Origin of the sequence: Hufsiella ginkgonis, from assembly GCF_009834915.1 — a bacterium.
Lineage (GTDB): Bacteria > Bacteroidota > Bacteroidia > Sphingobacteriales > Sphingobacteriaceae > Hufsiella > Hufsiella ginkgonis.
Window position 1 is genome coordinate 806599 of the sequence record NZ_WVHS01000001.1, and the last position, 57671, is coordinate 864269.

Annotated in this window: 44 protein-coding genes and 2 tRNA genes (2 of these 46 only partly in view); 20 read left to right on the forward strand and 26 right to left on the reverse strand. The window is 49.3% G+C overall.

What is annotated here, in order from left to right; translation table 11 throughout:
• Both GS398_RS03460 and GS398_RS03465 read left to right on the forward strand, forming a co-directional pair.
• A protein-coding gene (locus GS398_RS03460; protein ID WP_160905320.1) for a hypothetical protein crosses the window boundary here: on the forward strand, positions 1-251 show its 3' end. It extends 934 nt beyond the left edge of the window; the window shows 251 of its 1185 coding nt (coding positions 935-1185); its start codon lies off the left edge, out of view; it ends in the stop codon at positions 249-251.
• Between the two features lie 4 nt (positions 252-255).
• Positions 256-2091 (forward strand): ATP-binding protein, encoded by a 1836-nt coding sequence (locus tag GS398_RS03465; RefSeq protein WP_160905321.1) that lies wholly within the window; start codon positions 256-258, stop codon positions 2089-2091.
• Positions 2092-2462: 371 nt separating this feature from the next.
• On the opposite strand, the gene GS398_RS03470 is transcribed toward GS398_RS03465, so the two are convergent.
• The 4 genes from GS398_RS03470 to GS398_RS03485 form a co-directional block, all read right to left on the reverse strand.
• Positions 2463-3575, reverse strand: coding sequence for a Fic family protein (locus GS398_RS03470; RefSeq protein ID WP_202405944.1), 1113 nt, complete (start codon positions 3573-3575; stop codon positions 2463-2465).
• A gap of 530 nt (positions 3576-4105) precedes the next feature.
• The gene (locus GS398_RS03475) at positions 4106-5062 is read right to left on the reverse strand and encodes a DUF5712 family protein (protein WP_160905322.1); all 957 of its coding nucleotides are present in this window, start codon (positions 5060-5062) and stop codon (positions 4106-4108) included.
• Positions 5063-5068: 6 nt separating this feature from the next.
• Positions 5069-5620 (reverse strand): BfmA/BtgA family mobilization protein, encoded by a 552-nt coding sequence (locus tag GS398_RS03480; RefSeq protein ID WP_160905323.1) that lies wholly within the window; start codon positions 5618-5620, stop codon positions 5069-5071.
• 231 nt (positions 5621-5851) lie between these two features.
• On the reverse strand, positions 5852-6127 hold the full coding sequence (locus tag GS398_RS03485) for a helix-turn-helix domain-containing protein (protein ID WP_160905324.1): 276 nt from the start codon (positions 6125-6127) through the stop codon (positions 5852-5854).
• A 411-nt stretch (positions 6128-6538) separates the two neighbouring features.
• On the opposite strand from GS398_RS03485, the gene GS398_RS03490 reads away from it, so the two are divergent.
• Positions 6539-7831, forward strand: a complete 1293-nt coding sequence (locus GS398_RS03490; RefSeq protein ID WP_160905325.1) for a hypothetical protein — start codon at positions 6539-6541, stop codon at positions 7829-7831.
• A gap of 43 nt (positions 7832-7874) precedes the next feature.
• Here the strand turns inward: GS398_RS03490 and GS398_RS03495 are convergent, their stop codons facing one another.
• From GS398_RS03495 to GS398_RS03510, 4 genes are all read right to left on the reverse strand, one after another.
• On the reverse strand, positions 7875-9101 hold the full coding sequence (locus GS398_RS03495; RefSeq protein WP_160905326.1) for a site-specific integrase: 1227 nt from the start codon (positions 9099-9101) through the stop codon (positions 7875-7877).
• A 435-nt stretch (positions 9102-9536) separates the two neighbouring features.
• Positions 9537-9610: transfer RNA gene (locus GS398_RS03500), tRNA-Pro, on the reverse strand.
• Positions 9611-9767: 157 nt separating this feature from the next.
• Positions 9768-10322 carry a sugar O-acetyltransferase gene (locus tag GS398_RS03505; protein ID WP_160905327.1) on the reverse strand — a complete coding sequence of 185 codons (555 nt, stop codon included), beginning with the start codon at positions 10320-10322 and terminating at the stop codon, positions 9768-9770.
• Between the two features lie 358 nt (positions 10323-10680).
• Entirely contained in the window at positions 10681-12045 is a 1365-nt protein-coding gene (locus GS398_RS03510) for a UDP-N-acetylmuramoyl-tripeptide--D-alanyl-D-alanine ligase (protein WP_369410219.1), read from the reverse strand.
• Here GS398_RS03510 and GS398_RS03515 point away from each other — a divergent pair.
• Positions 12044-14551 carry a M14 metallopeptidase family protein gene (locus GS398_RS03515; protein ID WP_160905328.1) on the forward strand — a complete coding sequence of 836 codons (2508 nt, stop codon included), beginning with the start codon at positions 12044-12046 and terminating at the stop codon, positions 14549-14551. The two genes, GS398_RS03510 and GS398_RS03515, sit on opposite strands and share 2 nt — an antisense overlap.
• Before the next feature lie 27 nt (positions 14552-14578).
• Here GS398_RS03515 and GS398_RS03520 read toward each other — a convergent pair whose 3' ends face one another.
• The 4 genes from GS398_RS03520 to GS398_RS03535 all read right to left on the reverse strand — a co-directional run bounded on the left by GS398_RS03520 (position 14579) and on the right by GS398_RS03535 (position 21524).
• On the reverse strand, positions 14579-16774 hold the full coding sequence (locus GS398_RS03520) for an outer membrane beta-barrel family protein (RefSeq protein WP_160905329.1): 2196 nt from the start codon (positions 16772-16774) through the stop codon (positions 14579-14581).
• Between the two features lie 141 nt (positions 16775-16915).
• Positions 16916-19354, reverse strand: coding sequence for an outer membrane beta-barrel family protein (locus GS398_RS03525; protein WP_160905330.1), 2439 nt, complete (start codon positions 19352-19354; stop codon positions 16916-16918).
• 232 nt (positions 19355-19586) lie between these two features.
• A complete protein-coding gene (locus GS398_RS03530; protein ID WP_160905331.1) occupies positions 19587-21161 on the reverse strand; it encodes a PspC domain-containing protein in 1575 nt (524 codons plus the stop codon).
• A gap of 9 nt (positions 21162-21170) precedes the next feature.
• Positions 21171-21524, reverse strand: a complete 354-nt coding sequence (locus tag GS398_RS03535; RefSeq protein ID WP_160905332.1) for a PadR family transcriptional regulator — start codon at positions 21522-21524, stop codon at positions 21171-21173.
• A 392-nt stretch (positions 21525-21916) separates the two neighbouring features.
• Between GS398_RS03535 and GS398_RS03540 the strand changes: the two genes are divergently transcribed.
• The 3 genes from GS398_RS03540 to GS398_RS03550 all read left to right on the forward strand — a co-directional run bounded on the left by GS398_RS03540 (position 21917) and on the right by GS398_RS03550 (position 27504).
• Positions 21917-25054: a SusC/RagA family TonB-linked outer membrane protein gene (locus GS398_RS03540; RefSeq protein WP_160905333.1), complete on the forward strand. Its 3138-nt coding sequence runs from the start codon at positions 21917-21919 to the stop codon at positions 25052-25054.
• A gap of 20 nt (positions 25055-25074) precedes the next feature.
• A complete protein-coding gene (locus tag GS398_RS03545) occupies positions 25075-26562 on the forward strand; it encodes a SusD/RagB family nutrient-binding outer membrane lipoprotein (RefSeq protein ID WP_160905334.1) in 1488 nt (495 codons plus the stop codon).
• Between the two features lie 99 nt (positions 26563-26661).
• Positions 26662-27504, forward strand: a complete 843-nt coding sequence (locus GS398_RS03550; protein ID WP_160905335.1) for a DUF2911 domain-containing protein — start codon at positions 26662-26664, stop codon at positions 27502-27504.
• Between the two features lie 29 nt (positions 27505-27533).
• On the opposite strand, the gene GS398_RS03555 is transcribed toward GS398_RS03550, so the two are convergent.
• Positions 27534-29249, reverse strand: a complete 1716-nt coding sequence (locus GS398_RS03555) for a sodium:solute symporter family protein (RefSeq protein WP_160905336.1) — start codon at positions 29247-29249, stop codon at positions 27534-27536.
• 112 nt (positions 29250-29361) lie between these two features.
• Positions 29362-31842, reverse strand: coding sequence for a PIG-L family deacetylase (locus GS398_RS03560; protein ID WP_160905337.1), 2481 nt, complete (start codon positions 31840-31842; stop codon positions 29362-29364).
• Between the two features lie 122 nt (positions 31843-31964).
• Between GS398_RS03560 and GS398_RS03565 the strand changes: the two genes are divergently transcribed.
• The 5 genes from GS398_RS03565 to GS398_RS03585 all read left to right on the forward strand — a co-directional run bounded on the left by GS398_RS03565 (position 31965) and on the right by GS398_RS03585 (position 37085).
• On the forward strand, positions 31965-32600 hold the full coding sequence (locus GS398_RS03565) for a TetR/AcrR family transcriptional regulator (RefSeq protein WP_160905338.1): 636 nt from the start codon (positions 31965-31967) through the stop codon (positions 32598-32600).
• Positions 32584-33933 (forward strand): TolC family protein, encoded by a 1350-nt coding sequence (locus GS398_RS03570; protein ID WP_160905339.1) that lies wholly within the window; start codon positions 32584-32586, stop codon positions 33931-33933. The genes GS398_RS03565 and GS398_RS03570 overlap by 17 nt, the downstream gene beginning before the upstream one ends.
• A gap of 2 nt (positions 33934-33935) precedes the next feature.
• Complete coding sequence (locus tag GS398_RS03575; protein ID WP_160905340.1) at positions 33936-34979, forward strand: HlyD family secretion protein; 1044 nt, start codon at positions 33936-33938, stop codon at positions 34977-34979.
• Positions 34980-34983: 4 nt separating this feature from the next.
• Positions 34984-36531: a DHA2 family efflux MFS transporter permease subunit gene (locus GS398_RS03580; RefSeq protein WP_160905341.1), complete on the forward strand. Its 1548-nt coding sequence runs from the start codon at positions 34984-34986 to the stop codon at positions 36529-36531.
• 350 nt (positions 36532-36881) lie between these two features.
• Entirely contained in the window at positions 36882-37085 is a 204-nt protein-coding gene (locus GS398_RS03585) for a KTSC domain-containing protein (RefSeq protein WP_160905342.1), read from the forward strand.
• Here GS398_RS03585 and GS398_RS03590 read toward each other — a convergent pair.
• A complete protein-coding gene (locus tag GS398_RS03590) occupies positions 37082-38824 on the reverse strand; it encodes a sensor histidine kinase (protein WP_160905343.1) in 1743 nt (580 codons plus the stop codon). The two genes, GS398_RS03585 and GS398_RS03590, sit on opposite strands and share 4 nt — an antisense overlap.
• A 426-nt stretch (positions 38825-39250) precedes the next feature.
• On the opposite strand from GS398_RS03590, the gene GS398_RS03595 reads away from it, so the two are divergent.
• Positions 39251-40141, forward strand: a complete 891-nt coding sequence (locus GS398_RS03595; RefSeq protein WP_160905344.1) for a polysaccharide lyase — start codon at positions 39251-39253, stop codon at positions 40139-40141.
• Positions 40142-40223: 82 nt separating this feature from the next.
• Here the strand turns inward: GS398_RS03595 and GS398_RS03600 are convergent.
• From GS398_RS03600 to GS398_RS03615, 4 genes are all read right to left on the reverse strand, one after another.
• Positions 40224-40298: transfer RNA gene (locus tag GS398_RS03600), tRNA-Val, on the reverse strand.
• Positions 40299-40333: 35 nt separating this feature from the next.
• Complete coding sequence (locus GS398_RS03605; protein ID WP_160905345.1) at positions 40334-40822, reverse strand: DUF4112 domain-containing protein; 489 nt, start codon at positions 40820-40822, stop codon at positions 40334-40336.
• Positions 40815-41591 (reverse strand): Fpg/Nei family DNA glycosylase, encoded by a 777-nt coding sequence (locus GS398_RS03610; RefSeq protein ID WP_160905346.1) that lies wholly within the window; start codon positions 41589-41591, stop codon positions 40815-40817. The genes GS398_RS03605 and GS398_RS03610 overlap by 8 nt, the downstream gene beginning before the upstream one ends.
• Before the next feature lie 11 nt (positions 41592-41602).
• Complete coding sequence (locus GS398_RS03615; protein ID WP_237488074.1) at positions 41603-42346, reverse strand: hypothetical protein; 744 nt, start codon at positions 42344-42346, stop codon at positions 41603-41605.
• Positions 42347-42489: 143 nt separating this feature from the next.
• Here GS398_RS03615 and GS398_RS03620 point away from each other — a divergent pair, with 143 nt between their 5' ends.
• Complete coding sequence (locus GS398_RS03620) at positions 42490-44058, forward strand: M1 family metallopeptidase (RefSeq protein ID WP_160905347.1); 1569 nt, start codon at positions 42490-42492, stop codon at positions 44056-44058.
• Here the strand turns inward: GS398_RS03620 and serS are convergent.
• Positions 44055-45326, reverse strand: coding sequence for a serine--tRNA ligase (serS, locus tag GS398_RS03625; RefSeq protein ID WP_160905348.1), 1272 nt, complete (start codon positions 45324-45326; stop codon positions 44055-44057). The genes GS398_RS03620 and serS overlap by 4 nt on opposite strands.
• Before the next feature lie 135 nt (positions 45327-45461).
• On the opposite strand from serS, the gene rsmI reads away from it, so the two are divergent.
• The 5 genes from rsmI to GS398_RS03650 all read left to right on the forward strand — a co-directional run bounded on the left by rsmI (position 45462) and on the right by GS398_RS03650 (position 49690).
• Positions 45462-46133 (forward strand): 16S rRNA (cytidine(1402)-2'-O)-methyltransferase, encoded by a 672-nt coding sequence (gene rsmI, locus GS398_RS03630; RefSeq protein WP_160905349.1) that lies wholly within the window; start codon positions 45462-45464, stop codon positions 46131-46133.
• 251 nt (positions 46134-46384) lie between these two features.
• Entirely contained in the window at positions 46385-46996 is a 612-nt protein-coding gene (locus GS398_RS03635; protein WP_160905350.1) for a PH domain-containing protein, read from the forward strand.
• A 43-nt stretch (positions 46997-47039) separates the two neighbouring features.
• Positions 47040-48659: an apolipoprotein N-acyltransferase gene (gene lnt, locus GS398_RS03640; protein ID WP_160905351.1), complete on the forward strand. Its 1620-nt coding sequence runs from the start codon at positions 47040-47042 to the stop codon at positions 48657-48659.
• Between the two features lie 143 nt (positions 48660-48802).
• On the forward strand, positions 48803-49108 hold the full coding sequence (locus GS398_RS03645) for a hypothetical protein (RefSeq protein WP_160905352.1): 306 nt from the start codon (positions 48803-48805) through the stop codon (positions 49106-49108).
• Between the two features lie 117 nt (positions 49109-49225).
• Complete coding sequence (locus tag GS398_RS03650; RefSeq protein WP_160905353.1) at positions 49226-49690, forward strand: response regulator; 465 nt, start codon at positions 49226-49228, stop codon at positions 49688-49690.
• On the opposite strand, the gene GS398_RS03655 is transcribed toward GS398_RS03650, so the two are convergent.
• The 6 genes from GS398_RS03655 to GS398_RS03680 form a co-directional block, all read right to left on the reverse strand.
• Positions 49685-50113: a response regulator gene (locus tag GS398_RS03655; protein WP_160905354.1), complete on the reverse strand. Its 429-nt coding sequence runs from the start codon at positions 50111-50113 to the stop codon at positions 49685-49687. The genes GS398_RS03650 and GS398_RS03655 overlap by 6 nt on opposite strands.
• A 44-nt stretch (positions 50114-50157) precedes the next feature.
• The gene (locus GS398_RS03660; protein ID WP_160905355.1) at positions 50158-51243 is read right to left on the reverse strand and encodes a hybrid sensor histidine kinase/response regulator; all 1086 of its coding nucleotides are present in this window, start codon (positions 51241-51243) and stop codon (positions 50158-50160) included.
• Positions 51244-51264: 21 nt separating this feature from the next.
• On the reverse strand, positions 51265-53418 hold the full coding sequence (locus GS398_RS22645; RefSeq protein WP_160905356.1) for a sensor histidine kinase: 2154 nt from the start codon (positions 53416-53418) through the stop codon (positions 51265-51267).
• An 11-nt stretch (positions 53419-53429) separates the two neighbouring features.
• Positions 53430-54194 carry a methyltransferase domain-containing protein gene (locus GS398_RS03670; RefSeq protein WP_160905357.1) on the reverse strand — a complete coding sequence of 255 codons (765 nt, stop codon included), beginning with the start codon at positions 54192-54194 and terminating at the stop codon, positions 53430-53432.
• An 11-nt stretch (positions 54195-54205) separates the two neighbouring features.
• A complete protein-coding gene (locus tag GS398_RS03675; protein WP_160905358.1) occupies positions 54206-55015 on the reverse strand; it encodes a hypothetical protein in 810 nt (269 codons plus the stop codon).
• Between the two features lie 505 nt (positions 55016-55520).
• Entirely contained in the window at positions 55521-55991 is a 471-nt protein-coding gene (locus tag GS398_RS03680) for a DUF4920 domain-containing protein (protein ID WP_160905359.1), read from the reverse strand.
• Positions 55992-56090: 99 nt separating this feature from the next.
• Here GS398_RS03680 and GS398_RS03685 point away from each other — a divergent pair, with 99 nt between their 5' ends.
• Positions 56091-57671 carry the 5' portion of a M61 family metallopeptidase gene (locus GS398_RS03685; protein ID WP_160905360.1) on the forward strand. Its footprint extends 264 nt past the window's final position, so only the first 1581 of its 1845 coding nucleotides appear in the window; it begins with the start codon at positions 56091-56093; the stop codon falls past the right edge of the window.

A 57671-nucleotide genomic window follows, 5' to 3' on the forward strand; every position in this document is an offset into this window, starting at 1 on the left:
AGATAGCGTTCGGACTGTATCGCGTGTCGAAGCTTTCATCCCCAAGAATCTTCTATTGCCACGTGGACCATATTTATACAGCAGCGCACATTGCCATGGCCGACAGCGCTCTTCAAATGCATTTAGGCTCACCAATGCTGCTTGATCTGGCAGATAGCCTCTGTAAAACAGCATTTGGCAAAAGCGACTTTGTCGCATCAATTGAGCAAGCATATGCGAAGGCAGAGGTGGTAGTTAATATTAACAAATAAGCTTATGGAAGAATTGGAACAAGATCCCTCAGAACAAGATGTTATTATGAACACGCTTAATGCGGAGATTGATAATAATGGGGGCCCCTGGGAAGAAGATGAAAATTGTAAGAACGCTGACGGCATGACTATGTTCGACTTGCCAGGAAGCCAGGATAATTTATTGACAATCCTCTTGCCCAAAAAGAACATTCGAAATATTGGCGCTCACTCACTTCTCGAAATACGTAGCAGAACAACTCAGAATGGCGGAGATGGTAGAATTTATAGAGGAATTGTTGTAGCCGGGCCGTTTCATGAGCCAGATGGAATTCGTGCTGATGCTCACATGATGGTCACCACAACAATTAATGGTGCGATATTTATGCCTAATTTTCATGGGAAGGTTCAAGTCGAATTATTAGGAGAAATGGCAGGCGATGTAATGATGCCGCCACGATTCAGGCCATTGCCTAACAGTCCAGTGTTTGTTTTGAGTAAAGAGGAGACAGCAAAAGCATTAAAGGTTGATGCTGAGCCTGGAATAACGCTAGGTGTAGCGATTGGACATGACGATATTGAAGTTAAAATTCCATCGGATAAAAAAACAGTCATCCCAAGACATATTGGCATCCTTGGTACGACTGGCGGAGGAAAATCCACTACTGTTTCTGGCTTAATGAGTCAATTTCAAAAGAAAGGTATTGCAACGATAGTCATAGATACAGAAGGTGAGTACACTCATATTGATAAACCAGCGTCCGATGAGAAAATGAAAATGCTACTGAAAAGGCGCGGGCTGAAAACCGAAGAAGCGCTAATTACGGTCTATCACCTTATTAATCGAAAAACGAGGGCAGAGAAACCTACTCCTACTAAAGAGTTTACTCTCAGCTTTTCATCGTTATCGCCGTACGCGATAGCTGACTTACTAGGATTAACAGAGGCACAATATATTCGATTCTTCAAAACATATGATGCAGCAAAAAGAGTTTTAAGAGATTTGCAGCTCTTTCCGAAGAAAGGACAAGAGACACAAGCTCTAGAAATCGATGAATTCGATACTGGCTACCCGCAAATTACCATTTCACTATTGACGGATGTTGCCGGCATGATGCTCGATTCGGTGTCTCAAGGAACAACGACCTCGATTGTCCGTAATGATTTTATAAAAGGGAGCAAAGAAAGAATTAGCCCAACAATTGCATCTTTTGTGAAAGGCGTTGATAGCGAAAGTAGCTGGAAAGCATTACTTGCAAAACTATGGCAACTAGATAGAACGAAGATTTTTGATACTCCCGGAGCTAATCCGATATCTTTTTCCGAGCTTATTAAACCGGGAAGTTTGACAATAATTGATTTGAGCGATTCTGATTCTACGCTAATAAATAATATTGTCATTGCCAATCTCCTTCGCGGGTTACAAGTTGTCCAAGAACAGGCCTACAATGAGGCAGTAGCTAAAAACAAGCAACCTACACCGGTATCGATCATTATCGAAGAAGCCCACGAGTTTTTGTCTAAAGAGCGAATTGGCAAAATGTCGAACTTGTTTCAACAAGTCGCTCGGATTGCTCGTCGGGGTCGCAAGCGCTGGTTGGGGCTAGTATTCGTCACTCAGTTGCCGCAACATTTACCAGATGAGGTGTTGGGGCTAATCAATAGTTTTATTCTACACAAAATCAGCGACGCAAATGTTGTTAGCCAACTTAAAAGATCTATTGGAGGGGTAGATCAAGGCCTATGGAATAGGCTTCCTAGCTTAGCACCCGGTCAAGCCATCGTATGTGCACCGAGCTTATCAAGATCTATGCTAGTAGCAATCGACCCCTCTCCATGCAAACTACTTATGGTCGATTAACAAACGTTTTCAAAACATTGTCGAACTTCCTATAAAACCCTGGAATAGTATATCAGTAGCGAATCCTACTACTATTTTCCAGGGAGATACCCACACTCCCGGCTTTGTGGGTAAACTTAATCCAGATAGTTATGCCAATAGGTAGAACAGCTCGGACAGGAGAAAGCTGTCCTGAAAGTGGAGTTTGGAAAGTGCAAGGGACACCAAGCACAACAGCTCCGATTGCTCGCGGTAATCGTATGCCCCCTTATGACGGCAAAGCGGTTACATGGATTTTAATCCAGCTCGCTTAAATAAAGGGAGCGAAAGCTCCCTTTATTTTTAAAATTCGGTCAGGAAATCATATATCCTTCGCTGCAAAAATACTCCACTTAGTCAATCCTGTCAAGATTTGCCACCGGCCGCCCTTCCATATTCTGCAAAACAAGTTCCCCTATAAATTCCGCAAAGGGCGCAATATTATTTTCTACACTAGCCTTCTCCAACGTCGTCATATACCGCTCCCGCTTTCCTACCGGGATCACCGTCCAAAGATACCCTCCCGAAGCGAGCATTGCATTCATGAGAAACCTCCCCATTCTCCCATTCCCATCCATATAAGGATGAATAAATACAAAGATGAAATGTCCCAGCACTGCCCTAACAGATGCTTCGGGCTCTTCGTCGAGCAGTTCAAACAACACCGGCATGGCATCTTTCATCGCATCGACAGGCAATGGTGTATGCTTAGATCCTCCGATATATACCTGGCTGCTGCGATAGCCAGCAAGATCCGATAGCTTCAATCTCCCGGCTGCCACACTGGGATCGAATAGTTCGGTAAACCATTTCGCATGGTCTCTGTTGATAACAGAGCCGGAATTGGCTCCATCGAGAATTTTGCTGATAGACTCTTTTACCCTCTGAAACGCCAGCCAATAGCCACGAGCCGCCATCGCATCACGTTGCTTTTTATCAGCTTCATCGGCGTCCTTGTCCCATTTGCCGCTGCTCACACGTTCTATCAACTCGGGCGTTACCCGGTACCGCTCGATAGATAACGAGTGATAGGCATCTGTTAGGTAAATATCATCAACCAGCTGGAGGTAGTTGGCCACGTTCTTAGGCAGCCCGGGAGCTTTCGGAAATTTGTTGATTACTACTTCCCTCATTTCTTGCCAAAGGAACTTAATCCTGTTTACCGCTGGAGAACGTTCGCGTGAAGAGAGATTCACCTGGAGCCGGTATTCAAACGGATCGGATTCACGTATCGCATAATCAGCGCCTTTCATGGTGTCGATGATGCCATTGGCGATCTTTTCCCTGGCGATATTACGAAAAGCGCCGGCTAGCCTGCCGGCAATGGTGGTATGACCGTTTTCCAGTAATACAGGAAGCAGCTCGGAAGAATCCCGGATCATGGAAAGCGTAGTGCGGCCATCGACAGGCTTCCTGGTGAAAATGCTGGCTGATGAATAGATCAGCGAAGCTTGTAACGTATACATCCTGATGCCATTCTGTATAATTCGCAAATCCGGATCAGGTAACTCGCCTTTCAAGTTGAATAGCGAGGTGTTGTGCTGAAACGGAGTTATCGTGTTGCTCGCATCCGGTGACCGAATAACTAGCTGATTGGGGACTGTCCAGTTTCCTGCATGAATTAGCAAGCTCTGCTCTGGAGAAATGACCCAATTGTCCCCGTATTTATATCCCAGAAATTGGAGCAGAAACCCCAATAAGAACGAAACCAAGCGGTGTTATCTATTTCATCAGGGCTAGAAGGAATGTACCAACCCTTAATTACCTTGGTAAGAAATCCCTTCTTAGCTAGTAGGGCACGTTGCGATTTATTTGGGGCCTCGGAAATGCCTATTGCAACAACGCCTTTATCCATCGCTATTTTCAACGCGCTAAGCGCTTCCGCAAATTTTTCTCGAGGCGTCGCCATGTTATTTCGTCATGAATACGCTTAATCACGCGTACTGTCACAATTATAATCGTTTGTGCTATTACAATTATAATCGATCCAATAATTCTACATCCTCATCCCTGGCCGCTTCTTTTTCCGCTTTCCTTTCTTATAAAACCCGTTCGGCACAAAACCATCATCATGCTGGTTATTTAGCATACTACCTAAAAAGTTGGTGGCTGGATTAGGCTGTAGATAACCTGCCTTCGGCTTTTCAAGGTAGTTTGTATATTTTGGGGCCATGCCAATATTCTGCTTTGCCCGTTGCTTCCTGACGCGATCATGAACGATCTTCTCCGCATACAAATCTATCCGCTCTTTCAAATTCCCTTTCTTCTGCGTATTCGCATACCCAAACGTATCCTTCAATTTCCGATCAAACCTGAACAGCCCATCAAACACCTGCTCCCCTGAATTCTTAAATGTCGACCGGTCGAACTGGCCAACTTTTAGTGAATGTTCCGTATTGCGCCCTCTCGAATTATTCATAGGGCTTAGCTTGATTTTATTGGTGACATCCTTCCGGCTCACAATCACCTGGAGATGCAGATGCTCACCCTCCTTCCGCTCGCCACGCTTCCGGGTGCCGTTTTTCACTTCAGGGTCTTTATGCGTGTAATACCGGTATCGCTCTAGCTTTCCGAACCAAAGCAGATCTTTGCTACTTTCAATACCAGCGCGTTTAAAGTTGCGGGCATATTCATTCATCACGGCCACGGCATATTCCTTAAGTCTGGCTTCCATACCCTCATCGCCGTATAATTCTTTCAGATGTTTGAGTTCCTTTTCGCTCGGACTGATATTCACCAGGAAAAACTTCGACTCGTTCCTTCCCAGCTTGGCGACGTTATTATCCAGCCGGTTTTTTACCTCGTATGACTGGATATCAATTCCGCTATGGTTAAACCACCGTTCCGTCGTTCGCGCCAGATCCAGCCGGTTCTCCTTGTCAAGGTAGTGAACCAGCTCGCCGCTGCTGCCTTTGTTGTTCGCCGTTTCGGTATCAGTTATATTGATGAACATGGCGGATCACAAGTCGTCGATGAGTTTTACGGTTCGCTGATTTAACTCCTGCACGGATTTGGGAGAAAGCACCGCATTGATATTTTCCCTCGCCTTGATGTAATGTTCCAGGAGGACTAGAAACTTTTGTTTCAGCAAATCCTTACCGTCTAGCCTATTCGCGATTTCTTTTAGGACCCGGTTAGTGTCGTCGGAACGCTGAACCTGTACGGCTTGATTTTGCAGTATCGTGTTATTTGCCTGGATCACCTGGGAGTTAAACGCATTTAAAATCCGCTCTAGAGTCTTAAGGCTCAGTTCAACCTCTTGCTTTATAGGGATCAGCATAGTATTTTCCTGCGTCTTGATGAAACCGATATATTTTTCGTGATTGGCTACGAGGGCGTTTTTGAGGACTTCATCGTTAATGTCTTTCGGATCCTTCTTTGTCCGGTAGAAATATTCGACCATTTGCTCGAAGAAAAGCAGCTTCGTTCTGCCATGTTTATTGGCTAACTTCTCCAGTTTCTCGTTCACCCTGGCTGGAAACCGAATTGATTTTTCGTGCGTTGTACTCATAGCTTAGTGTACCTATTGAGTATACCCATCGGTATACTGTTTTCGTCCTAATGATGGTTTAAAAGCGCTAACGTATACCCGGAGTATACGTAAAACGCCGTTTCCCTGCGTAGCAGGCAAGCAAGTCGGGCTCTGCCCGACTTCCGCTTGCTCCTTTTCCTTTAGGGGAAAAGGACTTCGCCGCCATACAACGCGGGTGCTGATACGTAATCCTCCGGGTGTTATTCGGTTTCATTGCCGGTAGTTGCTTTCGAGTAGTTTGCGGATGTCTTCGTGCTTGTAATACATGAGTCCCCCGATCTTGGTATAAGGTAAGGTGCCGTTGATCCGCAGCGTTTGCAAAGTGCCTGGTGAGATGCCCAATAGCTTGCGGACCTCGTAGCTTTTGAGCCACTCCTTAAACTCCGGCTTCTTACCTGGGTGAACGCCTAATCTCCGTAATTCGGTTAGCAACTCGTTCTTGAACTGCTCCATGTCTTCTCTGGTTAAAAATTCGATGGCTGGCATGATGTATTGTTTTATAGGTTATTAAATGTCGGAGGGCTTCCCCTCCATGTTGTTTACTTCGCAAATGAAAAGCATCCACCGAAACGGCATTGACAATCCGGTACCGGATCCTGTAGGATTTATCCTGCTCTTCCCGGGAACGAAGTAACGGTGATCTTTAAAGGTGGATTGACAAGCACTCCCCCGGAGCCGGTATGATTTCTTTGCTTTCCTGTTCAAAGGAATGGGCTGAAAAAAACAATCCTTCCCAAGCAGGGATGACCTTGGGAAGGATTGTTGCTACTATTGAAGCAAAGAAAGAGGGGTATGAAAGGATGGGATTGATAAGCACGTGGGTGCTTGTCAACGGTACCGCCATTGAAGACATTTATTGACGACATTATTTATTAGGTAAGATTATCTTTAACCACGATGAATAAAATCCCCGAGAGCCTAGTAGAAGCAATTACTGAAGCACATCGACCAGCTCCTACACGTAATCTATCTTTTTTGCTTGGTTCGGGATTTTCACGAGGTGATAATATGCCTCTAGTTAGGGATATAAATGAGAGATTGAGCAACCTTAAGGAGACAGATTTTTATTTGTATCAGGAAATGACCGCTGGATTCTATAAGGATGATTACCGCGATCCGAATGCTAAAATGACTTTAAGAGATCGATGCTTTGCCGAAGAATTTGTTCGGTTTTATGTCGCTAATAGCTGTGCTGGCAAAACCGAGAATTTTAACTACGAGACATTCTTCGATTACTTTATCGAGTTCCTTTATGAAAAACAGCATCAGGATGAAGTAAATAGGTTTTGTGAGGAATATAAGGGAAAAAATAAGCTAAGAGGGCATTTTGACAATGCACTCAACCTCTTAACTCGGTTTCTAAATATTTTTAATCAACTAGTAGCCAGCCTTTTAACAAGGGTCAAATATTACGAAAATATAAGCTATACGGGAGGCTACCCGAGTTATGAGCATTTTTCCAGGATAATGTATGATATCCTTAAAGACAACATAGTAAATGTACATAGCTTAAATCACGATATGCTGTTTGATCACATAGGGAACAGCACTTCCGGAATATTCGAGCATTTTTCAGACGGATTTACAGAAATGAACTCTCCTTTCTTTGGCAAGATCCAACAGAACCTTAAAATCGATGGCAAGGATTTTTTCAAATCATATAAGGTAAGGCTAAAGCACTACACGAATACCTATAAAGGAAGATTACGCTTTTTCAAGCTTCACGGGAGTGTGGATATCTTTCCGCTTTACCTAGAAGGCTCAGAAGAGCCAATAACAATAAAAACAGATTACGGAGTGGGAGATATATACAAGGAACAAATTAACTCGAGCACTGGACAATCTGAATATATTTACCCCTTTTCGAATAAGTTCCCGTCATATTTAACAGGGACAACGCAAAAGATCAAGAGGTACAAGGATCCGTTCTTCTCAACCTTATTTGATCACTTCCAAGACAATCTTAATTTATCGGACAAATTAATAGTAATTGGATATGGATTTCAAGATCAAGGAATTAACGATATATTGGACGCATCTTACCTAAAACATGGCAAGCTAATTCTAGTCGTGGACGTGAACAAACCTGATAGTGATTTAATAAGAAAATATCCAGATCAATTTGTATTTGCAGAAACGGGAATTGGCGAGACTCATTACGAAGTGTACCATCATTTCTTAAAAAATTGAGATTTGTGAGGGCCGGCATTATATCAACGCCGGCTCTTCAGTACTACTTCAGCCTCTCCCTCAATTTCGCCATATCATCACTAAGCTTCCTATCCACCACCTTCGCATAAATCTGCGTCGTGGTCAGCTTAGTATGGCCCAGCATCTTACTCACTGACTCAATCGGCACCCCGTTGCTTAGAGTAACCGTGGTAGCAAACGTATGCCTGGCAATGTGAAAAGTGAGCGGTTTGGTGATCTCGCAGAGGTCGGCGATCTCCTTCAGGTAGCTGTTCAGCTTCTGGTTTGAAAACGACGGCAACAGCGCTCCGTTCGCCCCGGACTTTGGGTGATCTTTATATTTCTCGATCACCGCATAAGCCTTTGGCAGAATCGGCATCTTCACAGAATTGCTGTTCTTCTGCCGACTGGTAACCATCCAATACTCCCCATCCATCCCGGTGACAATGTGCGAGGGTTTCAGGTTCACCGTATCAATATAAGCCAACCCGGTATAGCAGCTGAACACGAACAGATCACGCACCAGTTCCAAGCGGCCGATTTTTAGCTCTTTGTTCTCGATGCGCTGCAATTCTTCCTTGGTCAGGAATTGCCGCTCCACCTTCTCGAACTTCAGCTTATACGCAATGAACGGGTTCTTATCGATCCACTCCAGCCGGATCGCAAGATTGATCATCTTCCGAAAGCGCTCAATGTGCTTCATTACACCATTGTTACCGAGAGCGGATTCCCCGCTATTGTCTTTCAGCTTACGCAGGTACAGCTCGAAGTCGGTGATGAACCTGTACGAGAGTTCCGAGAGATACTTGTCGCTGGTCTTATGCTTCTCCTTCAAAAAGTCCTTAATGTACTTTTGGGTGGTGAAGTAGTTTTTCATGGTGCCCGTTTCTAGCAGCTCGGCCTGATCCTGGTTGTGGTGATCCATCAGTTTGCACAGCGTAAATTCCGACTGGTCTGCACCGATGAAGCACTCCTTTAATAATTCGGCGGTAATGAACTTCTTTTGCAGGAGCAGCTCGTGGTAACAATCCACGATCCCGGCCCGGAAGATCTCAAGGAAGCTATTGAGGCGGGTAATGTCCTGCCTGTTACCCTTAGCTTGTCCTTTAGGCGCGTTCCAGTTTTCCTCCTCTACGGAGCGCTTTGTGGCGATGTCGATTCTGGCGCCGTTCACCGTGATCCTCGCGTAAATAGGGGTCTTCCCGTTTTGGTTAACCTTATACTTTTTCAGGTAGAAAATCACCCCGAAGGTGTTGTTTGCTGTTTTCATATCAATCAATTTTAAGTTTACAAAAGCCTCAAATCGATCGGTTTTTAGCAATGGGGCACCGGGAACTCACCCGATTACTCACCTAATTGCGCTTAAAATGCCTTAACATACATCGAGTAAATAACTGATTAATAGAACATTAACCATAATTTTTTACTCGCGTCCGAACTCACAAATTGGGGCACAGAAACATGCGCTGTTACTTGTAAAACGATGTTAAAACGCACTAAAACCAATCAAAATAAATTAAGTAACTCACTGACTAACAGAAACTTAATATGCTTTCTGTGCCCTAAATGTAAATTTTAAAAATGGGGCACCGAATAGGGCACATTTTCCTTGATATCACCTGAATAAATTGACTTATTAAAAAATCAAAAAGCCCTTAAAATCAGTCATTTAAGGGCTTTTTGTGTTCGATTGAACCGGGAAAAGTCGGGATGGCAGGATTCGAACCTACGACCTCAAGCACCCCATGCTTGCGCGATACCGGGCTACGCTACATCCCGAGATGCAGGGTGACAAATATAGTTTCTTCCCGTAAATGGTACAAATTCTTTTTAATAAGGTTGTTGCGTGGAAAGGTGTACGCTTACTCTATCGCCCGTTTAGCGCCTCTTTACTCCAGCCGGAACGGATGGCGAAGCCGCGCCCTACACGTTTACCCTATACCGGCCGGATAACCTTGCATGGATTCCCTGCGGCGATCACATCTGCGGGGATATCTTTGGTTACCACGCTGCCGGCGCCGATAATACTGCGGTCGCCGATGGTCACTCCCGGACAGATCACGGCGCCGCCGCCTACCCAAACATCTTCGCCAATGGTGATCGGCTTTGCGAATTCCAGGCCCGAAGCGCGCTCGATATGGTTAACGGGGTGCGTAGCGGTGTAGATCTGTACGTTTGGGCCAAACATGGTACGGCTGCCGATGGTAACCTTCACCACATCAAGCACCACGCAATTAAAGTTGAAGAACACTTTCTCGCCGATCTCGAGATTGTACCCGTAATCGCAATAAAAAGGCGGCTGCAGCCACAAGCCTTCCCCTGCATTGGGAAATAGGGATTTCACGATCTCCAGTCGTTTCCCCGGTTCATCCTCCCGGGATTCATTCAGCTCTTTTAACCATAACCTTGCTTGCACGCGTTCTTTGGAAAGTTCGGGATCGAGGGCGTTATAAAGTTCGCCTGCGAGCATCTTTTGTTTTTCGGTTTTCATATTTGTACCGGTCATGAGGTTCGCAGAAGTTGTTGAAATGCGCAAAAAGACCCACAACTCATTTGTTTATCTTAAGGGAGAATGTTTGTAAATCTCTACCTGGTTATTTAAGGTATTTATATCAAAATTACTGATCTTATCTAATCGGCTGCTATGAAATGCATTTTCTCCCTCCTCTCGCTATTTTTTGCTATCGCCCCATACGCGCAAACGAAAGTATTGACCGATTCTCTGACTAATAAAAGTTCCGGCAACTGGCAGCTCGAAGGTTCCGCGCTATTCACCAGAACAGGCCACAATTGTTCGAAGGGCATGGAGTTTGTTTTCTTCAAAGAAATACAGACATTAAGATGCCTTGTCACAACAATCCCGCCAGCACTTCGAGTTTCATCCCGCGGGACCCTTTGATCAGGATGGTTGCGCCCTGTATGGGTTGTTTCTCGAGTGCTTCCTTTGCTTCGGGCGTGGTTTTGTAGAATACGGCATCGGCCGTCGTTCCGGATAACTTAAAAAAGGCTTCGCCAACGAAGATCCGCCGTTCAGCGCTGACCGACATCGCTTTTTCGAATACCGCCTTATGTTCCGCGTCCGACTCGTCACCCAGCTCGAACATGTCACCCAATATCATCGCCTTGCGCGCTCCTTTCAGCGATGCCAGGTTATCCAATGCCACTATCATACTCCCCGGGTTGGCATTGTAATAATCGCAGATTAACCTGTTCGAAGCGGTTTCCACAATTTGTGAGCGGTTATTCGAAGGATGGTAAGATTCTATCCCGGTGTTAATTTCTTCCGGAGAAAGTTTAAACCAGGTACCCATCGCGATAGCAGCAAGAACGTTTTCAAGGTTATAAGTGCCTGTTAAGTTGGAACTTACCACGTAGGCGTTGAATCCTGTTTCCTGTGGATAACTCCATTCAACCACCAGGAACGGGTCGGAGGAGCGCAGCTTCCCGGTTACCAGGTCGCCATCCAGTTGCCCGTACCTTACTGCGTTTTCCACATTGGCGGTCCGGCTCATTTCGATGAGATGCGCGTTACCCGACTGGATAAAAACCGTTCCTCCCGTAGCGGAAAGATATTGATAAAGCTCTCCTTTTGTTCTCTTCACTCCTTCAAAACCGCCGAACCCCTCCAGGTGCGCCTTGCCTACATTGGTAATAAGCCCGTGCGTGGGTTGAGCTATACTGCATAAAAACTCGATCTCCTTCTGGTGATTGGCTCCCATTTCGATCACGGCGAGCTCCACCTCATCCCCGATGGATAGCACGGTTAACGGCACTCCGATATGGTTATTCAGGTTGCCCTGGGTGGCGAGGGTTGTATATTTCTGGCTTAGTACAGAATTGATCAGCTCTTTAGTGGTTGTTTTCCCGTTCGTGCCGGTAATGCCGATAAACGGGATGGACAGCTGCGCGCGGTGATAGCGGGCAAGGTCCTGCAGGGCCGTTAATACGTCGGGCACCAGGATGAACCGATCGCTTTCGCGGCAGGCTTCTTCATCGATAACGGCATAAGCTGCGCCTGAGCGGATTGCCTCTGCAGCGAATTCGTTGGCATTAAAGTTTTCGCCTTTCAGGGCGAAGAACAGGCAGCCCGCGGTGATCTTTCTCGTGTCGGTGCAAATAACCGGGTACTGGCTATAAATACGGTAGAGGCTTTGAATATCCATGACGACGGCCAATTTAGCTAGTTTCGCGTCAAAATCGTAGTTTAGGTGCATGAAACAATTTTTCCTGCAAGCGGCGCTCTTTTTTTTAGTGATCACCGGTGTATATGCACAAAAGATCCAGTCGCCCGATGAGTTTCTAGGTTATCGCCTGGGAGAGCAGTTTACCCCTCATTACCGCGTAGTGGAATACTTTAAGTACATCGCGGCGACGGTCCCCACGGTAAAGCTGCAGGAATATGGCAGGACCAACGAGTCACGTCCTTTACTGCTCGCGTTCATCGCTTCGCCCGAGAATGCATCAAGGCTGGAAGATATCCGCAAGAACAACCTGAAACTGGCCGGCATGCTGCCCGGAACAGGTCAACCGGCCAACCAGCCGGCTATCGTATGGTTAAGCTATAATGTGCACGGAAACGAGGCCGTATCTACCGAGGCTTCTATGAAAACGCTTTTCGCGATGGTAGATCCTGCCAATACGCAGACCAGGAACTGGTTAAAAAACACCGTGGTGATCATCGATCCATGTCTTAACCCCGATGGGCGCGACCGTTACGTAAACTTTTATAACCAGGCCCGCAACGCGGTTGCCGATGCCAACCCCTATGCCCGCGAACATATGGAACCCTGGCCCGGGGGGCGCACTAACCATTACTATTTTGACCTGAACCGCGACTGGGTTTGGCAAACCCAGAAGGAAACCAGGGCACGCGTGGCCATGTTTAACCAGTGGCTGCCCGAGATCCATGTCGATTTCCACGAACAGGGGATTAACGAACCCTACTATTTCGCCCCGGCGGCGGAACCTTTCCACGAAGTGATCACTCCCTGGCAGCGCGAGTTCCAGAATACAGTTGGTAAAAATCACGCCAAATATTTCGACAAAAATGGCTGGTTGTATTTTACGAGAGAGCTTTTCGACCTGCTTTACCCTTCGTATGGCGACACCTACCCGTTATACAGCGGTTCGATCGGGATGACGTATGAACAGGGAGGCTCCGGGCGCGCCGGTGTAGCCGTACTTACCGCCAGCGGCGATACGCTTACGCTAACGGACCGCATCGCACATCATTATACCACGGGCCTTTCGACAGTAGAAACCGCCTCACAATACGCTGCCAAGCTGCTCGAAAATTTCAAAGAGTTTTACAACACATCCAGAACTAATCCCCCGGGCGAGTTTAAAACCTACGTGGTTAAAGGCGGCAACAGCGAAAAAATGAAGGCGCTGGCTGCCCTGCTCGACCGAAACGGGATCCAATATGGTTTTGGCGCCGACCGGGGGTCAACCGGTTTCAACTACTTTACCGGTAAAATTGAAACCTTTACCATCGATAAACAGGATATGGTAGTAAGCGCCTACCAGCCAAAGTCGATACTGATGCGCGTACTTTTTGAGCCTAAAACCAAGATGGCCGACTCTGTTACGTACGACATTACCACCTGGTCGCTGCCGTATGCTTATGGCCTCCGCGCTTTTGCCACCCGCGATATGCTGAAACCCGCTTCCCCCACTGCGCCGGTCACGGCAGAGGTAGCCAACGACGTACCCAATGCCGTTGCCTATATTGCCAATTGGAACTCGCTCAGCGATGTGAAGTTCCTGGCAGCCCTCTTTAAAAAGAATATCCGGGCGCGGTATACAGAAACACCGGTAGAAACCGGCGGAAAGCAGTTTAGCGCAGGCTCCCTTATTATTACCCGCACCGGCAACGAATTCCTTGGCGACCGGTTTGCCGCCACGATTAAAGAAATAGCAGCGGCCAGCGGCGTTACGCTGCAGGCTACCGCAACCGGCTTTTCGGACCGAGGACCCGACCTGGGGTCGGACAAGATCCACTTTATACAACGCCCCGTAATTGCGGTGCTGGGTGGCGACGAAACCAGCCCGGGCTCTTTCGGCCAGGTATGGCAATTCTTCGAGCAGCAAATTAATTACCCGCTTACGGTATTGCGCTACCGCGACCTCGGCCGCATAAACCTGGATAAGATCGGCGTACTGATCGTGCCTGACGGATCTTACGACGACCTTGGCAATGAGAAAATGCTATCCTGGGTCCGCGGCGGCGGAAAGCTTATCGCCCTCGAGGGCGCCGTCGCACAGCTGGCAGGTAAAAAAGGCTTTCGCCTGAAGGCAAAAGAGGAGCCCAAAGACAAGGACGGCAAAAGCGATCCCTATACAAACCTTCGTACCTATGCCGACCGCGAACGGGAAGGGGTGAAATCTTCCATCCAGGGTGCGATCTTTAAAGTGGACCTGGACAATACACACCCGCTTGCTTTCGGGTTTCCAAACTATTACTATACATTAAAACTCGACAACGCCATTTATCCCTTTATGGAAAACGGCTGGAACGTTGGCGTGATCAAAAAGAACAGTTATGTAACCGGCTTGGTAGGTACCGACCTTAAAAAGAAACTGAACGACGGACTGCTCTTCGGAGTAGAAGACATCGGGAACGGGTCTGTTGTGTACATCGCCGAGGACATACTTTTCAGGGGATTTTGGGAAAACGGGAAACTGTTGTTCAGCAACGCGGTGTTTATGGTGGGAAACTAAGAATGTTGGACGTAGTACATATTACGCTTAATTCCCGGTCCTTCGCTGCTCCGCTTCAGATCCTACTGTCCGCCGCCTGGCAGCTCCTACGGTGCTTTTGCCGAAATTGAGTGAGAAGCTGGCGGCAATTACCCGGCTTTCGGGTTTCTCGCGGTCATAGAGGTCGAGGTTGCCAAAGTTTGAGCGAAAACGCACGTCGGTAGTATTGAAAAGGTCGCTCACGCGAAGCCTCAACGTGCCGCGCTTATGTATCACCGTTTTGCTGATTCCAGCATCGGCGTAGTATATCGCCCGGTAATGATAGATGGCGTAGTACGATGGGGTTTCGTATTTACCAAGCAATTCGGCCGTGAGCCCTTTTCCAAAAACGAGGGTGTTTTGCAGGGTAAAGGTGAGGTCCTTACCACCCTTGTTCAGGCGTTCATCATCGTATTTCGACTTAAATTTCGCATACAGCGCCTGTACCGTAAATTGTGCTTCCCAACGTTTTTTTATAAATTGTACCGGCGTATTAAATGTGAGGCCGTATACGTACTGTCTATCAAGATTACGGCGGACCTGGGTAACGATGTTGGTGGTATCGTTCTGCTCAAACAAATTCCAACTAAAATTACGTGTTGCCGCCGCGCTCAGGGTGGTATTTATTTTAGACTGAAAAGTATGGGTCAACTCTGCCGTATGGGTAAGCGAGGGCAGCAGGTATGGATTTCCCGAACGATAGGAATATTGGTCTACATAACCCACAAACTGGTTCAGGTCCTCATACAAGGGCCGGTCTATACGACGGCTGTAAGAAATCAGCCACCTGTTCTTTTTATCCTGGTTATAGGTAAGTTGCAGGTTAGGGAAAAGGTTCAGGTAATTGCGGCGTGTACGATGATCCGAGTTAACCTCAACACCCAGCGACGAAGTATTCTCTCCTCTTAATCCTGCCTGGATATTGCCTTTTCTAAAGCTGCGTGTATAGGTACTGTAGATGGAGAAGATCGTCTCCTCAAACTCGAACATGCTGGTAAACTTCGGATCGGATGTGTAAGTGCCGGAATGCAGCTGCCCAAAATCGATCTGGTTACCGCTTTTCACCCGGCTGAGCTTAAGTCCGCCGTTATATTTTGAAGCGCCGTTTACGGGTCGGGTAAAATCAAGCCTGGCCGATTGGATGATATAATCTCCCGGCGAAGTATTTTGCAGGTACAACGGGTTAGACAACATTTTTATCTTAAGGTTCGAATACACATTTTCGAGGCGCTCTTCAGATTCGCGGCGGTAAACGGCGTGATCGAGATCAACGGAAAGCTCCGCGGCCTTTTTAAAAGTACCTTTATAATTAAGGTTGAAGCCGATGTTCCTGATGTCTCGATTTTGTAGCGCATTCCCGTCTATGGTAGGACCGGTGCTGATCACCGAAAGGTTCATCTTATCGATGCCGATGTTGCTGCTGGAACCGCTAACCAACACACCCAATAAATGCGCCGGGCTTAGTGCGTAATCGGCGCCTGCGCGGTAGGTATGGCTGCGCCGCTGCTGTTCGCTGAAATAATCGACGTCTACACGCGTGGTCATATTGTTAAGGTGCACATCACGGTTTAGTATAGAAGTGCGGGCCGATGTTTGATCGGCATAGGAATACGTGGCAAAAAGATTGAGCTGCTTACCGCGGTTGTTAATGCTGAGAGAAGGATTATACCTGTAATTCGGCCTGAAACGAATGCCCAGGTCGCTCATACCGGCAGTTGCGGTAAATACCCCGTTTGTTCCCTCGTTTTTGCTCTTTTTTAACCGGATGTTAATCACGCCTGCCCCTCCCGCGGCATCGTAGGAGGCGGATGGATTACTGATCAACTCGATGGTCTCTACAGAAATACCCTGCGTAGAATGAAGCAGGTTGCTTAGTTCTGCTGGCTGGAGGTGCGTATTTTTACCGTCGATGGTGACCAGTACGCCCGATTTACCGTTCATGCGGATCTCCTCGTTCTGGTCAACCTGCACCCCAGGCGCTTTTTTTAGGATCTCCATTACCGATGCTCCCGCTGCCAGGGCACTGCCGCCAATATTCAGGATGATTTTACCGGCCTTCATTTCCACGCCTGGTCTAAAGTCAGTAATGGTTACTTCATTTAAGACTCGTTTATTGCCAATGGAATCCTGCTGCTGCGCAATTGCAGCCGAAGCTTTAGCTACGCCAATAATTATCACTACAACAAACGAACTTACCTTTAACATTGGGTAATTAAACCCTAAAGATATGTTTTTTTCAATTTTATTTATCCAATAAAAAGCATCGAAAAGTCAGGTATAAATACCTGATTTTTCGATGCTCTACTTTAAAACCTAACTAAAACTAACTATTGGCGTATTCCGGGTCTAATTTTTCATTCTATTTAATTCCGCTTCTGATCCTGTTGACCGTTTACGGGCGGGCCTGACTTCATTTTTACCGAAGCGGTATGACACCGTAAGACGAGCGATGCGCGACTCTCCCTTTTCCACGAAGTTAAGGTTCATATCCTGGTAAGTGGTAGAAAGCCGGTTCTTCCGGGAATTAAAAATATCGTTGATGCTCGCACGCAGCGAGAGTTTATTGTTCACCAGCGATTTTCTTACGCCCGCGTTCAGCACTACCTGGGTCTCCGCCCTGAAAATACCGTACTGCTGCGGCGATTGGTATTGGGCCGAAAGATCAGCGCTCGCGGTAGCGCTCAGTGTGAACGACTGATCCATATTATAGCTGATGGCGGTTTGACCGGAGTTAAGCGTTCCTCCGTTCGAAAACGATTTAAAGTTCATCCGGAATACCTGGAAATTATTGTTGACGTTCCACCACCTGGCCGGCGACACAGGTGCGTATACGGTTAAGTTATATACGTCCATCTCGTCGAGATTTTTTTGGATGGCGTAGGTCTTCAGGGTGGCGTTGTCCTGTTCGGTCACAGTGGCCATGGCGTCCCTGGTATGGCTGTAGCTTAACGAGGTGGTGAACTTTCCCTTAAAGGTATGCGAGAGATCGAACGAGTTGGTAAACTGCGGATTTAAGAAGGGGTTACCTTTCTGGAAAGTGTATTCGTCCAGGAAATTAAGGAACGGGTTCAGGTCGTCGTACGACGGACGGTCGATGCGGCGGCTGTATGAGAGGCCGAGCTCGTTATCTTTATTGATCTTCCGCGAAAACGCAACGCTTGGGAAAAGCTCGGGGTAACTCCGTTTCACCACTTCGTTTTTGGTAACAGAATTTCCTTTCGAAAATGTTTGCTCGGCCCGTAATCCAAGCTGTACACCTGTTTTCTTAAACTCTTTGCTAAAGTTAAGGTAGCCGGCAACGATGTCCTCATCGTATACAAAGTGATTGGTGTATTCGGGATCGGCCACATAGGTGGTACCGTTAAATTTCGCCAGCAGCAGGTCGTTGTCTGTTTTCACGAGACTGGCTTTTAGTCCCGCCTCTATCTTGCTGGTTTTATTGATCGGGTGACTGTAATCCGTTTTAAACGATTTCACGGTGATTTCGGCAGGCGCATAATTCTTTACCAGGAGATTCCCGCGCGGATCGAGATTTATTCGCTGGTAACTATTATCGCGGATCTCGTCGTGGTTACCATTATAATTGGAATAATCCACATCCATAGAGATCTCTTTACCGGAAGCGCTAAGAACACCTTTATAATTAAGGTTAAGCGCCATGTTATCATAGCTTTCGGTATTGTTCCCGAGGATGTTGATCCGTTCAGACTGGTTGAAGTTATTCACCCAGTTGGTGTTACTGTTGCTTTCTTCGTCATTCTTGTTGGCATATCCATTTATAAGCACGCCGATGGTATGGTTCTTATTCAGGAAGAAATCCGCACCCGCTTTATAAGACGTACTGAACCGGCGATTGTCCCAGCTATTCAGCTGCCTGAAGGTGGTTACCGTATCAACGGTAGTTACCTGGCGATTTAGGTTAAGCGTGTTGAGGCGACCGTTATTGGCATAATTGACGTTGCCGAACAGGTTTACTTTGCGGTTACGGTAATTAAGATTGGTACCGCCGCTCATCTTCGAAGTCTCGCCGTAACCGCCGCCGGCTGTAGCGGTCCCGTTTAAGCCGAGGCTCTTACTTTTCTTCGTTTTTATATTGATGATGCCCGAAGTGCCCGAGGCATCGTATTTAGCAGAGGGGCTGGTAATAAGCTCGATGGTTTCGATCTGGCTGCTTTGCATATTGCGGAGCATGTTAGCTACGTCGGCATTGCTCATGTAAGTGGGCTTGCCGTCGAGCATGATGGTTACGCCCTGTTTCCCCTTCATCGCGATATTGTCGTCTTTATCTACCGTTACGCCCGGTGCTTTTTCCAGTACCTCCATCGCGGTGGCGCCCGCGGCGAGGCTGCCGCTCTCCACGTTCAATACCAGCCTGTCCATCTTGCGCTCGATGAGGGGCTTTTGGCTCACAATGGCCACCTCTTTCAGATCGCGCGATTGCGCAGGCAGCCGGATCGCTTCCAGCGTCACTATTTTATTCCCGGCATTCAGCTCGAACGGCTTGCTGTAACCTTTTTTGTAACCGGCCATCGAAGCAGCTACCAGGTAGTTTCCGGCAGCGTTGTTCTCGAATATAAAAGTGCCGTCAGCAGCAGAGATGGCCACTTTTACGAGCGACGAATCCTTCGCCCTCAACAGGTGGATGGTTGCAAAATCGACCGCCTTCCGCTCCGCGTCCAACACGGCGCCGCTTACCCTGCTCCCCGCCAGTTTCTCCTGGGCCGCGCAGTTTTTTGCGAGGAACGGGCCTGCGAGCATTAACATCAGTAAAGTATATGTTTTCATTTTCTTAGTCTTAAAGGTCCATAGCGATCCCGGGCGGGTGCTTACCCGCTTTTTTTAGGGATCTCGTAAATTAAAATTGATGCTACGGATACTTTGCCACAGGATCAGTTTGCGGCCTTTTTATTGTATCCGCATCTTTGACGATAAAACGGAAACAATGGTTACAAACTAATTCAAATTAACCATACACGATACTGTTGAACGTGTTGCGCTGCGCTAAGAAAGAGAATACCTATTGTTCATCGTCTTCTTGTTCATTATCTGTTGCCAGGCTGTCGTTGGCACATTTCATCCCTTTGTCGGTCATTATCCATTCGGTGGGTGTCTGGTAACTGCTTCCTTCGGGCATACACTCCCATAAGCTGTAATTACGCAGGTACCATTCCAGGTTGCCGTCTATGATCAGCCGGGTGTTTTTTGGTACGCGGAGGGTAAGCGTAACTTCTTGTCCGCGCCAGCGCGCACGTTTCCCGGTGAGGCCGCCCACACCGAACTCCAGCACGGAACCTGTCTGCTTAAAACGGTAGGTAATCTGCCGTGCATTATTTAACGCGTTCTCAAAGTCGTAACCGCGCGATTCGAACTTTTCCGTAAGGGTAGGGACGCTTATCTCGTCGGTTCTTTCGATGAACAAACGGACTTCCGGGATCTCGATGTTCCTGTGCCCTATCACGATCCGCCTGCGCGGATGTTTATCCATATTATAGGCTACGCTGTCTTCGTGGGTAATGATCCGCGAGTCGTCCAGCTTGAGGTGATATACCGGGAAAGGCGCAACGTCAATCTGCTCGGTAAATGTAGCTTCGTCAGAGAACTCTGCCGCCAGCCTGGTGCCATAATATAACCCGGTACCCAGCCCGGTGAGCCAGATAATAAGCATGGCGAAAGAACCTGTGCGGGTAAGGACCTTGTAATTAGTAAGCACACGCACCGCGAAGAGGACGAGCGCTACCAATGGGATGCCGGTAAGCACAAAGGCGCTGAAGTAAAGCGGCGATTGGTATTCGGGATTAATAGCAGCTACGAAAGGCGCAATATCCGGGTTTGGATTGCTGGCGAACCCCATCAGCATAAATAGCATGACGAATACGGAGAGCAGCGCGATGCTTCCGGTGATAATGATGAACAAACTCACAAGTTTTACGAGGATCTTGAGGGTACCGCCAAAGAACTTTTCCAGGAAGGTAAAAAACTCGGCGATAACTCCTTTGCTCCTGAACTCATGCAGCTGCCTGCCGCTTCCTGCTTCCTCGTCAAAGTTCTTCTTGAAATTGTGCAGCGTTACCGGCTCGCCTTTCATCTCCATCCGCTCTGCGCGGGTATTGGCTTTAGGCATCACAATGGCGAAGATGATGTAGATCAACATCCCTGAACCGCCCGGCAACAGCAGGAGCAGGAAAATAAGGCGCACCCACTTAACGTCGATACCAAAATAATGGGCAATACCCGAGCATACTCCGCCAATTAACCGGTGGTCGGGATCTTTAAACAGCTTACGGGAAGGTTTTACGTAGATCTCTTCCTGCGCAGGCGAATCCTCGGCACTTTCGAAATCAGAAACCGAACCCATTTGGGCAACGATGGATTCTACATCTTTTAATACGACTACCTGCTTTTTCTCCGCCTCGAGCAGCTCCGAGAACATCTCGGCAATGCGGCTTTCGATGTCGGTTACAATTTCCTCGCTGTCTGCGGTATAGGCGAAATGGCGCTTAATAGCGGCCATGTAATTTTTAAGGCTATCGTAAGCATCCTCTTCAATGTGAAAAATGATGCCGTTCATATTTATGATGATGGTTTTGTTCATGGCGTTGTTTTATTTAGTTCGGGTAATATTGATATCCCTTCCCTCGATGGAAGTGTTTACGGCGTAGGCCAGCTCGGCCCAGGTGTTGTCAAGGTGCGTCAACACCTCTTTTCCTGCCTGCGAAAGCACGTAATACTTGCGGGGCGGGCCTGACGTAGACTCGATCCACTGGTAACTTAGCAGGCCGTTATTTTTTAAACGGGTAAGCAAGGGATATAAAGTTCCTTCTACTACCAGCATGCGAGCCTTTTTCAGCTCGCTGATTATATCAGAGGCATAAATCTCCCCCCGGGAAATTATCGAGAGAATACAGTACTCCAGTATTCCCTTCCTCATTTGGGTTTGGGTGTTTTCGACTATCATATAGCAAAGATATATGTTTAAGATTGTATTATGCAATACATAGTACTAAAATATTTTTCGATCTCGCAGGAAGACAAATTGCCTGGCCTGGTTTCCAGCTAAAATTGGCCAACGCCGTCCGCCTGCGCAGATATTCGCCGTTATCGCGGATTAAAGGAACAATAGGGAGGGGAAGCAGCAAAAAGGCGAAAAAAGATTCTGCAACCCGGCGACAAGGGTGAGATTTACCTATTTTAAGGTATGCGAAGAATTAAATTAATTTTTAAACGCTATATTTTTTTAATTTTTCATATAAAAACCATTCAAAAATTGTAAATCAAAAAAAATTATTTGGCTTTATAAATTTTATACTTCATATTTAGAGTTCACAAAAAATTCTAAACTATTAGCGTATGAGAAAGAATTTACTTAAGTGTGTGCTATTTCTGTGCTTATTAGGCTCGTATGCCTTTGCCCAGGAACGCACAGTTACTGGAACCGTAACAGCAAAAGAAGATGGCTTGCCCCTTCCCGGGGTTAGTGTTAGAGTTAAAGGTACTAATGCCGGTACCTCAACAGGCGGAAACGGGATGTTCTCGTTATCTGTGCCTGCAAATGCCACCCTTGTATTCACATTTATCGGTTATACCCCGCTCGAAATCGCAGCAGGATCTAACACGCGCGTAAATGCGGTGCTGGTAGCAGATGCAACTGTGTTAAGTGAAGTAGTAGTTACTTCGGCGCTCGGTATTACACGTTCAGAGCGGTCGTTAGGCTATGCCGCACAGGGACTTAAAGCGGAAGAAATCAGCGTTACCAAGCAGCCGGATCTAAACACGGCTATCGCAGGTAAGATTGCCGGCGTACAGATCCTTGGCGGATCGGGCGCACGTTTCGGCACTTCTTCTATCAGGATCCGCGGTACTAACAGCATCGGCGGAAGCGTCGAGCCTCTTTATGTAGTTGACGGCGTGGTTGTTCCTTCAACCAGCATCAACGTTGACGACGTAGCTGACCTGACCGTGCTGAAAGGCCCTGCGGCTACTTCCCTTTATGGACAGCGCGGCGATAACGGCGTGGTAGTGGTAACTTCCAAAAAAGCCGCTAAAAAAGGCGTTGGCATCGAAGTTAACCACTCAACCACCCTCGAGACCGTGGGTACCTTACCTGAGTACCAGAATGAGTACGGTGGCGGTGGTTCTACGAGCTGGTCGACTTTCACTTACAATGCGGCTACCGACAATCCGGGTTTAGCAGGATTAAATGGCGTTCGTTACCATGATTTTGCCACCGATGAGAGCTGGGGACCTAAATTTGACGGTCAGCCCTTCATTCCGTGGTATGCATTAAACAAGTACGATTCTGATTTCGGTAAATCACAGCCGTACGTCGCCCAGAAAAACAACGTAAAAGAATTCTACGAAACCGGTGTTGAGAACAACTCGAACGTTGCCTTCTCTTCGGCCAGCGAAAAGTACAATGCCCGTGTTTCTTACACGAACATTAACCGTACCGGTATTTCTCCAAATACCCGTGCCGATCAGAACCGCGTTGGTTTTAACGGTTCATTTAAACCGGTCAGCAAATTAACGCTGAGCAGCCAGATCAACTTTAACACCATCCGTTACTTTAACCGTCCGGCCGAAGGATACGGTACCCAGACTGCGGGTTCATTTAACCAGTGGTTCCACAGGGATATCCGCATCGATAAGCTTAAAAACTACAAAAACCCCGACGGTACTTATACTACCTGGAACATTACCGGTATCCGTAACCTTGCCCCTAAATATTGGGATAATCCGTATACCGAAGCTTACGCCAACGTGGCGAACAACAACAGCTCAAGGATGTTCGGTAGCCTCCAGGCTTCTTACAACTTCCTGCCTGGTTTGACAGCTGAGTTCACCGCAAAAGGAAACTTTTCCAACGGGTACTCTGATTCCCGCGTTGCCTCAGGCACATTGGTGTTAGAGCGTTTCGGTACCTCTACCTCGCGCGACAGGGAAAATAACTACGTTGCAGACATCCTGTACAATAAAAACCTTACTGAGAAATTCTCTTTAAAAGGCGGTCTGTACGGTGAGTTAAGGATCAACCACAGTGAAGACCTTTCGGAAAGCACTGCAGGCGGGTTCACCGTTCCTAACTTCTTCAATATCGCGGCTACAAAAGACCGTCCTACGACTTCTAACTCACTGGTTAACAAAAAAGTAAGAAGCCTTTACGGATTCGGGTCAGCCGGTTACAGAGACATGCTGTTCCTGGATGTGAACGTTCGTAATGACTGGTCGTCTTCACTTCCTAACGATGCGAACTCGTACCTGTATGGCGGTGTTTCTACCTCTTTCGTATTTACCGAACTGATGAAGAATAAAGATATTCTTTCATTCGGTAAGATCTTCGCTTCGGTAGGCCGCGTAGGTTCCGATATCGGCGCTTACAATATCTACCAGACGTATAGCGCAACCGGTCTTTACGGAACTACTCCGTCACTTTCAGTACCGAACTCGATCCCTAACCAGGCCTTGAAGCCAACGTTATCTGACTCGTACGAGGCAGGTATCGATCTTCGCTTCCTGAAAGACAGGATCACTTTTAACTTCAACTATTACGATCGTACCACCAAGGACCAGATTATCCAGCTGACCCTGCCTTCAAGCTCAGGTTTCTCTTCTGCGTTGGTTAATGCCGGCGAGATCGCAAACCATGGCTATGAGTTCACTCTCGGCGGTGTTCCGGTTAAAGGCAAAGATGTCACCTGGGATTTCACCGCCAATATCGGTATCAACCGCAATAAGATCGTTAGCCTTTATGCCGACTCTAAAAACTTTGTTGGCGGAAGCTTCGGTTACACCGGAACTCCACGTATCACGGTTAACAGGTTCGTAGGCCAGTCATGGGGTGCTCTTACTACCGACAGGATCAAACGCGATGATGCGGGCAATAAGCTGATTGACGACGACGGATATCCAATTATCCAAAAAGATGCCAACATCGGTACCTATATCCCGAAATACACCGGTGGTTTGGCAACGTCGCTTGATTACAAACGCTTCAGCCTTGCTGCTTCTATGGACCTGCAGGTTGGCGGAAAGATCACTTCCGTTACCCAGGAAAACTTACATGGCTCGGGCCTTGCGGCTGAAACTGCCGGCCTGAACGCGAAAGGTAATCCAAAAAGGGATGATCCTGCCGCTGGCGGCGGTATCCTGATCGAAGGTATCCGTGCTTCAGATGGCAAACCAAATGCTACTTACATTGATACCAGGGATTATTATGAAGGATATATCCCTTATGTATGGGATGAATACACTTACAAAGCTACTTATGTTAAACTGAGAGAAGTTTCACTGGGCTACAGGCTGCCATTGTCGATCGCACAGAAAATGAAAGCAACCGCAGTGAATGTCGGTCTCGTTGCCCGCAACCCATGGTTGATCTATTCAGCCGCTCCCGGTATCGATCCTTCAGAATCAGCTGGTAACTACATGGAAGGCGGTCAGCTGCCCGGTACCAGGACCTTTGGTCTTAATCTGAAAGTTACATTCTAACTGATCTATTAAAAACAGAAATGATGAAAATAAAATTCATAAAATACATCGCTGTGGTCGCTTTGGCTACTTCGGTAAGCAGCTGCGATATGGGTGATTTCGGTGACATCAACGTCAGCCCAAATTCACCGGATAAAATAATCACCAAGTTATTGCTTACCAACGCAGAGCGATCTGTTGCAGGGGTGATATCCGCCCCGGCGCCGCGTTTATATATTCAGCACTTGTCTGAAACGTTATACACTTCCGAGTCGCGGTACAACACCAAGATCTATGATTACAGTAGTGTGTACAACGGTCCTTTGTACGACTTAACAACGATCATCAAGTTAAACACAGATGCCGCTACTAAAGGTGACCTTGCGAACGTACTTTCAGGCGGTACCAACGCCAACCAGATCGCGGCTGCAAGGATCCTGAGGGCATTCTTCTTTTTGAACCTCACAGACCGCTTCGGAGACATCCCTTACTCCGAGGCTTTGCAGGGAATAAACGACGTAACTCCTGCATTCGACACACAGCAATCTATCTACACCTCTTTGTTCAAAGAGCTGAAAGAATCTGTGGCACAATTCGAAGCGGGCACCATAAGCGGGGACATCCTCTTCGGAGGCAATACTGCTAAATGGAAATTGTTTGCCAACACCATGCGTATGTATATGGGCTTAAGATTATCGAAAATTGATCCGACAACCGGTAAAGCGGAATTTAATGCAGCGCTGACAGCTGGCGTGTTAGCATCAAACGCCGATAACATTTCTTACGCTTACCTTGCTGAGTCTGCTAACGAGAACAATATCTACAACAACTACGAGGTGTCTAAGAGATATGATTACTCGATCAGCAAAACCGTCGTTGATGCGCTCAAAGCCAATAACGACCCACGTTTACCGGTTTACGCTGAAAAGACCAGTGCAGGTACTTACGTAGGCATGCCGTACGGGATCACCCAGGCCGCTGCAGCAGCTTCGTATACCCCTGGAAACCTGCTAGCCCCGGGCAACATTTCGCTGATCGGTTCAAAATTCCGCCTGCAGAACTCTCCCGTTGCGATCTACACCTACAGCCAGGTAGCTTTTGCTAAAGCGGAGGCTTACAAATTGGGTTGGATCACCGGTGCGCCTGACGATGTACAGGCCGCCGCGCAGTACGTGATCGGTATCCAGTCTTCGATGACCGCTAACGGTGTTGCCGCCGCCGACGCGACTACTTACCTCGCTGCCACAGGTGTTCCTTACGATCCTGCCAATGGCATCAAACAGATCATCACCCAGAAATGGATCTCTACCTACATGGGTTATGGCTACGAAGCATGGGCGGATTTCCGGAGAACAGGCTTCCCGACACTTAGCCCAAGCCCGAATGCACAAAGCATTGACAAACAGATTCCAAGACGCCAGGTTTATGTAGCGGCAGAGAAAGAGCTTAACAAAGCTAACTACGATGCCGTGGTGGCCCGCCAGGGTCCTGATGAATTGGCTACCCGCGTATGGTGGGACAAACCGTAGTACCACTTAGTCAAGTATAGAACCGCCCCGGGAATGGATCCCGGGGCGGTTTTTTTTTGCCTTTTAAACCGTAATTTCGACAAACCTTAATTTAAAATTATGAGAACACCTGTTAAATTCTCCTTTGTGCTGTTTTCGGCCGTGATGTTCAACCTGGCCGCACAGGCACAGCTTAAAATGCCGGCGCCAAGCAGTACGCAAACGATCGTCCAGGAATTCGGCATGGGCAAGATCACGCTCACCTACTCGCGTCCGAACGTAAAAGGACGCGCTGTATTCGGTGCGATGGAGCCTTTCGGGAAAGTATGGCGCACGGGCGCGAACAATGCAACGATCCTGCAGTTCAGCCACGACGTAACGATAGCGGGACACGCCGTTCCCGCAGGCGAGTACGGCTTGTTTAGCATTCCCGGTAAGAGCGAATGGACCGTCATCCTGAACAAGAATGCCAAACAATGGGGTGCCTATACCTATAAGGAGTCTGACGACCTGCTCCGCTTTACCGTAAAACCCGTTAAAATGAAAGCGAAAACAGAAACGTTTACCATGCAGTTTGCCGACGTATTCGCAGGCTCGTGTACGCTGCAGCTCGCCTGGGAAAATACGCAGATCAACATCGGCTTAACCACCGATTTCGACACCGAAGTGATGGCCCAGATCGAAAAAGCCATGGCTACCGACAAAAAGCCCTATCTCCAGGCCGCACAGTATTATTACGATTACAACAAGGACATTAACAAAGCCCTGGAATGGGCAAACGCCGCCGAAGCCGCAAACCCTAAAGCGGAGTATATTAAATATTGGAAAGCCCGCATCCAGTTAAAAGCGGGCGACAAAGCGGGCGCCATCGCCACGGCAACGGCCGGAGCCGAAATTGCGAAAGCCAACAAAAACGATGAATACGTGCGCCTGAACGGAAACGTAATTAAAGAAGCCAAATAGTTCTCTTCATTATATCCCAACGGGCAATGTCATTTCCTTTCATTGCCCGTTGCCGGTTTCTCTTTTGCTATAAACAGGTATTGTACGGTATACGCAATACCGATCACCAACGCACATCCCAGCAGGTTATACCATAAATAGGCGATGATCTCCATGCGGTGGATCACATATATCACCACTTCACTGATAACGGCAGCAATAAAAACGGCGGTACCATCCAGCTTTTTAAAATAGAACGCTACTACAAAAATACCTAATATGGTGCCATAGAACAGGGAACCGAGAATATTTACCGCCTCGATCAGGTTACCAAGGCGCGAAGCATACAGGGCCATGATCACGCAAAATACACCCCAGATCACCGTAGACACCCGCGACGCCAGGATATAATGCCCGTCCGGGCCGTCCTTTTTTACCAGTCGCTTGTAAATGTCTACCACAGAAGTAGAAGCGAGTGAATTAAGCGCGCTCGAAGTGGACCCCATCGAAGCGAGGAAAATGATCGCTACCAGGAGACCTACCAGTCCCCGGGGAAAATACCCGGTTACGAAACTTAAAAAGATGTAGTTGTTGTCGTTAGTGTTGGCATCGGCATCATACTTTTTCATCAATACGCCTACCTGTTCCCTGATCGCTTTTGCAGAATCGTCGGCGGCCTTGAGTTCATTGCGGCTGCGGTTTACCTGCTGCTGGTCGCCGCGATCTAATGCTGCTGTAAGCTCACCGACCCGCTTCGTACGATCGTTAAAAACGGCGGAATAGGCGGTCTTCAGCTCCTGTAGCTCCTGCCGGTGCGTACTCTTCTCCAGCTTGCCGAGCTCATACTTATTAAAAAATACCGGCGGCTGGTGATACTGGTAAAAAGAGAAGAGCAATACCCCGATCAGGAGGATCAGGAACTGCATCGGTATCTTTAGCAAGCCGTTCATTAACAACCCGATGCGGCTTTGGCCAATGGAGGCGCCGGTGAGGTAACGTCCCACCTGGCTCTGGTCCGTACCGAAATAAGATAGCTGGAGGAAAAAACCGCCGATAAGCCCGCTCCATACGCTGTAAAAATTGTCTTTACTAAAATGAAAATCCAGCACCCTGGTCCTACCCATTTTACCGGCGATGTGCAATGCCTTACCAAAGCCTACATCCGGGGGAAGCAGCTTTACGATCATTACCCCGGCGATAAATAAGCCGGAGAAAATGATCCCCATCTGCAGCATCTGCGTATACGAAACCGCCTTGGTACCGCCATAAACGGTATAAAAAATCACCAGGCCGCCAATAAAGAGCGTGGTGTAAACAGTATCGATATCCAGGATAACCGACAAAATAATGGCGGGCGCGTAGATCGCGAAACCGGTGGATAACCCCCGCTGCACCAGGAACAGGAAAGCCGTGAGCGCACGCGTTTTAAGATCGAAACGCGTTTCGAGAAACTCGTAAGCCGTATATACCTTTAGCCGGTGAAAGATCGGGATGAAGGTGATGCTGAGCACGATCATTGCCAACGGCAGCCCGAAGTAAAACTGCACGAACCCCATGCCGGTTGAATAAGCCAGTCCCGGCGCCGATAAAAAGGTAATGGCGCTGGCCTGGGTAGCCATTACGGAGAGGCACACCGTATACCAGGGAAGAGACTGGTTGCCCAGCAGGTATCCGTGCATGCTTTCTGTGGCGCGGCTTTTATACACCCCATATCCAACAATAGTAAGCAGGGTTACCGCCAGCACCACCCAATCGACCACGCTCATGCGAAGTACTGGTTAAAAAAGTAAAAGAAAACGATGAGCAGTACCAATACGATCACCAATAAGCGGTAAAACGAAGGCCAGGACTTGATGAAAGGGGGAAGGTCTTTATCCATTACTGTTTCTTAGCCATAAGGTTTACAAATAACCGGTAAGCGCCCGGTACACCCGCGGGCAGCTCCCTGAAGAAAACCAGCGAAGTATATACGAACCTTCCTTTCCCATAATCGGCGGCGATGAGCGAGCCGCTGCCGGTATTCTCTCCCCTGTCTGCCATCGATAATAACGACTGGTATTTGGGATCGATCGCCGTAGGAAAATAAATGCCGCGCTCCTGTATCCAGCCATCAAAATCCTTCACCGTGATCTTGTTCGGGTAATTAAGCAGCGGGTGTTCCGGTTGAAGCAGCGTTACTTTCGCATCTTCCTCTGTTACGCGCTCTGAGCCAATGCTAAACGGATAGGGACCTACCTGGTTCATTACCAAGGGCCTGTTAACATTATACTGTACAACCAGCGTGCCGCCGTTCTCTACGTAACTGAGTAATTTCGGTTGTTCATAGCGCATCTGCGCATTCACGTTATATGTTCGCACGCCGGTAACGATGGCATCGTACGCAGAAAGGTCGCCGTTCATCACCTGGTCGTCGGTAAGCATGGTCACCTGGTAGCCCACCTGGGTAAGCATCTCGGGAACGAGATCGCCCGCGCCGGCAAGATAGCCGATCTTCCTGCCGCCGAGTTTCAGGTCGAGCTTTACCAGCTTTGCCTCCGCTTCCGGGAAATAAGTGATGGCAGGAATATGATCGTACTGGATGGTTTTGATCTCTTTGGTGTAGTCCTTGCCGTCGACCGTTACGCTAGCCACCAGTTTCCCCGGTTCCGCCTTAGCGGATGAAGTGACCATAAACTTAAAATTCTGCTGATCGCCCGCGCTGGCTAACGTAAATTTCGCAGAAGCTGGCTCCACTTTCCAGCCTTCGGACAGTACAGGGGTTAACACACCCGTGGCATTGTTTTTATAACTTTTCAGCGAAACGGTGAGCTCCTTCGGCTGGTTATCCGCCACCAGCAGCACTTTCTTGCTCAGCATGGCCGTAACGGGCGGCGTAATTTCCAGTGGACGGTAGATCTCTCCTTTTACCTGGTCGGCGAACTTATATACCACCGGCCTCCGGTAGCTTACCTGCTTACCCGCTATCACAAACGAGAAATCGACCAGTAACTGGTCAGGGTTTTCAGGGTGACCGATCAGGAGCGGGTCGTCAACGGTATATTCACCAATGGGATGCGGCTTTTCAAGATAATAGGGCTGCGTCAGTTTCGAGACACCCATGCGGGCGTTGTACGACAGCGGCTGATTTTCGGCCACGTCTGCTATTTTTCCCGCAGTTAAGCCCGGGTTAACATAATTAAGCCGCACCGGTACCGGCGAACGTTTGATCACCTGGGTATTTACGTTCACGCTGTCGGTTACCGCATAGGTTGGGCGATCAGCATAGCTTTCGAACCATAACCCGGCACAGGTTAGCAGCAGGTCTTTGACTTCTTTAATTTTCAGCTCCTTCCAATAATCGTCTTTCAACCCCTCCAGTTCGGTAAGTAACTGAACGAGGCCGGCAACAGACCTATCCGGGTTCTCTGCGTCAAACTCTTTATTCAACTGGCTGATCAGCGACTGTATTTTCGATGAACCTGGCACCCGGCTCCAGCTGGTTTCCACCCCATCCATTAAACTGGTAGTTGGCATAATGCCTTTCCATAAACTAAATGACTCCGTTGCCGTGCCCCGCTGGCTCGCGCTGCCAAAACCCTGGCTTTTGTGGTTCGAACGGCTTTGCGCCGCGATTTCGCCGTAGCCCTTTCCCAGCAGCTTATTATATTGCCCGATATCGATCTTTAACGGCGTTCCCGAAGCCGTTGCGCCGTTAAACCCGTTAAGCAGGATACAGCGCGCCTGCCATATTTTCACATATTTAAGTTGTTCGGGAAATTTGGCCGGATCGGCAGCTGCCGAAAAAGCTTCCTGGGCGAGAATGGACGATGATTGGTGATGCCCGTGGCCCGCCCGGGCATCGTCCGTAAACCGGGTAATGATCACATCGGGCCTGAACTTGCGGATCACCCATACGATATCGGCCAGGATATGTTCCTTGTTCCAGATCCTCAGGGTTTCCCCGGCCGTTTTAGAAAAACCGAAATCGTTGGCGCGGGTAAAAAACTGCTCGGCGCCATCCATCCGCCGGGCGGCGAGAAGTTCCTGGGTACGGATAAGGCCGAGCTGCTCGCTCTGCTCGTTCCCGATCAGGTTTTGCCCGCCATCGCCGCGCGTGAGCGACAAATACCCCGTACGGTACAGCTTCTCTTTTGCGAGCCACGATAGCAGCCGGGTGTTCTCATCGTCAGGATGCGCGGCTACATATAGCACGCTGCCTACCACATCCAGCTTCTTTAGCGCCAGCTTGATCTCGGCCGCGTTGAGCTGCGGCGAGGTAAGGCCAAGCGCAGGAGGCAGGGGGCCGGGTTTGGACACGGTTTGCGAATAAGAAGCGGTGCTAAGCAGCAAAGCGGCAAAAAAAAGTGACGCAGGTTTCATGTTACTAAAATAGGATTTTTTAACAACCTCGCCCCCCGATCGTCACCCGACTGTCATTAAAATATTAATCAATCGATTGATTAATAAAAAATCAATCGCTTGATTAATTTTGCATCCGAATTATGATAACAGAAAAAACGGACAGGAAAAAAGAGGCGATCCTCGATGCTGCCGAAAAGCTATTTGCGGCAATGGGATTCGATGGCGCTTCTACCCGTTCTATCGCTGCGGAGGCGGCGGTGAACATGGCCATGCTCAGTTATTATTTCGGTTCGAAAGAAGGCGTCTTTAAAGCGGTGCTCGAGCGCCGGCTGGGTGTTTTCCGCCAGTCGCTCGAAGAGCTCAACGACAAGGACATCTCCTCGTGGGAAAAACTGGAGACCTGCATAGATATGTATACCGACCGCATTATGGCCGATAATTGTTTCTCGCAGCTGATCCACCGTGAGCTAACGCTCCCCCGCACCGAAATGGCCGAGTTTATTACCGACAGCCTGCTGGCAAACGCCAACGAGGTGCGCCGCATTATTAACGAAGGGATCGCCAACGGCACCTTTCGGGCGGTGGATACCGAGTTTACCGTAGCGAGCATTTTCGGCACCAAGTACTACATTGCCAATGCATCGCTGCTTGCCTCTAAACTATTCGGCAAAGACTTGCGCGACCCCCTGGTGATCCAGGAAATAAAGCCGCGAATAAAAAAACATTTACACGACCTCCTTAAAGCACACTTAACCAAACATGATATCAAAGCTTAATTTTAGCGTCCGGGGAAAAGCAGTTCTTATACTGCTGTCGGCACTCCTGGTTTCCCGGGCAGACGCACAAACCACCAAAACCATCACCCTGGCCGAAGCCATTCGCCTTGGACTCGAAAACAGCAAGACCCTGAAGCTTTCGCAGGCCCGGATCGATGCTGCCATTTCCGAATACAACCAGGCAAAAGACAACGTGCTGCCTTCCGCCAAGGCAAGTTATGCCTATAATCACGCGGAGATTCCCACCAATACGCTCAGGATCGGCGATGGCGACCCGATCCATCTTCCCAACCGGGCCGACGCTTTTATCGGCACCGTTTCGGTACAGGAACTACTGTTTGCCGGCAATAAGCTTCGCTATGCGCGCGAATCTACGGAACTGCTTACCAGCATCGCCCGTGCGGATGCCACGCAAGATAAAGACAACGTGATCTACGGCATCATCAGCGCTTACTACAACCTTTATAAGGTACAGCAAAGTAAGGAAGTAGTGAGACAGAACCTCGAATCGGCCGATAAACAACTGAAACAAGCCACCCGGTTTTTCGACCAGGGCGTGGTAACCAGGAACGACGTACTCCGTTTCCAGCTGCAAAAAAGCAACGTGGAGGTTACCGGCATCGACCTCGAATCGAATCGCCGGATCGTGAACTACGATCTGAACGTATTACTCGGCCTGCCCGAAAATACCGAGTTGGTGGTAGCCGATTTCATGGATAAAGGCAGCCACAACCAGCAGCTTGCCGCTTATATCGATTCGGCGCTTACCCGTAGGGAGGAAGTAAAAACAGCCGACCTGCGCACCAGGATCGCCGAAACCAACATTAAATTCATCCATGCCGACCAGTACCCCACCATCGGCGTGGGCGCCAACCTGTACTATATCAATGCTGGCGGTAAGGTGTTCCCCGTAAGCAACAGCTTCGTGCTTCCTATCTCCATTGGCGCAACCGTTTCCTGGAACTTCGATAAGCTATGGATGAACAAGAACAAGATCGCAGGCGCCAGGATCCAGAAAACTGAAGCGGAGATCGGTCGCGAACTGTCTGTAGACCAGGTAAAAACCGATGTGAACCGCAACTACCAGAACTACCGCGGCGCGCTGGACCGCATCCGCATTTACGAAACGCAGGTGACACAAGCCACCGAAAACGATAAAATACTCGAATCAAAATATCGGAACTCCGTTGCATCGGTCACCGACCGCGTAGACGCAGGTACCCAACTGTTCCAGGCGCAGATCAACCTCGAGCTGGCTAAAGCCGATGCCGCACTGGCCTGGTACAACCTCTTAAAATCAACCGGAACTATCACCCAAGCCCAAACAAATTAATAATGGAAACCAACGAGAAGAAAAAATCAAACAAAGTAATCCCGATCGTCCTCGGAATCGTGCTCCTTATCGGCGCCGTCTTTGGGGTGCGCGAATATATATACATGACCAAACACGTCGACACCGATGACGCGCAGATCGACGGCGACATCAGCCCCGTGGTTGCCCGCGTAGGCGGGTATGTAGACTCTATCCTGTTTGAAGAGAACCAGCAGGTAACGAGCGGGCAACTGCTCGTGAAACTCGACAAGCGCGACTATGCCATCAAGCTGGAGCAGGCAGAAGCCGCCTCCCGCGGAGCCAGCGCTAACATCGGCGTTTCGCAATCGCAGATCTCCGCTACGGCGGCAAATTCCGTTACCGCAAAAGCGAACATCGAAAAAGCAAAGATCAGGGTATGGAAAGCCGGGAAAGATTTCGAGCGCTACTCTAACCTGGTAAAAGACGGATCGATCACCCAGCAGCAATTTGAACAGGCCAGGGCCGAAAAAGAATCGGCCGACGCCGATCTGAAAGCTGCGGAAGACCAGTATAAAGCCGCGCTGGAACAGGTAAGCACCACCCGTTCGCAACTGGCGGTTACCAATACCGGCGTAGACCAGAAACAGGCGGACATCGATTATGCGCGCCTCCAGCTGAGTTATACCGATATCGTTTCGCCCACTACCGGGATCGTTTCGAAAAAGAACGTGCAAAAAGGACAGCTGGTACAGGCCGGCCAGACACTGTTTTCGGTAGTACATAACTCAAGCCTCTACATTACTGCCAACTTTAAAGAAACCCAGCTCGAAAAGCTGAAAGAGGGCGAAAAAGTAGAAGTAAAGATCGATGCCTTCCCCGATGAAAAAGTAGAAGGCGAAGTATACAATTTCTCACCGGCTACCGGTGCCAAGTTTGCCTTGCTTCCACCAGATAATGCTACGGGTAATTTCGTTAAAGTGGTGCAGCGTGTGCCCGTTAAGATCAAACTTAAAGGCGGAAAAGACCTGATGGCGAGGCTTCGTCCCGGTATGAGCGTGAAGGTATCCGTACTTGTAAATAACTAAAAAAATGGCCGAAAAGGGTTTAAAAAAATGGGTTATCACGTTCACGGTGATCACGGCTTCATTGCTGGAGCTGATCGATACCACCATTGTGAACGTGGCGATCCCTCAAATACAGGGAAACCTGGGCGCTACGCTGGAAGACGTCGCCTGGTTATCAACCGGGTATGCGGTAGCAAACGTGATCATTCTGCCCATGTCAGGCTGGCTGGGCAGCAGGTTCGGCCGTAAAAACTACTTCCTTACTTCGATCATTATCTTTACCCTGGCCTCCTTCCTTTGCGGAAACGCCACCAATCTGGAAGAGCTGATCGCTTTCCGGATCCTGCAGGGGTTGGCGGGCGGCGGACTGATCTCTACCGCACAAGCTATCCTGCTGGATACCTGGCCGCGCGAAGACGTAGGCATCGCCACCGCGCTGTTCGGGTTGGGCGCCGTGGTTGGCCCTACTTTTGGCCCTACCATAGGCGGTTACATTCTCGAAGGCGCCGATTGGCCGTGGATCTTTTACGTAAACATCCCTGTAGGCATCCTGGCGGGTTACTGTACATATGTATTTATACGGGAAACGCCGCGCGACGGACGGGGCCTGCCGGTAGACTGGTGGGGAATCGCCTTACTTGCCGTGGCTGTTGGAAGCCTGCAAACCGTGCTGGAGAAAGGCGAAAGCGAAGACTGGCTGTCGTCCGGCCTCATCGTTACGCTCACCATCTCGTCGGTACTCGGCCTGATTTTCTTTATCTGGCGCGAAATGAGTACGGACCACCCGATCGTGAATTTCAAGATCCTGCGGCACCGGAGCTTCTCCGTGGGCATGTTCACTTCGTTCGTGCTGGGGTTCGGGTTGTACGGAAGCGTATTCGTGTTCCCGATCTTTTGCCAGAACCTGCTCGGCTTCACGCCGCTTCAAACGGGTAAGATCTTTATCGCCGGGGGGCTGGTTACCATCTCCATGATGCCTTTTATCGGCGTAATGTTAAAGAAAGGCATCCCGGCACAATTTATGGCCACGGGCGGCATGATCCTGTTCTTCGTGTTCTGCTTTATGCTGAGCAAATCGACGCTGCAATCGGGCACCGGCGACTTCTTCTGGCCGCTGGTAATTCGCGGGGTCGGTATGGCGCTGTTGTTCGTGCCGCTTACTACACTGGCCATCCAGGACCTGAAAGGGGCCGAGATCGGCCAGGGCTCTGGCTTAAACAACATGAGCAGGCAGTTGGGCGGCTCGTTCGGGATCGCGGCGTTAACCACGCTCATCCACTTAAGACAAGCGTTTCACCGCAGCATACTGCTGGAACATGTAAATGTCTATAACCCGGCTTATACCCAAAAACTGAACGGAATGATCTCAGGATTTATGGCTAAAGGGTTTTCGAATTTCGATGCACAAAAAATGGCGCTGAAAGCGATCGAGGGCTCCGTGGTACGGCAAACCATGCTGCTTACCTATACCGACGCCTACTGGCTGGCCGGTATGATCATGCTCCTTTCGATCCCGTTATTGTACCTGCAGAAGTTTAAGAAAAATGTGGCGATGCCGGTGGACGCCCATTAAGTCGCCAGTGATCAGTCGCCAATAACCGGTTTTGGTAAAGCGCCATAAAGAAACTGATTACCGGCAACTGATTGATCACCGGATACTATAAAATGAAGAACCGTCATGGCTCCACACGACGGTTCTTCAAAAATTAACAATTAAAAAACCTGTAATCCCCAAGCTATACTATGATGCACGATGCGTTCTGTAGTATTTTTTAATTGATGCTTCAATTATGCCGTGGGAAAAATCGGTCAACCTTAATGTATAAAGTTAGGGTTTTTAACTAATTCGATCAAAATAAAAGTGAAATTATCATGCAATAATACCGTGGCATGATTTTTCCGGTATTTTGAGAAAGGAAAGCCATGCCGTCGTCTGTGATTGCATCAATGGATTACGATCCTCAATCGCTCGCACTAACTATCCGTTATGTTTCGGGGTTAGTCTATGAGTATAAACAGGTGCCCGAAGAGGTATTTAAGCAGCTAAAAATTGCCGGTTCAAAAGGCAGATTCCTGAACTTCTTTATCAAAGGAAAATATGACTACGAAAAGGTGGAAAAACATTAATGCCCGACACCGCTAAGCGGCAGGTCAAAACAGAACGAGCTGCCGATCCCCAGGGTGCTTTTTACGCGGATAGACCCGTCGTTCTTTTCCAGGAAATCTTTACAGATGAGCAAACCCAATCCTGTGCCTTGTTCGTTCATGGTGCCGCGGCGGGTAAAGGGGTTTAGCTGGAACAGCTTACCGATATCTTCTTCTGAGATGCCGCTGCCGGTATCGTTAATACAAACATCCAGGCGACCGTCTTTGCGCGAAGCGAGGATGCTGATCTCATCGCCCGGCCGGCAGAACTTAATGGCGTTAGACACCAGGTTCCTGTATACCGCCCTGATCATGTCGGGATCGGCGTACACCATGATCGGCTCGCCCAGGTTGCTCACAATGCGTACCCCCTTCTTCTCGGCCGACTCGCGCAACTGTGCAATTCCCGAAGCTACCAGTTCCCTGAAATCAAAGTCCGTCCGGTTGATCTGCTCGCCCTTAAGCTGGCTTTTCGACCAGTGCAACAGATTCTCGACCATGTTTGAGGTATAACCTACATTCCGGATAAAATCAGGAAGAAAAGAATGAAACTCCTCTTCCGTCACTACTTTTTCATTGGTCATGCGCAGCAGGTCGAGCAGGCTTAGCAGCGGGCTGCGAAGATCGTGCGCAATGATGGAAAACAAGCGGTCTTTTAATGCGTTCAGGTTCACCAGGTTGGCCTCTTTTTCTTTTAACTCGGTGATCTCCCGGAAGAGATATATCCGGCCACTATACACGGTGTTCCGTTCAAATAACGGCGTTCCGGTTACCGCAAAATATTTTAAACGTCCGCCAACCAGCACTTCAATTGCCGAATGTGCATTATCGCCGGTTTCCGGCGGCAATGCAGACAGGTATTCTTCACCCAGCAGTTTCCCTACCGGGATGCCTACCAGCGAGGGACCCGAAAAATTAAAGATCTCCCTGATCTTAGGATTTGAATCGATCACGCGGTTATGCACGTCAACCACCAATACGCCATCAGGAATCGCCTCCAGGATCTTTTCCCTGGCAATGGGAATGATATCAAACAAACGAAAGCGCAGCAACGCGATACCGATGGTTAACGAGGTGATAATGAAGGCATAGGGCGTGAGGTCGAGGTTTTTAAAAGGCCTGATCCCTACCAGGTACATAAAGTTTACGAACCACGGGATAAGCGCACCGATAAGCACCATGATGTTTTGCCGCCGGTAAAGTAGATCGGCATGCTTTAACTTGGCGCTGAAGAGATAGATGCCCCAGGACAGCATCACATAAAAATAAGCGGTATGCACATAATACCAGGGCCCTTTTTGCAGCCCGATCATGGGGAACGGCCCGGAAGCCTCCAGCGTAACCCGCGCATAATGCAGGTGATGCCAGGAATTAGTCCACACCAGTAACAGCGTGATGATGGGGTCGAGGAAGATCAGGAAAACCACGTTCGGCGTAAGCCAATGCCCTTTGCCGATAAACGTGAGGATGAACAGGATCCAGATAGCGGGAATAAGCGCAATGCCCAGGTACTCGAAGTTTGTCCAGAACAATATCTCCTCCAGGGTAGAACTGGCCAACTCCAGTGCATAAGTAAGCGCCCAAACCGCTGCACAAAGCATGATGAGGCCCCACAGCATGCGTACACCCTTACGTTTATTCAGCAGAAAAAATGCCAGGATCAATGTCAGGGATCCCGAAACGAGCAGGATTACAGAAAATACATTGAATTGAAATGTCATAAAAGCCCCGGCAAATTACCTATTGAACGAATAACCTGAAATAAGGATACGTAAATATGCGCTTTTTTGATTGTGATCAGAACGTATTAAAATATGACCTTCCATATTTCATATCCCGCATTAAATCAACGCGTTATAAATTGCCGCAAGGTGCAGGTTAAGCGTATCAGTCATGTACACAACTATCTAATTATCAGTTATTTAGCAAACTTTAAACTTGCTTTTCCGGTTTGTGTTACGTTACATTTGTATCGACCGATTATAACCATGTGACCTGTTGGTCCGCTAGATTCCCGCTCTCACCGGGGAAAATATTCCGTTAAACATTCCTGTTCCCCTGGGACAAGGCTGGCGATGCGCTGCGGTTTGTCCGGCCCCGATCACGAAACTATTAACCAATATATTTTAACCACTAAAACAAACGTTATGAACAGGAAAACAATGCAACAACGGGCTGTGGCCGGCGTCATGCTGGTGTGTACCCTGGCGGGAAGCGCCTGCAAAAAGGAATCGGCGATCGCGGAGACGGAAGCTTCCGGCATCGCCTCAAAAGGAAATGCCACGGTGAGCGCTATAAAAAGCGACTTTTCGCTGAACTGGGAAAACCGGGCAAACGGCTCAACCTATACCTCGGGACAGGCAGGCACTGATTTTGGCAACGTAAGCGGCTGGAACGATTCCCGCGCATACATCACCAATGGCAAAACAGCAAACGGCCTCCGCGCAACACTGCTTCCTAACGCGCTCTCAGGCGCAGGCGGGCTAATCTCTAACACCGACCTCTCCGATGGTTCCGCCTACGAAATGGATTATGATGTGAAGTTCCACAGCCAGTTTAACTGGGGACGCGGCGGAAAAGTCGGCTTCGGCTTCTCAGTAGGTGAAGGTAACACCGGCGGCGATCCGGGTTGGGACGGTAATGGCGGCTCGTTGCGGCTGATGTGGTATTCGCCAGATTCGAATCCAAACCGCGTTTACTTCCAGCCATACCTGTACTACAAAGATCAGCCTACCGAGTTCGGCGAATCATTCGGCCGTTCCTATCCGTCCTCCGGCGCACTCGTAAAAGGGCAATGGTACCACGTTCACCTGTACATTAAAAGCAATACGGGCAGCAGCACTAACGGCCACGTACAGATCGTGATCAATGGAACGATCATTCTCGACCAGGACATCCGCTGGACCACCAACGACGCGCAGCGCCTTATTAAAGGATTAACCTTCCATACCTTCCGCGGCGGCAGCCAGGAGTACTGGAAAGTATCTACCACAGATTATGTGTATTATGATAATTTGGTGGTGAATAAGATTAGCTAGTAGCCAGCTTTCAGTGATCAGTAGTCAGTGTTCCTTTATGACGCCATGCGGGAACTGGCTACTGATCACTAAAAAAAGATTGTGAAGACTGCCGGGCTCGAACCAGCGACCCTTACCTTGTCGAGGTAATGCTCTGAACCAACTGAGCTAAGCCTCCATTAGCAGGGCAAGTATAGGAAATTGAAACCGTATTTAAAACCAGCCGCCTATCGCCTGGAATAATTTTATCACCAGCCAGATAACCAAAACGAGCAGCCCTGCCAGGATCAAAATGGCCAGCAGCAAGGTATTTTTACCGCTCCCGGAGTGCTTGCCTTCCAGGTAATGTTCGCGCAGCAGGCGCATATTCCGGGTATTGGCTTTGTAAAAGAAGTCGAAGATCTGCCCGATCACGGGGATTGCGCCGACCGTTGCGTCGAGCACGATATTGATCGCCATTAATACTACCAGCTTGCTGCTTGCCCCATTTTTCGCCATGGTGAGCACCAATGCCGCAGAAAGCAGGAAACCCGGCAGATCTCCGATAAAAGGCACCAGGTTCATTACAGGGTCGAGACCGAACCTGAAGCTGGTACCGGGGATCCGGAATTGTTCGTCGAGCAGGAATGAAACCCGTTCCACCCATTTCAACCGCGGATCCTGGGCGGTTTTATTGTACGGGTAAGGTTTGAGGCTACTCATATATTTTTTGTTCTACCGTATAATAAGTCTTCCTGCCCCCAATTGTTTCGTGAAGGATCGGGGAGCCTCCCGGGCTTTCGGTTTTCCGGGAATTGTGCACCTTCATAAAATCACGGATCTCACCGGCAATAATGTCGGGATCGGCCTTACGGATCTGCTTCTCTGCATCCTCCAGCACCGAACGGATAGACCTTGCAAGCGCCCCGATCTTCTCTTCCGGGATCTTGTTACATTTAGAAGAGGGAGCGATACCGGCGTCCCATAAGATTTCGTCGGCATAAGCATTGCCAATACCGCGGATAAAATGCTGATCGAGCAGTACCGTTTTTACCGCCGAACGCGAACGTGAAAATTTTTCTGCAAGAAAGCCCTTGCTCACTTCGTCCGAAAGCGCATCAGGCGTATCGGTCGCTTCCGGGTTTAGGGTCGGTTTTGCCGCTTTCTGGAAATCGGTAAGCACCATCCCCATGCCATCTTTAAAGAGAATCTCGATAACCGGGAACTTTTCCGTGCGCGCTCCCTCAAACAGGTAAAGCTTTCCATGAAGCATCAGGTGGATGCCAAGCACCTGGTCGCCGATCTCGAAATGCAGCTCCTTTCCGACACGTTTAACGGTCTTCACCCGCTGCCCTTCCAATGCATCGCTCAGCGCTTTGCGCGAAACGTTTATCTTTACAAATGGCTGAACGACTACTTTCTCTACTGTTTTACCTTGCAGCTTTTTGGTGAGGTTGGCGCTGAAAACCTGGAGGTCTGGAAGCTCTGGCATAACGAAATGGTTTATTTAGTCCCGCCGGCGTTGATCACGATGCCTACCGTGAACACCGAATTGCCGGCTGTGAGAAATTTGCGATTCTTTAATCCGAAATTACTGCCTGACGTGTATTGCAACTGCACATTGCTGTTAAGGGCCATCCGGGTAAAGAACACCGGCTCGAGGAAAATATTGTCTTCTTTCGGCTGATCGATCCCGTTGCGGGTAAACTCCGTCATCCGGAGATAGCTCACGCGAAGCGCGGTGCCGTAATTTAACGGGAATTCGCGACTGAACAATTTCAGCGACTTCTCTTTCTTCGAGCTGAAGTTCGCCTGGAAAAATGTCTTGTTAAACTTCGATTGCTGGTTGTCTGCGGCCGCGTCAGCGGTCTGTTTGTAAAAGCGGTCGCCGTTGCCCCGTCCTAACCCGGCATAAAGCTCCAGCACGCGGGTGCCATCCTGGCCAAAAGTAGTAAGGTAACCGCCGGCAGTTTCTACCAAGTTATGGGCCTGCTCTTTCGTGCCTCGCTTCCGGTCCATTACAGAGCCGTTAAACAGCACCCCGAAATGATCGGATACGGCATAGGCCGAATTAAGGCTAATATTACCCCGCAGGCTCACGTGGCCCGAGGCATGGAGTTCGCCTTTCGCGCTCAGCATCGGCGTATTGGGCACGTTGGGAAGGTAAAGTGAAGAGCAGCTGCCAAACAGCACAATAACCAGCAACAGGGAGAAGGCCGCAACGGGCCTGGTCGTGAGAGGGTGCATCCTGTTGATAACGGCAGAATAGGAGATTTGTTTCCCGAAAGAACCTGCGGCCGATACCGGGTTGCCGAACATTTCACCAGCCCCCGGTTGCGTATTTTGCGAAAAATCTTTGCGTTCTTTGCATGCACCAAACCCCCGGCAAAATGAAATTATCCAATATCCTTGCCTGCCTTCTTTTTCCCGTCGCCCAGCATGGCCTCGCCCAGGTAAACCCGGCAATCGATATCCGGCACTACACGTTCAACGTTACCATTAACGATGATAACGACCGGATACAGGGAAGGGCCTCCATCGATTTAAAGCTTAACCAGCCCGCAGATTCAGTGGTATTAGACCTGATGAACGTCGAACCTTCCGGCAAAGGCATGAAGGTGGAGCAGGTCCTGGCAGCGGGAACGCCGGCGGGGTACAGGCAAACTGCGGAGAAACTGGTGATTTACATAACAGGTGCTAAGAGCAGCATCGTACATGTCGATATCACCTATGCGGGCATCCCGGCAAACGGCCTGGTCATTTCGAAAAACCAGTTCGGACAGCGCACATTTTTTGCAGACAACTGGCCCAACCGTGCCCGGTACTGGGTTCCCTGTATAGATCACCCGGCCGATAAAGCGACCGTTACTTTCGTGGTTACCGCCCCGGCACATTACCGCGTGGTAGCCAACGGGCTGCTGGTATCAGAGAACGCTGCGGGCGGTCAGAAAACCACCACCTATGCAGAACCGGTACCGCTTCCCACCAAAGTGATGGTATTCGGCGCTGCAGACTTTAACGTAAAGCAGACGGGAAAGGTAGGCGATGTAGCCGTCAGCAGCTGGACGTTTGACAAGGAACCCAGACCCGACGGCTACGACTCCGCCCCCGCCATCCTCAAGTACCTGGTAGAAACAGTTGGTCCCTTCTCCTATGGAAAACTGGCCCATGTGCAATCAAAAACCATGTTCGGCGGGATGGAGAACGCCGGCGCGATCTTTTACTTCGAAAAATCCCCGGGCGATGCCGGGATCGAGAGCCTGATCGCCCACGAGACCGCCCACCAATGGTTCGGCGACGCCGCCACCGAAAAGAACTGGCCGCATGTATGGCTCAGCGAGGGTTTTGCCACATACCTCACCAACACTTACCTGGAGCAGAAATACGGCGCCGATTCGCTCAAAAAGCGGATGGCGGAACAACGTACCAAGATCATTAACTTCGAAAGGCGGCGCTTCACCCCGGTGATAGACAGCGTGCAGGACAATTATATGCAGATCCTAAATGCTAACAGCTACGAAAAAGGCGCCTGGACACTCCACATGCTCCGCCGCAAACTGGGCGATAAACAATTCTGGGAAGGGATCCGAACTTACTATAAGCTTTACCGCGATAGAAATGCCGATACCGACGACCTTCGCCGGGTGTTCGAAAAGATCTCAGGAACAGATCTAAAGCCATTCTTCACCCAATGGTTGTATCGCCCGGGAAGCCCGAAACTGGCGGTAAAATGGGAATACGATAGCCAAAAAAAGGACATCACCCTGCGGGTTACACAAACACAGGCGGACCTGTATGACGTACCGCTGGAATTTTCCCTCCCGGGCGATATGAAACCGCGCACCATGCAGCTGAGAAACAGAACTACCGTGGTCCGCATCGCCGCTGCAAAAGCGCCCGGTACGATCCGCATAGACCCGAACGTGAACTTACTGGCGACGATTAACTTAACCAATTAGCTGATCCACTCGAACCTGGTATAAGGTACCAGGGCCGCCGGGATCCTGATCCCTTCGGGCGTCTGGTTATTTTCCAGCAGCGAGGCCACTATACGGGGCAGCGCGAGTGCGCTTCCGTTTAAGGTATGCGCCAATTGCGGCTTACCTTCTTTTCCGCGATAGCGCAGTTTGAGGCGATTGCTCTGGAATGTTTCGAAGTTCGATACAGACGACACTTCCAGCCAGCGGGCCTGCGCCGCGCACCATACCTCCATATCGAATGTCAGTGCCGAGCCAAAGCTCATGTCGCCGCCGCATAAATGCAGCACGCGGTAAGGCAGCGCGAGCTTTTGCAGCAGCGATTGTACATACAGGCTCATCTCGCCGAGCACCTCGTAAGATCTTTCGGGATGGACTACCTGCACGATCTCCACTTTGTCAAACTGGTGCAGGCGGTTAAGCCCGCGTACATGTGCGCCATAAGATCCCGCCTCGCGGCGGAAACAGGGGGTATAGGCACAGTTCTTCACCGGCAGTTCTTCCTCTTTCAGGATCACATCACGGTAAAGGTTGGTGATCGGCACTTCCGCCGTGGGGATCAGGTACAATTTATCCTCGTTGATATAGTACATCTGTCCTTCTTTATCAGGAAGCTGCCCGGTACCGAAACCGGATGCTTCGTTGATCACGATGGGCGGCATCATTTCGCGGTAGCCGGCTTTGTCTGCTTCGTCTAAGAAAAAGTTGATGAGCGCGCGCTGTAGTTTTGCGCCTTTTCCTTTATATACCGGGAAGCCGGCGCCGGTGATCTTGTTACCCAGCTCGAAATCAATGATGTCGTACTTTGCGGCCAGCTCCCAGTGCGGGATGGCGGTGGCCGGAAGCTGAGGTTTTTCGCCATGTTCGTAAGCCGAAACGTTGTCTTCGGCGGTGGTTCCCGCCGGCACGGAAGCATGCGGCAAGTTGGGCAGCAGCACCAGCAGGTTAAACTGTTCGGCCTCGATGGCAGCCAGTTTTTCACCCAGCTCGCTCACCTGGCCCTTAAACCCGGCGGTTTGTTGCTTAACCGCTTCGGCCTGCTCTTTTTGTCCCTGGCGCATCAGGTCGCCGATCTGCTTAGACGCCGTATTTGCCTGTGCTGCAACGCTATCCAGGGTCGACTGGGTCTGCCGGCGTTCCTCATCCAGCGAAATGATCTTGTCGACCAGGTCCAGTTGTTTGAAATTTTTAAAGGCCAGCCGCTCTAAAACTCTTTCCCTGTTTTCGCGGATATAACTAACTTGCAGCATTGTTTGAAATTTTGACAAAGATAATAGCTGATAGCTGATAGCCGTTAGCCACTGGCTTAAATCTTATAGAAACAAGTATTTTAATTAATTAACGATCACCGGCTACCAGCCAGCAGCCATTAGCCAACAGCAATAATGCCAGGTAAACTATACCTCGTCCCCACCCCGATAGGCAACCTGGAAGACATCACTTTCCGGGCGATCCGGGTGCTTAAGGAAGCCGATGTGGTGCTGGCGGAAGATACCCGCACCAGCGCCCCGTTGCTTAAGCATTTTGGCATCGACAAGCGTTTGTTCTCCCACCACCAGCATAACGAGCATAGTTCGGCTACGGAAGTGGTCCGTTTTTTAAAGGAAGGAAAGCAGGTGGCGCTTATTTCGGATGCCGGAACACCGGGGATCTCGGATCCGGGTTTCCTGCTGGTACGCGAAGCGCTAAAAAACGATATCACGGTTGAATGCCTCCCGGGTGCCACCGCCTTTGTGCCTGCCCTGGTCGATTCAGGCCTGGCCGCCGACCGGTTTACGTTCGAAGGCTTTCTGCCCGTTAAAAAGGGACGGCAAACCCGCCTTAAATCGCTGGCCGGAGAAGAGCGTACCATGATCTTTTACGAATCGCCCTACCGGCTGCTGAAAACGCTCGACGAATTCTCGGCCGTTTTCGGGACAGACCGGCAAGCCTCCGTTTCGCGGGAACTGACCAAACTATTCGAAGAGACCGTGCGGGGTACGCTGCCCGAAATTAAAACTCATTTTGAATCGCACGTGTTAAAGGGGGAATTTGTAATTTGTGTGGCGGGGAAGTAGCTATCAGCTAGCTATCAGCTATCAGCTATCAGCTAGCTATCAGCTATCAGCTATCAGCTATCAGCTATCAGCTATCAGCTATCAGCTATCAGCTATCAGCTATCAGCTATCAGCTATCAGCTATCAGCTAGGATTCGGCGCGAGGCCGGTAAATATGTTACAAAAAAATAAACTTCATTACACTCAAACCAGGCTGAAAGCTGACCGCTGATTGCTGACCGCTGACGACCACAACCGATCTGACTAGAAACATGCTCGATCTTACCAATTTCCTCAACGAAGAACAGGACCAGGGAGCCGTTGAAAAGGTTTTTAACAAAGTGAAAGACCTGTTAACCCCGGGCGAAACGATCGAATACATCGCCGTGCAGAAAAAGCCCGCAGTAACGATCTCGCCCGATTCGGTGGTGCTTACCTCAAAAAGGGTGATCATTTGCCGCTCGAAAAATCTCGGGCTTTCCATGGAATTCCAGGATTTCCTTTGGAAAGACATTTCCGACTGTCACATGAAAGAAGGGATCCTGGGAGCGGAATTTAGCGTACAACCCGTTCACTCCGCTCCCGACAAGGTCGACTACCTGCCTAAATCGCAGGCGCGAAAGCTTTACCAGTTTGCCCAGCAAAAAGAAGAAGAGCAGCACGAGCTGCGGCGTGAGCGTGAGCTGGAGGAGAAACGCGCCGGCGCCGGCGGAGTTACGGTAAATACACCTCCCGCAGTGGAACCACCGGAGGCCGCCGAACCTGCCCTTAAAGCCGATGACCCTATGGCAGTATTACAAAAGCTAAAAATGGTGTTCGACAATAACCTGATCACGCAGGAAGATTACGATGCAAAGAAGGCAGAAGTATTATCAAGGCTATAAAAAGCTCTACCCAGGTTACCGCATCCATTAAAAGAAAAATACCGTGCAGAAAAAATACCGGTTAGCATTATCAAGCGCGTTGCTGCTATGGCTTGCCTGGCCGCCAATTCCATATACTTCCGTGCTGTTGCTGGTGGCGCTCGTTCCGCTGTTGCTGGCGGCAGAAACCGTCATCACGGGGAGCGATACACGTAAAGGCAAAAAAATCTTCCTGCTGGCCGGCATCACCTTCCTGCTGTGGAACTCGGCGTCTATTTATTGGGTATACAACTCCCTGGCCTCCGCCATGCCCGGCTACGTGGCTGCCATGGTATCGGTCATTCCCTACGGGTTGGGAGCCGTACTTATGACCCTCGCTTTCTGGCTGTACGCACAGCTGAGAAAAGTAACCACGACGTGGTTCAGCTACCTGGGCCTTATCTCTTTCTGGATCGGCTACGAATACCTGCACCAGGAATGGGACCTCTGCTTTCCCTGGATGAACCTCGGCAATGGCTTTGCCACCACCCACCAGCTTGTGCAGTGGTATGAATACACCGGCGTATACGGCGGCACTCTTTGGATCCTGGTGGTGAACCTGCTGGTTTTCGAACGGATCAGGGTTTCCAAAACGGCTGATGAAACGACCAAACGGCGGCTGTCCTTATCGCTGGCGGCGGCGGCGGGCATACCGGTATTGTGGTCGCTGGTTATTTTCGGAGGCTATAAGGAGCGGCCCGATCCGGCTAACGTGGTGGTGGTACAGCCTAACATCGACCCGTACAACAAATTTGGCGACTTGCCGGTGGCCGCGCAGGTAGAAACGCTTACGCGCTTATCCGATTCCGTGGGGCAGGTAAACACCGAATTCTTCATCTGGCCCGAAACAGCCATCGCATCCTACACCAACGAGGAATTTATCCGCACAAGTCCCTATTTTTTAACCGCGCAAAATTTCCTGCAGAAATATAAGAACGGCAGCCTGCTCACCGGCATAGAAAGCTATGCCTTGTATGATTCGGCCAAAACGCCCAGTGCACGTTACCGGGAAGATATAAACAAATACCTCGATGCTTTTAACGCGGCGGTGCTCATCGAAAACTCGGCGAAGGTACAATTCTATCATAAATCGAAACTGGTGCCAGGGGTCGAAAGCCTGCCCTTCCCCAATACGCTGTCTTTTATGAAACCGCTTTTCGAAGAGTTCGGCGGTTCTACCGGCGGTTATGGCCGGCAGCAGGAGCCCTCCGTGCTTTACGCACAGAGCGGGATCGGCGCTGCGCCGGTGATCTGCTACGAATCTGTCTGGGGCGACTGGGTACGAAAAGGAGTTAAGAAAGGCGCCCAATTTATCGCCATTGTTACCAATGATGGCTGGTGGGGGAATACCTCGGGCAAAGACCAGCATTTCGACTATGCCAAATTGCGCGCAATAGAAACACGGCGTTGGGTGGCGCGATCAGCAAATACCGGCATATCTGGCTTTATTAACCAGCGCGGCGATGTAGTGAGCCGGTCCAAATGGTGGGTAGCAACCGCGCTTAAAGCGGATATCAACCTGAACGAGGACCTCACGTTTTACGTTAAGCACGGCGATTTTATCGCGCTGGCCGGTTGTTTTGGTTGCGGGGTGTTTGGCACAATGTTGCTGTTTTGTCTTTTCAGAAGAAAGAAAGGGGTTTAGCCCGTTTCATGTTCTTACCAGGCATCCGGGCGCAATAAGAAGCCAGCAGCCTGGGCAGAAAGCCTCGTTATGCTTACCGATATTCATTGTATCCGGAAAACCATTCGCGGCTTTCCCCGTTTATTATTCACAAAACAACTGCCATGAACGAGATCATTACACATTATTCTGAACAAGCCACCTTTAGCGATACCTCCGAAAACCTGCTGTTTCGCTACTATCCCAACTTGCCGGCGGGAAGCATGGTACAGGTAGGATCGAAAGACAACGACCTCGAAAAATACCACAATGGCAAGTGTTATGAGTTCACCGTCGACTTTTTCGGCGAAAAGAAAAAGCTATTCCTGGAACAGAAAAGAGCGATCGGGTTCGACGAGGAATTCGAAGTGACCCTCTACGAGTTTATGCTGCATGGTATCGAAGATGCCGGGTCCGCCGATCTCCAGTAAAAATAAAGCATCCAGGCGCTAATATTTTACGGGCGATTAAACGTTTATATACGTATAAGGTATTAATTTTGTGTCACACACACAACATTCCCAGGGGAGCTTATAACCTAGATTCTTATGCCAGACAAAAAGATCACGGTATTATACGTAGATGACGAAGATAACAACCTGGTATCCTTTAAGGCTACCTTCCGCATAAAGTACCATGTGCTTACAGCCATAAGCGGGGAGGAAGCCGTAAAACTACTCGAAACAAAACCGGTGGAAATTATCATCACCGACCAGCGCATGCCCAATATGACGGGCGTAGAATTTCTTGAAAAAGTGCTGGTAAAATACCCGGATCCCATGCGCATCCTGTTAACCGGTTATGCAGACATGAACGCGGTGGTTGATGCCGTAAACAAAGGGAAGATCTTCCATTACCTGGCAAAGCCGTGGAACGAAGAAGAGCTCGACATGACCATCCGGCGGGCGTACGAGGTATACCTGGAAAAGATCCGGCTCCGCGAAATGAACGAAAAACTTTCCGTGTCTAATGACCAGTTCGAGTTCCTGCTAAGGCAAAAATTACTCTCATAACGAGCCCGCCAGGGGTTCGCCGGCAGTAGCGTCTATTTCGCCCAGCAGCGCCAGTAAGGCTTCGGCGGTGATGGGCTTGTCGAGTAAATGTTTAACCGATTTATAACCGGAGATCCGAGAAAGATCGTTTTTATTCATCGTAGAAGTAAGCGCCACCAGCAGGTAGCTCCGCTGCACGTCCGGGGGTAATTGCTCGAAGGCTTCCACGAAATCAAACCCGCTCACCACCGGCATCAGCACATCCAGCAAGAGAATGGCCTTCGGCTGGTCGGTCACGGCGCCCTGCTGCGTAATATATTCGAGCGCCCTGGCAGCTTCGGTAAAGGCAATTACCTGCTCATTTTCAATGGTATGCTTAATCATTTTCTCGGCGATAAAGCAATCCAGCTCACTGTCGTCGATCACTATAAAACGATGTTTCATCTTAAGTAATTATTCATTTTGCGGTAAGGAGGTATCCTAACTCATTATTTATTGGGAATGGTGATGGTGAAAGTGGTCCCTTCGCCCAGCACAGAATCCACTTTAATGTCGCCGTTTAACTTGATCAATGCATCTTTTACGTTGTATAAGCCAAAGCCCGAACCTGCTTCCTGCGAAGTTGCACGAAAAAACAGGGTAAAGATCTCTTCCGTATGATGCCGGGGTATCCCGATCCCGTTATCGGCAACCCAAAAAGTGGCGGTGCCCCTGGATACTTCTATGCGCAGGGCCACCCGCTTGTTATCCAGCTCTTTCCGCTGGTACTTAAACGCGTTCGACAACAGGTTGTTTAAGATCAGCTTCAATATAAAAGCATCACAGCGGAAAGGTTCCTGCTGGTTTACCTCCGCCGTAAAACTGATCTGGTGCGCATTCGCATACACTTTGTACATGTCCTGCATCCCGGCTACCAGGTAGTTCATGTCGATCTCGGTAAGCTGCAGCTCTCCGCGCTGAAGCGTATAGTAATCGTGCATGCTGAGGATGAAAACATCAAGCTTTTTCACCGATTTCTCCATCAGCGCCAGCATCTCTTTCATCTCGGTGACGCTGTTCAGGTTGGCCGCTACGTTAATGGCGCCAAGAATCCCTGATAACGGGCCGCGGATGTCGTGACTTACACTGTAAGCAAACTTATCCAGCTCGTTGTAAGCGATCTTAAGCTCCTCGTTCTTTACGGTAAGCAGGGAATTGGAAATGTAAAACTTGTTCGCCTCTTCGATCGCCGACATGATATCTGCATCGTTCCACGGCTTTTTCACATACCTGAATATATGGCCATGGTTTATGGCGTCGATCACAGATTCAATGTCAGTATACGCCGTAAGCAGGATGCGCACGGGCAGCGGGAAACGGCTGCGCATTTCTCCAAAAAACTCGACGCCGGTTTTTACAGGCATACGCTGATCGCAAAATATCACATGAATATCCGGGTGCTTTTCGAGGATGATCTCCGCCTCCGTTGTATCGAGCGCGGTGAACACCTGGTAGTCGATGCGGAACGAGGCCTTAAAACCTGTCAGGTTATTCGGCTCATCGTCTATATATAAAATCTTAATTTTTCCCGGCATCTGTATTTATACCTTATATCTTTAATTAGGTTGCTTCACCCGGTGAATTACCGGTAATTCAATCGTAAACTCAGTGCCTTGGCCGGGCGCAGATTCCAACCGGATCTGCCCGTTATGTTTGCGGATGGTATTATAGGAGATAGACATCCCCAGCCCCGTTCCCTCTCCCACATCCTTGGTGGTAAAAAAGGGCTCATAGATCTTTTTCCGCGTATTTTCATCCATGCCCGTTCCGTTGTCGCGGAAGCGGATCAATACATGATCTCCCTCATGAATGGTGGTAATATGCAGCATACCGCCTGCCTGTTCGCCAAACTTCTTATTTACTGCATGGATCGCGTTGGTCAGGATGTTTAGGAACACCTGGTTCAGCTTGCCCGGGTAACATTCTATAAGCGGCAGGTTGCCGAACTCTTTTACCACGCCGATCCGGTTATTCAGCAGGTTATTAATGATCACCAGCGTCGAATCGATCCCTTCATTAATATCCGCTTTTTTAAGATCATTTTCGTCTAACCGTGAAAATACACGCAATCCTTTTACAATTTCCGCCGTGCGTGACGCGCCCTCGTGTATTCCCTTTAACAAATGGCTGATCTCCGTTTTCAGGTAATCGAAATCGAGCTCTTCCTTATAGGCCTCGATCTCGCGGATCTTGTCTTCCGCGGAACTATCCGAAATGCCCACTTTCTCGATCGCGGCGATGGCATCCAGCAATATATCCACGTCCCGCCTGAGCGGGTTTACGTTGGAAGTAACAAAATTGATCGGGTTGTTGATCTCGTGGGCGATACCGGCGGTCAACTGACCGAGCGAGGCCATCTTCTCTGATTCTACCAGCTGGCTTTGTGTTTGTTTCAGGTCTTCGAGCGTGACGCTTAACGACTGGTTTGTTTGCTTCAGCTCATGTGTACGCTCCTGCACTTTTTCTTCCAGCATTACGTTCTGTTCGCGGATAATGCGTTCGTTCTCCTTGGCGGTGGCAAGCGCTTCGGCCTGCGATGCTTCCTTTTCTTTCTTCAGGGTATTTATCCTGTCGGCCAGACCGAAGGACAGGAGCGCCATCTCTATGGCAGAAGCCGCTTGCATGGAATAGCTCGTAAATGTGTTATAAGGCAGCACGCCGTAGTCCTTCAACAGGAAAATAATGGCGCCGCCTAGCAGTACAGACCATGCAGAAAAGAAGAACTTCGCCGGTGCGTAGCCTTGCCGCATGATCATGAACGAAACCGAAAGCACCGTTACAGTTAATAAAGTAGTGGTTCCCTGCATTACCTTAAAACCCGGTTGCTCTTGCCCGAAGGACGTTAACAAGATGCCGATCCCGAAAAGCCCGACCAGCGCCGTAAGCACATAATTGGTTTTACGGGCGTTTTCGCGGGTGTGCAAAAAGTCTTTGGTAAACAGCAGCGCACCCATCCCGCTGAGGCAGGCAAACAGGATCACGCTTTTCACCTCGAACGCGGTATTACCCGGCCATAAATACTGAAACGTATATCCTTTAATACCGACCTGCGTGAGCCCCGCAAACACTACGTAGAGCACGTAATACAGGTAGCTCTTGTCGCGTACCGAGAAAAAGATGAATAGGTTATACAATACCATGATGAGCACAATGCCCAGGTAAATGCCGGTAATAAGATTTTCGCGGTTCAGTTTCTCCCACAGGCCCGTGGGCCGCGAGATGGTGGTGGGAACGATCACCTGCTCGGCGCTTTTTATACGCAGGTAGTACGTCTTTGTGATATTTCGTGGCACGTCCAGGTCGAAAATATAGCTTGGGTGCGCATATTTTCGCTGTGTGAAGGGTTTGTCTTCGCCGAGTGTAACGGGTGTATAACGGTTGTGATCGTCCTGCACGAACAACTCCACCTCATCCAGGATGGGATACGCCACCTCCAGCAGGAAATGGCCGTCGCTGCTTTTATTCAGGACCGAAAACCTCAGCCACGCGCTGCCGGGAATGGTACCCAGGTTAACCACATCCTGGGTAGCGGGCCTAAACTCCCTGTTACGCAGCGCCTCCGTCAGGGTTATCTCGGTTACAGGCTGGAGCACTTCAAATTGCTTGCCCAGCGTAATGATGCCGGTAGTGTCTGTTAATACCACCTGCGCCCGGCCAGCGGTACCGTTAAATAACAGGACCGCAAAGAAAAAGGTAAGCTGTTTAAACATCAGGATGGCGGTTATTTAACACAGGTAGTTACCACCACTTGTATAGAACAGGCAAAATATCCGCTTGCATCCGCGTCTTTCATCGCCCCTAAGAAAATGTCGTGCTCTTCCTGGCTGATGAAGCCGTTATCGGCTGTTTCTTTCAGGATACGTTCAATCCACAGGTATTCATTCGCCTCGGCCAGCGTTCTGATCACAAACGGGAAAAGCTCCAGCCGGATATCCCGGAAACCGGCAGCTTCCAGGTAGCCCGTAAGCTTGCGCGCCGCCAGGCCGTTATTAATCTTTACATCAGTAAGGTAACCGATCACTTTCCGCTCGATGGGCAGATGCGCATTGCAGAACGACAATCCGGGCCAGTCTGTTTCCACCAGCACGAGCGGATGATCGTGTTCCAACACCCGGTGGATCTCCTTCATTACCGCATCGGGCGCTGTAAGGTGCTGCACAAGGCGTTCGGCGCGCACGCCTTGTACGGTACCATCGGTAAAGGGGATCGGGCTGGCTTCCGAGAGAATAAACTCCACCTGCTTATTGTCATAAGCAGCTGCTTTACCCTTCGCCAGCATCTCCGGGTCGTGGTCGATGCCGAAAACCTTTACCTGGCCGCCCAGCAATTCCGACAGTTTGAGCACGTCCATCCCCGTCCCGCAGCCGAGGTCTATCACGGCGCCTTTCCTGATAGCGGTAAAAGGCTGGTACGATTGTTCCTTCAGGTTCTTTAAAAAGCGGCCTGTTTGTTCCAGGTAACTGATATTGTAATGTTTAGCAGACATGACAGGTAGGTTTAAAACAGGTTGAGGTTACGTTCGTTGACGGCAATACTTGTAAAGTTCTTCTTTGCGTTGGCGATCACTTCATCGAGGTGCCAGTTTTCCAGCCCCGGAATGAGAATATCATAATGGATCTCGATATTTTTCTTGCGGAGCACCTCGGTTTTCACCAGGTTAAGGTTCTCACGCAGTTTAAATATTGCCTCACGGTCCTCAGATTGCGCGGTTTTAAGGGTGGCAACGTCTTTAAGGATCATGGTGGTGGCCAGCAGGTCGAGCTTAGGGTAATAAAACGTGCCCTCGTTGCCGATACTTGTTTCGATCCCATACCCGACGCTCTCGGCCATTTTAACGGTATACGGCGCACAAAGCGCGAATAGCGATTGCAGGCCGATCTGGGTAGAAATAGCTACCGCCGCCCTGGTTAAAAATATGCTCCCGATGCCGTACCCGGCAATTTCGCGGGAGTTCCAGAGGCCGCAGATCTCGCCCGTGCCGTGGCGGGCGTGCTGGTATACCAGGTCGAATATCGAGGGGTCCAGCGCACCGGTGGCCTGCTCTACAGGCAGCGGCTCGGTTCCGCCGGCAACATGTACGCGGGCGCCGCCATATACTTTCTCTCCATCGAGCGACTCCACGATAAGTACGAAAGCGGCCGGGTTCCTGGTCCATTCGTGTTTGTTAGAGGTTACTTTAGTTACACCGATATTGGTGAGCACGTGCGTATGCCCTTCTACGAATAAGGCGCAGGCGGCCGGGTCGTCTGTCGCCCGAAAAGCGCGAAGCCTTACAACAGGATTTTCCTTATTTAATGTGTAGTCCACAAGCTGAAGCGTGAAAGCGTGAACAGGGACCTTTACCAGGAACCCCGGCCGGCTAATTTAGTATTTTGGTTGTACGTGTTTACGCGACACTTTGTTACCGCCCAACATAACTTTTACGCTACATGCGATGATCTTAGACCGTTTGCGCACCGGCACCGTTTATGTCACAATTGTTTTACCTGTACCCGCGCATCCGGCTGTTTTTTTGCGGCAGTATGTGGCGAAACGCAGTACTTTTAACCTGCGCTGATGTTCGTTCGGGAAACGAGCAGGGCTTACGTGGATCGGGAAGAGTATTGGGAAGCGGGAAAAGGGAAATGGAGAATAGGAAATGGAGAATAGGAAACGGGGAATAGAAAACAGGGAATAGGAAACAGAGAATAGAGAATAGAAAACTGAAAACAGAGAAAAGAAAATGGGAACAGGCCGTTGTTCATTCCCTGTTTTCTATTCTCTATTCTCTATTTTCCGTTTTCCGTTTTCTATTCTCCCAACAAGCACGATCCTACAAGACTACTACCCCTTTCGCCTCAAACGTTACCAATTTCTTTGGCTGGGTGATCTTGGCAATTTCTTCTTCCGATTTTTTAGCGTCTTTGGCATTGTGCTGCAAGTCTTCTACGGAAAGGGTTTCCTGTTTGGCGAAGCCGTCTACCACGACTGTTTTGCCCTGGATATCGGTAGGAACAAAGAATCCGTAATCTTTAAACCGAACGGTCATGGTTTCACCGTTTCCGAGATCAAGCGTCATAAAGCAGCCTTTTTTCTGGCAAACATCTACCACCGTACCTGATACTTTAGCGTCTAACGAATCGGCTTTACCCATCTTCTGGGTGAGCCTGGCCACTGGCAGCGCACCTTTGGCGGTGATCTCCGCACCATATTTCTGGCCCTGTACGGCAGGCGCCGGTTTGTTTGTTTGTGCAAAGGCCGTTATGGCGATCATACATACGAGCACGCAAAATATTTTCCTCATAATGTGTTGTTAAGCAGGCAAAAGTAATAATAATGGGTTAAATGCTGATCGCATTCCGGCACAAAAAAACTAATTTTGTGCAATAAACCATTATAAACCATGAGGTTCCGGATCTTCTGTCTGTTGGTGCTGCTGTCTGTTTCCGCCCGAGCGCAACCCGTTTACCGCTATACGGCGGATCTTAAGAATATTTCGAATGATAAAGTAGTAATCGAACTGCAGACTCCCGCGCTGAAAGAATCCGAAGCGGTATTTTCTTTTGCGAAGGCCATTCCCGGCTCTTATTCGCGGAAAGACTTCGGAAGGTTCATAGACGACCTGGAAGCTTACGATAAGGAGGGAAAATCTCTCAAAGCCGATAAATTAAACGATAACCAGTACCGCATCCGCGATGCGGAAAAACTCGCACGGATCACGTATAAAGTGAACGACACCTGGGAGTCGGCGCATAAGAATTTCATTTTCCAGCCCGGCGGATCCAATATCGACGCCGGGAAGGATTTTGTGATCAACAACCATGCTTTTTTCGGCTATTTCGAAGGATATAGCAACCTGCCCTTCGAGATCAGGATGATTAAGCCGGCCGAAATGTATGGAGCTACCCATCTTACGGTAAACCGCGACAACCCGGAAGAAGATATCCTGACAGCCAGCAGCTTTTTTGTATTGGCAGATAACCCGGTGATCTACGCGCGTCCAGATACTACCTCCTTTATGGCGGGAAACACCCGGATCAATGTATCAGTGTATTCCGTAAACAGCAAGGTAAAAAGCGCACAGGTGGCTGGCTTCCTCAAACCGATGTCGGCGGCGTTGCAAAAGTTCTTTAACGGGTTGCCGGTAGACTCATACCAGTTTCTCTACTTTTTCGAAGATCCCAGGCGGGCGCTTACCGACCGGGAGAAAGGGCAGGGCGGCTACGGAGCGCTCGAGCATAACTACTCTTCCCTGTATTACCTGCCGGAGATGGCCTACGAGCCGCAATTAAAGAAACTGGTGAACGAGGTGTCGGGCCACGAGTTCCTGCATATCCTTACACCGCTGAACCTGCACAGCGAACAGATCGCGGCGTTCGACTTCACCTCACCGAAAATGTCGCAGCATTTGTGGCTCTATGAAGGGGTTACCGAGTACTTCGCACACCTGGTGCAGCTGCAAAACGGATTGCTTACCGAAAAGGAATTCTTTAACAACATGCGCACCAAGATCAACCAGGCAGAGGAGTACGGCGATTTCTCCATGACCGAAATGAGCGCACACGTGATGGAAGACGATTGGCAGAAAAAATACAACAGCGTGTACAACCGGGGCGCCTTGATCGGGTTTATGCTCGATGTATTGATCCGCGAAAAAACTGCGGGCAAAAAGGACCTCAAATCCGTGATCATGCAACTCACCAGGAAATACGGCCCCAACAAACCTTTTAAAGACGCACAGCTTTTTGACGACATCATCCAGCTTTCGCACCCGGCGGTAAAAGATTTTATCGCGAGTTATATCACCGGTGCCGAGCCCCTTCCCTTTCCCTCGTTCTTTAACAAAATAGGTTACGAGTTCCAGCCGGAGAAAAAAGTGGTTGCTTACTACGCCGGCGAGCTGGCCCTTAAATACGACGAAACTGCCCAACGCTTCGCTTTTGCCGACGTAAAGAACAATACGCTGGGTGTTAAAGACGACGAC

What these genes read in the sequence shown, in the direction of transcription:
- GS398_RS03535 (WP_160905332.1), bottom strand. Translation starts at nt 21,524, where the DNA reads ATGATAGTCGAAAACACCCAAACCCAAATGAGGAAGGGAATACTGGAG.
- GS398_RS03650 (WP_160905353.1), top strand. Translation starts at nt 49,226, where the DNA reads ATGCCAGACAAAAAGATCACGGTATTATACGTAGATGACGAAGATAAC.
- GS398_RS03575 (WP_160905340.1), top strand. Translation starts at nt 33,936, where the DNA reads ATGGAAACCAACGAGAAGAAAAAATCAAACAAAGTAATCCCGATCGTC.
- GS398_RS03495 (WP_160905326.1), bottom strand. Translation starts at nt 9,101, where the DNA reads ATGAAAACAGCAAACAACACCTTCGGGGTGATTTTCTACCTGAAAAAG.
- GS398_RS03475 (WP_160905322.1), bottom strand. Translation starts at nt 5,062, where the DNA reads ATGTTCATCAATATAACTGATACCGAAACGGCGAACAACAAAGGCAGC.
- GS398_RS03660 (WP_160905355.1), bottom strand. Translation starts at nt 51,243, where the DNA reads ATGCCGGGAAAAATTAAGATTTTATATATAGACGATGAGCCGAATAAC.
- GS398_RS03680 (WP_160905359.1), bottom strand. Translation starts at nt 55,991, where the DNA reads ATGAGGAAAATATTTTGCGTGCTCGTATGTATGATCGCCATAACGGCC.
- GS398_RS03550 (WP_160905335.1), top strand. Translation starts at nt 26,662, where the DNA reads ATGAGAACACCTGTTAAATTCTCCTTTGTGCTGTTTTCGGCCGTGATG.
- GS398_RS03520 (WP_160905329.1), bottom strand. Translation starts at nt 16,774, where the DNA reads ATGTTAAAGGTAAGTTCGTTTGTTGTAGTGATAATTATTGGCGTAGCT.
- GS398_RS03560 (WP_160905337.1), bottom strand. Translation starts at nt 31,842, where the DNA reads ATGAAACCTGCGTCACTTTTTTTTGCCGCTTTGCTGCTTAGCACCGCT.
- GS398_RS03545 (WP_160905334.1), top strand. Translation starts at nt 25,075, where the DNA reads ATGATGAAAATAAAATTCATAAAATACATCGCTGTGGTCGCTTTGGCT.
- GS398_RS03555 (WP_160905336.1), bottom strand. Translation starts at nt 29,249, where the DNA reads ATGAGCGTGGTCGATTGGGTGGTGCTGGCGGTAACCCTGCTTACTATT.
- GS398_RS03615 (WP_237488074.1), bottom strand. Translation starts at nt 42,346, where the DNA reads ATGCACCCTCTCACGACCAGGCCCGTTGCGGCCTTCTCCCTGTTGCTG.
- GS398_RS03670 (WP_160905357.1), bottom strand. Translation starts at nt 54,194, where the DNA reads ATGTCTGCTAAACATTACAATATCAGTTACCTGGAACAAACAGGCCGC.
- GS398_RS03595 (WP_160905344.1), top strand. Translation starts at nt 39,251, where the DNA reads ATGAACAGGAAAACAATGCAACAACGGGCTGTGGCCGGCGTCATGCTG.
- GS398_RS03480 (WP_160905323.1), bottom strand. Translation starts at nt 5,620, where the DNA reads ATGAGTACAACGCACGAAAAATCAATTCGGTTTCCAGCCAGGGTGAAC.
- GS398_RS03470 (WP_202405944.1), bottom strand. Translation starts at nt 3,575, where the DNA reads ATGTATACGTTACAAGCTTCGCTGATCTATTCATCAGCCAGCATTTTC.
- GS398_RS03635 (WP_160905350.1), top strand. Translation starts at nt 46,385, where the DNA reads ATGCTCGATCTTACCAATTTCCTCAACGAAGAACAGGACCAGGGAGCC.
- GS398_RS03645 (WP_160905352.1), top strand. Translation starts at nt 48,803, where the DNA reads ATGAACGAGATCATTACACATTATTCTGAACAAGCCACCTTTAGCGAT.
- GS398_RS03505 (WP_160905327.1), bottom strand. Translation starts at nt 10,322, where the DNA reads ATGAAAACCGAAAAACAAAAGATGCTCGCAGGCGAACTTTATAACGCC.
- GS398_RS22645 (WP_160905356.1), bottom strand. Translation starts at nt 53,418, where the DNA reads ATGTTTAAACAGCTTACCTTTTTCTTTGCGGTCCTGTTATTTAACGGT.
- GS398_RS03610 (WP_160905346.1), bottom strand. Translation starts at nt 41,591, where the DNA reads ATGCCAGAGCTTCCAGACCTCCAGGTTTTCAGCGCCAACCTCACCAAA.
- GS398_RS03580 (WP_160905341.1), top strand. Translation starts at nt 34,984, where the DNA reads ATGGCCGAAAAGGGTTTAAAAAAATGGGTTATCACGTTCACGGTGATC.
- GS398_RS03490 (WP_160905325.1), top strand. Translation starts at nt 6,539, where the DNA reads ATGAATAAAATCCCCGAGAGCCTAGTAGAAGCAATTACTGAAGCACAT.
- GS398_RS03655 (WP_160905354.1), bottom strand. Translation starts at nt 50,113, where the DNA reads ATGAAACATCGTTTTATAGTGATCGACGACAGTGAGCTGGATTGCTTT.
- GS398_RS03620 (WP_160905347.1), top strand. Translation starts at nt 42,490, where the DNA reads ATGAAATTATCCAATATCCTTGCCTGCCTTCTTTTTCCCGTCGCCCAG.
- GS398_RS03585 (WP_160905342.1), top strand. Translation starts at nt 36,882, where the DNA reads ATGCCGTCGTCTGTGATTGCATCAATGGATTACGATCCTCAATCGCTC.
- GS398_RS03570 (WP_160905339.1), top strand. Translation starts at nt 32,584, where the DNA reads ATGATATCAAAGCTTAATTTTAGCGTCCGGGGAAAAGCAGTTCTTATA.
- GS398_RS03485 (WP_160905324.1), bottom strand. Translation starts at nt 6,127, where the DNA reads ATGCCAGCCATCGAATTTTTAACCAGAGAAGACATGGAGCAGTTCAAG.
- GS398_RS03530 (WP_160905331.1), bottom strand. Translation starts at nt 21,161, where the DNA reads ATGAACAAAACCATCATCATAAATATGAACGGCATCATTTTTCACATT.
- GS398_RS03515 (WP_160905328.1), top strand. Translation starts at nt 12,044, where the DNA reads ATGAAACAATTTTTCCTGCAAGCGGCGCTCTTTTTTTTAGTGATCACC.
- GS398_RS03510 (WP_369410219.1), bottom strand. Translation starts at nt 12,045, where the DNA reads ATGCACCTAAACTACGATTTTGACGCGAAACTAGCTAAATTGGCCGTC.
- GS398_RS03590 (WP_160905343.1), bottom strand. Translation starts at nt 38,824, where the DNA reads ATGACATTTCAATTCAATGTATTTTCTGTAATCCTGCTCGTTTCGGGA.
- GS398_RS03525 (WP_160905330.1), bottom strand. Translation starts at nt 19,354, where the DNA reads ATGAAAACATATACTTTACTGATGTTAATGCTCGCAGGCCCGTTCCTC.
- serS (WP_160905348.1), bottom strand. Translation starts at nt 45,326, where the DNA reads ATGCTGCAAGTTAGTTATATCCGCGAAAACAGGGAAAGAGTTTTAGAG.
- GS398_RS03540 (WP_160905333.1), top strand. Translation starts at nt 21,917, where the DNA reads ATGAGAAAGAATTTACTTAAGTGTGTGCTATTTCTGTGCTTATTAGGC.
- GS398_RS03465 (WP_160905321.1), top strand. Translation starts at nt 256, where the DNA reads ATGGAAGAATTGGAACAAGATCCCTCAGAACAAGATGTTATTATGAAC.
- rsmI (WP_160905349.1), top strand. Translation starts at nt 45,462, where the DNA reads ATGCCAGGTAAACTATACCTCGTCCCCACCCCGATAGGCAACCTGGAA.
- GS398_RS03565 (WP_160905338.1), top strand. Translation starts at nt 31,965, where the DNA reads ATGATAACAGAAAAAACGGACAGGAAAAAAGAGGCGATCCTCGATGCT.
- GS398_RS03605 (WP_160905345.1), bottom strand. Translation starts at nt 40,822, where the DNA reads ATGAGTAGCCTCAAACCTTACCCGTACAATAAAACCGCCCAGGATCCG.